We start from the raw sequence: 46,640 nt of genomic DNA, 5'->3' as shown, positions 1-46,640 counted from the left end.
GACATCCAATTCCTGCAAGTGCCCACACAGATTGCTTGATTTGATTGTTAAAGAGCTTACCGCTGACGCTTGGTCGTTGGTTTATTTCTGTTGACCGGCGAACCCGCCGTGTCTGTGGGGTCGCATTATAGGGAGAATCCACCTCGCGACAAGCACTTTTTTGTGATCCACATCCGATCGCGCAAACAATAGCCAAAGCTGATGGTTATTTGTTCAGGCAGAGATAAATCCCGACCAATTGGCAACCAGTTAGAATATAAAACTATGGTTGGCATGACTTTTAGCATGACAAACGCAACGTGCCGGATTGCTCGACGGACGGCATCCACTGCCATCTATTCAGGATTTTTACCTGCCCACAAAAAAGCCGCCCAACAGGGGCGGCGTTTCCAAGCCTACAATAAGGCTTACTTAGTTTCAGCAGCGGCCGAGGTAGCAGCGGCAGCAGAAACAGTTGGTGCCGCGGCAGATACGGCAGCGGATGCGGCTGGAGCAGTAGCAACAGCAGCAGAGGCGGCAGGAGCCGGAGCAGCCTCTTCAGCTTTCTTCTCGCCACAACCAGTCAGAGCTACAACAACCATACCCGCCAGAATCAGTGCGTTCTTCATTCGCGTTGTCCTTTCATGTGTTAACAAAACCAGCCTTAGATAACATATCTGAAGACTTAATAATTCGCGCCGCCATTTTAACAAGCCCCAGCAGTTAAGCCAGCCCCAATTGTTTCCCATTATGAAACCTTGCATTCTCATGGTGCATTAATCCACCAAGATAGTGCACAAGTTCAGCGCATACCACTACTTGCAAGCCTGAATCAGGAGGTGAAAGCGTATTCGTTCAGAACATAGCCCTCAAAAATTTTCTTGCCCCAATCGGACTTGCTTAACACGGATGCGCGAATAGCTAAGAGCTGGTTTAATACCATGACTTTCCCTCACGGAGCCATCATGACTATTCCCCTATCCCCTGATCAGCTTCTGGAGCTGGGCTATGAGTTGTTTTTAACCCATGCAGCAGAACAGTTGCCAGCCGAAGACATCGTCGACATTACATTGGAGTTTGAAACACGGGGCGCAGTAGAAAGTTGTTCACCGTCTGCGGACTGGAGCAACGAGATAGGATTTTTTTCAGCGTCCGAGTGGGTAGAGATATGGGTGGGATTACTCGATCATCAAGATGAGTTCAGCGTGATCTACGCCAAAATCATTCTGCCCGTCACCGGTGAGCTAGATCGCGGACATATTCGCTGGAAACCGGCCAGTTAAGGGTTGCCCCGTCACTGGTTACGGGGTCGCTGGTGTACAAGACAGCGGGCACACCAACAACTGGTTTGTGGCAGATTAATCTCGACCTTAGGCATCTGCATACACCAACATGTTTCTGCAGCCTTGCCTTCTACGACGGCACAGCCCGAAGGTTCACCACACTGCGGGCAGGTGGCATTCACCGGATTGGTTTTATCATCCGGTGCCCAGCCTTGAACATCACCGGGTTGCGAATGCCTGGTAGCTCGTTGTGGTAACTCGGCTAGCAGTGCCAACTGTTCCTGCTCATCCATGGTCGTCCAACGACTAATCTCATCCAGAGTCCGCAGACAACCACGACAGAGGCCAGATTCAACGCGGCATTCGCCACAACAGGGAGATTTAACCAAGGCCCTTATTCGCTCTTAACCAGACGAATGCCGTCATCCTCAATCCGGATCTGACCCTGCTTATACAGGGCGCCGATTGCTTTTTTGAATGTCCCCTTACTCATGGTAAAGAGTTGGTAGATCACTTCTGGGCTGCTCTTGTCACCGACCGGCAAAAAACCATCCTGCTTCTGTAAACGAGCCATGATCTTCTCAGCCGCCGATTGCGTGCCCGCCTGGCCGGGCTGGTTCAATGTCAAATCGATCTTGCCATCTTCACGGACTTGCTTGATATAACCGCGGATCTCTCGACCAGTCGTGACCTTGCCAAATAGCTCATTGCGGTACAGGACTCCCCAATATCGGCTATCCACCACCGCCTTGATCCCGAGCGGCGTATGTTCGCAGGGTAGTATAGAGACAGCGTCACCCGGCTTGTATTCTGGCCAGCCTTCGTCCAGGAAGCGATCCAGCTTACTGGTCGCAGCGACCCGACCTTCCCGGTCCAGATACAGATAGACAACATAGTGTTTATCCACCTGCATGGCTTGGGCTTGCTCTCGAGCCGGCACAAAGAGATCCTTCTTTAGCCCCCAGTCCAGGAAAGCACCTACGCGGCTAGCGCTCACCACTTTCAACCCGACAAATTCCCCCACTTGGGCGTAAGGCTTGAATCCAGTGACAACCAGCTCTTCATCCCCATCCAAATAGACAAAGACTTTGACGGCGCTACCCGGCTTGGCATCGCGGGGCAGTTGTCGCATCGGCAGCAATACTTCACCAAAGTCTTCAGCATCCAGCCAACCCCCTTTATCATCACGGCGCAGGAGAGTCAGGGCGTTCATGGAACCTAGTCTAATCATGGGAATATGCTCTGTGTGGGGCTCGAAAAGCAGGGTGAAACAAGGCTAGCAAGAAGGCAACAAAAAAGGCGCTCGATGAGCGCCCTTTTGCCAAGCCAGAGGCTTAGACGCGAACGAAGTCCAGGTGGACAATCTTCGGCTTGACCGGATGACGCTGAACAGCGGCAACTTTCACAGCAACTTCTTTGCCATCGATAACCAGAGTAATGGTTTCGCTGTAGAAAGAGTCAAATGCTTGAGCAACGGTGATCTTGTTGAAGTCAACAGTCACAGAAACGGCGTCTTGACCGGCACCGTATACAACAGCCGGGATCTTCTCGTCACGACGCAGGCGGCGGCTCGCACCTTTCCCCAGGTCGGAACGTAATTGAGCTTCAAATGAATAAGCCATGGTTAATCTCACTATTTCAATAGATGAATGGTTGGCAACCAGATGCGACCGTCCAGCTGCCTCGGGTAAAACGGCTGCGGATATTAGCATTGGCGTGTCGCAGAAACAAGGCATTCATCAATTGCGCTTCAGGCGCTCACCGTAAGCGAGCAGGCGTTTATAGGTGGCTCGACGTTCGATTTCGGGCATCTGATCAAAAAAAGCAAACTCCTGAGCTCCGGGGCAACGCAACTCATCACCAATCCGTAACTCATCAGGGTTGTTGTCCAGAAGCTCCCGGTTGGCGGCGAATAATGCCAACACAAACAGATAGGGATCACCACTACCAGCTAGCTGCTGACCAACATGCCACAGTGTTTCACCCGGCCGCATCACACGATGACACACCAATACTCCAAGGGGCTGGTCGGTGGATATGGCATCAGGGGGAATACTCTCATCCAGATAAATCTGTGCAGGTGCCGTTGCCCGGACATGAAACAAGGCTCGCCATCCCTTTTCACCGCGTTCAACACGTTGTGCGACATATGTCGAACCATCCCGAGACAGTTGCAAGGCTTGTGGTTGTGGCCTGTAGTTCACCTGACCAACCGGCAAGGTGACCCAACTCTCCTCGGCCTGCGGACGGACATCCTGCGCGCTGATCCAGACTGAAAAAACCAATGCCATCATCGCCATATCCCTCCCCGTCGTAGGCTGGCTTCTGTATCCAGCATGGCAGAACCTCCGACTATGAGCCTATTTTTTCCTGGATAAATTGCTTGAATGCCACGACCTTTGCCGGGGCTCGTTGGCCGCCCAAGGTGATCATGAATAAGTCACTTCGCTCGCCTTGCCAATCCGCCAATACCGGCATTAGCTCACCGCGCTGCCGAGCAGCCTGAGCAATCAAACTGGGCATAAAACCGATACCTGCCCCCGCCAGCGTCAAACGCAGTACGGTAGCAAAGCTATTCGAACTAAAGCGCGGAGTTAACATCAGCGTGACCGGTGCTTGTTCAGGATCATCGCAAAACAGGCTCAACTTGTGGTGTATGGAAGTTCGCAGAATCAACGCCTGTTCCAGCAGTGCCTCTGGAGCTCTCGGCACACCCGCTTTGGCCAGATATGCCGGTGTGGCAAAAAAACCAAAGCGTAAATCGGTAAGCCGCCGGGCGCTGTAGCCCATATCCGGCAAACCGCCTGCGCCGGTAGCTCGCATCGCGACATCAATCTGGTGGGCCACCAAGTCGAGGCGTTCATCGGCACTCAATAATTCAATGGTTAATCGGGGATGGAGTGATTGAAATTCGACCAGCAGAGGCGACAACCACTCTTGCGCCAAATCGATAGGAGCCGTGATCCTGAGCAGGCCACGGGGTTCATTTTTCGATTCCCGAGCCAGCTCTGCCCCCTCCTCCAGCAGGAGTAAACCCGCCCGAACCTTGGAAAAAAACTGCATGCCTTCTGTCGTCGGCACCACGGAGCGGGGATGACGCGCCAGTAGCTGGATCCCCAATTGCAATTCCAGGCGTGAAACACGCCGACTGATGCTCCCCTTGGTCTCGCCCTGCATACGTGCCGCCGCCGAGATCGAGCCCAATTCAACCACTCGGCAAAAGGCACGTAAGTCATCCACCGGCCCGGAAATGGTTTCCGATTTATCAACACTAAGTGCCATTTTTATGTACTTCCGCGCATTTTTGTAAACCTTATTATGGCACTCAATCATTCAATACCCAATGGAGACATAATATGCGGATGCCGGTGTTGTTCGTCGCTCATGGCAATCCATTGATGCTGGATTTAGCGCATCGGATGCAACAATTGACCCGCTGGGGTCAGGAGTTGCCGCGCCCAAACGGGATCCTGGTGATTTCAGCCCACTGGCAAAGTCGGCCCCTGGCCATAGGAGCAAGTCAACCGACACCGTTGATTTACGATTTTTACGGTTTTCCGAGCCAGTATTATCAACTCAGCTATCCAACGCCACCGGCGACCGAGCTTGCCGCCCAGGTACGCCAGTTATTGCAAACGGAGGTGGTTGCCTATCAGGAACAACCAGAACGTGGATTTGACCATGGCGTCTGGGTGCCACTGCTCGGAATGTACCCGGAGGCCAATATTCCAGTACTGCAGCTCTCTTTGCCTGGCGACAATCCCAAGACGCTACTAGAGCTGGGCCAAACCCTGGCCCCACTGCGCGATGAAGGGATCCTGATCCTGACCAGTGGTTATCTGACGCACAACCTGCGCCAGTGGACAGACGACGGCATCATAGCTCCCTGGGCTGCGGCATTTGATGACTGGATTGCCGCTCACCTGCAAGCGCGGGATCTGCAATCCCTGCTCGACTACCAGCGATTGGCTCCCGGTGTACAACAATCGGTACCGACGCCAGAACATCTGGTACCGCTGTTCGTAGCCATGGGCGCCAGTACCGACACAGATCCGGTGAGTTTTCCTATCACGGGATTTGAATTCGGATCTTTTTCTCACCGTTCAGTGCAATTTGGCTAGTCAACCGACTGGCATCCACTATCTGATCTCATTATTAAGGAACTATCGATGATTGATATTCGAACTGCCCCTTACGCTGCGCTCTTGCTTCGCCTCACTCTGGGCATCATGTTTATCGCCCATGGTTTGATGAAAGTTCTGGTCTTCACACCCGCCGGAACCGTGGGCTTCTTCGCCTCGCTGGGTATTCCGGCCGCGTTCGCCTGGCTGACCATGGCCGCAGAACTGGGCGGTGGTCTCTTGTTGTTACTGGGTGTGCAAACGCGCTGGATTGCCGTGCTACAACTACCGGTCCTGCTGGGTGCCTGGGTGGTCCATTCCGGCAACGGCTGGGGATTTAGCAACCCCAATGGCGGTTGGGAATACCCAGCATTTCTTGCCCTGGCACAGATCGTCTTGATCTTGCTGGGTGATGGCAAGTTTGCGCTGTCCCCAAGCTGGGATCTGCGTCGAATTGGGCGCGCTCGATAATCACATCACGACAGCGGGCTGATGGCTGAAGAGGCGATCAGTCCGCAATTCAATCCAAAGCCCCTCGAACAACACTCTGACGAGTAACCTTGACCCTCGCCCCTTATCTAGCCCATGCTGGCGGCACCTGAATCTGTTGAGGGTCTGTTATTGCGTTTAAGCTCTTATCACTTGGGGTTGCTACTGGCCACCCTGGCCGCCTGTGGTTTTGCCGCCAAAGCTATCTTTGCCAAGCTGGCTTACCGCTATGGCGTGGATGGCGTCACCATGGTCACTCTGCGCCTATTGCTGGTGCTGCCCCTCTTGCTCATGTTCCGTATCTTCCAGGCAGAGGATGTCCGCCCGCTATCTCGTCAAGATAAGGGCTGGCTGATCATGTTGGGATTGCTCGGCTATTATCTCTCCAGCCTGCTGGATTTTCTGGGACTGGAAACCGTCAGCGCCAGTGTCGAACGCATGATCCTCTGTCTGTATCCGACCTTGACGGTGTTATTCAGTGCCTTGCTGACACGTAGTCCTATCTCCCGGACAACCTGTAAAGCATTGCTGCTCTGCTACAGTGGCATGGCACTGGTGTTGATCCCTGATCTGCAAACCGCTGAAGCGCAATGGCAAGGCGTGTTGCTGATTGCCGCCAGCACCCTGACCTATGCTCTCTATCTGACGTGGAGTCCGTCGGTCATTCACCGCGTCGGCAGCATGCGCTTTACTGAGCTAGCTCTCGGCGTCTCTGCGATTGCTATGTTTCTGCATTTTGCGGTAACTCATTCACCACACGTACTACTGACTCAGCCCCTGCCGGTGTGGGGTTACGGATTGGCCATGGCCCTGTTCTCAACCGTCTTGCCGCTGTACGCACTTTCCGCGGCTATGGTACGGATTGGTGCTGGCAATACAGCCATCATCGGCAGCCTGGGACCTGTGCTCACCATTATTATGAGCATGCAGTTGCTAGATGAGTGGTTATCTCCGTTGCAATGGTGCGGTGTTATTCTGGTGCTGACCGGGATCTGGCAAGTGGGTAAGCGTCGACATTAAGGCACAGCATCTCATTCCGTCACAAAAACAAAAACCCCCGATAATCGGGGGTTTTTAACATCAACAAGTCAACATCCGTCTCAGCCCATAAATCGGCTCAGCAGATAGAACATACCACCAGAGAGCATAATGGTCGCAGGCAGCGTCAAAACCCAGGCCAGCAGAATGTTCTTGACCGTACCCGACTGCAAACCTGAACGGTTGGCCACCATGGTACCCGCCACCGCCGAAGAGAGGACATGAGTGGTAGACACTGGCATTCCCGTCACACTGGCGATACCAATCGCGGCAGCTGCCGTGATCTGGGCCGCCATCCCTTGTGAATAGGTCATGCCTTTTTGACCAATCTTCTCACCAACGGTTAACACGATCCGCTTCCAGCCAATCATGGTGCCAACACCCAAAGCCATGGCAACCGCGACGATGACCCACGTCGGAGCATACTCAGTAGTCGCAGTCAGATCTTTGCGCAACTTGTTCAGGTCATCTTTTTCCTTGCTGGAAATCGAATCCATCTTGCTGACTTTTTTGGCCGTATCATCAATACACAGCAACAGGCGACGAACCTGACGACGCCCCTCGGTATCCAACTGGTTGTAGTTGGTGATATTTTCCAGACGAGCACCCAAGGTCTGAATAGCCGCGATCGTCTGCTGGGTATCACATTTGAAGATTGCGGGCAGCGTGTGGTTGGCGTCCTTACCCAGCAACATCAGTTCAGAAAGTTCCGCCTGATTGCTTTCATAGAAGGTCTGCATATGCAGCGCGGCATCCCGGGTCCGGGCCACCTGATAGGCGGTACTTTCCAGATTCACCACAAAATGACCAGGAACGACCCCGATCAGCACCAGCATAATCATGCCGATACCTTTCTGGCCATCATTGGACCCATGGACAAAGCTGACTCCCATCGCCGAAGCGATCAGGGTGAAACGAGTCCAGAACGGTGGGTGTTTTTTGCCATCCACCAATTGTCGCTCTTCCGGAGTCTTGTGGATCTTGCTGTCGCGCCACACACGCTTGGCCAGCAGTAACAATAAACCGGCGACCAGCAGACCAACGGTGGGAGAGATGATCAGCGATAACATGATATCAATGGCTTTTTGCACATTGATACCACTGCTCAACGGTGTATCCGTAATAAAGGCATTGGCAGCACCAACCCCCAGGATGGCACCGATCAGAGTATGTGAACTCGAAGCGGGTAACCCCAGATACCAAGTTCCCAGATTCCACAGAATGGCTGAAGCCAACAGTGAAAACACCATGATCAGACCATGAGCCGAGGCAACGTTTAGCAGTAAATCGACGGGCAGCAAATGCACAATCGCATAAGCAACACCCAAGCCACCGAGCATGACTCCGGCAAAGTTGAAAATGCCGGAGGCCACAACAGCCATATGGGGCGGCATTGCTTTGGTGTAAATTACAGTAGCAACCGCATTGGCTGTATCGTGGAAGCCATTGATAAACTCATAGGCCAACACGAACACCAAAGCCAGAAACAAGCTAATCCCGAGTTCAGGACTCAGGCCAGTAAACATATCTAACATAATAATATGACGGTTAGAGTCGGGAATTGACCGCGGCGAATTATGACAGAAAGATGGTGGTGCGGAAGACGATATATGGTCATTTAACGCAAAAAAAGGCGAAAAAAAAGCTTGCGCTGCCGTCAAATGAAGCTGAACTGAACATAAACAGCCACTCGATTCAATGATGCGCGATGCACAAGAAGTGGTCGATGATTTCTGCCTCCCGGCTCGGTCCGGCAATAGGATCGGAAATCGACCATGCGCTATCGTTACTATCTGATCATCCCGTGCGGGCGACAATGCCCGATTATGATGCTATTCCCGGCACCATAAAACCGCCGATGACTCAGCTCAGCCAAGACCCCGAACACCTTCTTCCTTGATGAAACCGATCGTCAACACTGTCACAAGAGTTTTCGAGTGCTGACACAAATCTGCCATCAGTAGCCCCTAGGATGGCAGCGCCTGGAACAACTGGAGAGGTGGCGAGACATGATCAAGATATTTCGGTGGTTTCATCCCAAACAGATTGCACGCTATGTGAAGACGTTTCACCAAGGCGTATTTTTTATCGACGAACAAGGACCATTCCGCTTTGAAGGCGGAGTGGTTTGTTACGAGCCCCACCATGGCCATGGTTCCTTGCAATCGGTCGCCGAAATCAACCGTCAACTTCGCGATCTTCGCCAGTTTCGGCCTTAAGCCCAAAACAGGCACTTCGTCCACGTCTTGTTGAGAAACCCTGTGTTTTAATACGGCCCCGCTCAGTTGCGAGGGCCGTCTTCTATTTTTTGGATCACGCCATTTTGCACCGTCACAATCTGCAGGAACATGCCTTTTCCCATATCAAAGGTCCAGCGCTCACCTGCTGTGACTTGTGTTAATTGCCCATCCTCACTCAATGCCGTTTGGGTCAGAGGTTCCACCAATAATGGTTTACCACATTTGATCAACGCCTCGGCGCTGCTATCACCCGTAGTCAGAACTGAGCTTTTGCAACGCAATACCGCTGCTTGAGCCGTTGGCGCTAAGATGAGCCAGCTCGACACAACCATCACCACAGAAAGCCAAGTTCGTTGTTGCAACATCATATTCATCCTCTCGCTCAACGACTTTATCTCGCCCTACAGACTGCCATAAGCTTCATATAGAAACCATCGCACTCGATGTGCAGCTGAAATAATATGCTCGCCCCCTCATCCACCGCCCTAGTACGCCGATATAAAGGCAAGCCGTTAACACCAACAGATGATGTAAGCACCACTTGGCAACATCCTTCTAGCAGTCAGAGGTGTATCATGAACATAGAACAACTCAGAAATAATTTGCGCATGATCTGTAAACAGATCGGGGCCAGTTTTACTCTGGACGAGGCTGAAGGCGAAATCAGAGCTTGCATCGTGTGCGGTACCACCTGGTGGCATCTTGTACAATCAGAATCAGCTGATAGCTGGCTTTGGGAGCAACAACTCTATGAATTACAACATCATCTGCTAAATTAACCGCAGAATGCTACGCTTCGTTCGACGAGTCCTGGCCCAGGATCCCAAGCAGGAGATTGTTAAGTCACCCCGCTGGCTGAACATTGCTGCCACAAGGAATTTGAATAGTGAAAATGCCTCATGAAAAAACGGGAAGCCACATTCCTCGAGACCATCATCCTGGAATGACGAGTGGTTCGGCACAGGTTGAATATTTACCCGTCATGCATATTGGCAAACACAGGCTCTCGAGCGCCTTGATTATTGCGCTTGCCATTGTGTTTGCCGTGATGGTCGCGGGTCTACCAACCTTCAGTCACTGGCTCCAGCAGAGCAATACTCTCACCGTTAATGATGGTGCAGTACGCCTCGGCACCGTCTACAGCGAACAAGTCTCAAGCCAACTGATTATCAGCCGGGTCATCGATAACGGCGAATTGCTACGCATCAGCGCGGATCCTGCGCATCTTTACGCGGCGGCTGTCGAACAGGTATTACACAATATCCGACAAATCAATGATCAGGCCAAGGCGGCACAAGGGGAACAATTCACACCGGTATTATTCGAGTCGGCCATGTGGAGTGACGACATTCGTATCCAGCTCCGCACCCAGATTGAATACCAATCGGAACATCAGCATCCTTATCGCTTTACATTGAATAGCAGCGACCGGATCGTTAAAAAAGATCAGGCTCGTATCAAGCCCATCCTCGATAGCATTCAACAATATGGGGATCAACAGCTAGCCGAATATCGAGCGAATTACAGTTTTATTCCCTTGCGTACCCCATAGCATTTCGTGGTGAGGGTCCAATAATAAAAAGAGGCGCTTTCAGGGCGCCTCTATTCATAACATCAATACCGCATTAGCGTCGGCAATTCGACACGACCACAATCCCTTGTGCCGTCACTGTATAACCAGCTTGTCGATCCGCGTCATGGTCATAACCAATCACGCTGTCATCCGGGATATGTACCCCTTCGTCGATGATGGCCCGACGGATCTTGGCATTCCGGCCGATATTGGCGCCTTCGAGCAAAATCGAATCCTCTACCAAGCTAAAGCTGTTCACGCGGCAGCGTTGACCCATGATAGAACGGCGAACCGTTCCGCCGCTGATCACGCAACCACCACAAATATAAGAATCCAGACTCTGGCCGCGCCGGGAATCATCATCGAACACCGTCTTGGCTGGCGGTAAATTGCTGGGTTTAGTCAGGATAGGCCATTTGTAGTTATACAAATTAAGCTGGGGAGACACGGCAATCAGATCCATATTCGCTTCATAGTAGGAGTCCAACGTGCCAACGTCTTTCCAATAACCTTTCTCTTCCGGCGTCATATCTGGAATAATATTGTCATTGAAGTTATACGCAAATACCCGATCACCGGCATCCAGCATCATTGGAATAACGTGTTTTCCAAAATCCAGATCCGCATATCGCTTTTTCCCTTCTTTGATCACATGGATCAGTTTTTCTCGGGAGAATATGTAATTGCCCATGGAGGCAAAACAGGTATCCCGACCTGGAATTGTCTTGGGTTCAGATGGTTTTTCTACGAACTCTAGCACCTTACCCTCTTCATCGACCCCGAAGACACCAAAGCGCCGCGCCTCAGCCTGAGCGACCTCCAATGCGGCTATGGTAATGTCGGCACCACGCTGGATGTGAAAATCAATCATCTGGCGGATATCCATCTTGTAGATATGATCGCCACCGAAGACAGCGACATAATCGGCATCTGAATCTTCAATGAAACGCAGATAGTGGCCGATAGCATCAGCGGTCCCCTTGAACCACTCTTCGCCATCGCTATTGGTTTCCGGCGAAATCGCCTCGAAGTGCTCATCCCAACCGGTCCATTTATCCCACGAGTCGCGGATATGCTTGTTCAATAAGTAGGATTTGTACTGGGTCAGAATGTAGACATTCTTGATGTTGGAGTTGAAAAAATTACTCAGCACAAAATCAATAATCTTGTACTTACCACCAAATGCAACACCGGGCTTGGGCCGGGACAAGGTCAACGGGCTGAGCCGTTCCCCTTTTCCTCCCGCCAGAACCATAGCAATGGTCTTGCGGGATGCAGGATTGATATAAGACATTTGGAGCTCCCCACGAAAGTAAACTGTTCATTTGATTTATCATCTATTCGGGCCGATTGAAAGCGTTATCAGGCCACTTTCGAGTCTACCAAGGTGAAGAGACAATTCTGCTTGCTGGATCGAATTTTTTATCTGCCGTGATGGCCGTTACATTATTTTACAGCGAGTCAGAGTAATCACTCCTAGCTGCCGTCTTTTGGCCGATAAAACAGCGGCGACACAGAGGTCGCCGCATAGCATTTTTGCTACCCGATATGGGATATTTCGAGTTAGCGCACCACCTCTTCTTCTAAAGGCAGCACCTGATCTTCTTCAAGCTCGGCCTCCATCTGAGCATAAGCATGTTGCATCGTCGCTGATGGCTGCTTATCCAGCAGACTCACCGTCACAATCGTCAGCGAAGCGCCAATGAACCCTGGAACCATTTCATACAGGCCCCACCAGCCTCCGTTACGCCAGAGGATCACGGTAACAGCCCCCACTAGCATACCGAATAAGGCCCCATTGCGGGTCATGCGCGGCCACAACAACGAGAACAGAACCACAGGACCAAACGCAGCACCGAATCCAGCCCAGGCATAGCCAACCAGCCCCAAAACCTGGCTCTGCGGGTTGCGGGCAATCAGGAGGGCAATGACAGCAACCAGTAACACCATCAAGCGGCCACACCAGACCAATTCGCGTTGTGAGGCCGTCGGGCGCAAGAACGCCTTATAGAAATCCTCGGTGAGTGCCGATGCAGATACCAGTAACTGGCATGACAGTGTACTCATGATGGCCGCCAGAATGGCTGAGAGCAGGATCCCGGCAATCCAAGGATTGAACAGCACCTGTGCCAGGGTAATGAAGATGCGCTCCTGATTCTCGACAACCGGCGTCGCCTGCTCCGGATGAGCGGCAAAATAGGCAATGCCGAAGAATCCCACTGCGACCGCGCCACCTAGACACAAGATCATCCAGGTCATACCGATGCGGCGTGCATTGGGGATGGCCTTCACTGAACTGGCCGCCATAAAGCGGGCCAGAATGTGCGGTTGTCCCATATAGCCCAGGCCCCAGGCCATCAACGACAGGATGCCAATCCCGGTAGTACCGCTGAACATATTGCTGTAATTGATATTGATGCTATCGATCACCGCCAAGGTTTCATCAAAGCTGCCTAACTTCATCATCACGATCACTGGCGTCAGCAACAGGGCAAAGATCATCAGGGTCGCTTGCACGGTATCTGTCCAGCTCACCGCCAGAAAACCGCCGACGAACACATAAATGATGGTTGCAGCCGCTCCAGCCCACAGCGCGATATCATAACTCAGACCAAAGGTTTGCTCGAACAAACGGGCTCCGGCCACCATACCGGAAGCACAATAGATGGTGAAAAACAGTAAAATAATGACCGCCGACAGCAAGCGTAGCAAGCGACTGCGATCCTCAAAACGATGGGTAAAATAATCCGGGAGTGTCAGCGCATTATGGCTGATCTCGGTATACACCCGGATGCGCCCGGCAATAAACAGCCAGTTGAACCAGGCTCCCAGAATCAAACCGATGGCAATCCAGCTTTCCGAAATACCGGCGGCAAAAATAGCCCCCGGCAAGCCCAGCAATAACCAGCCGCTCATATCCGAAGCCCCGGCACTCATGGCAGTGACAAAACTGCCCAACGAGCGACCACCGAGGATATAGTCAGATAAATTTCGCGTATAACGCCACGCGGCAAAGCCGATGCCGATCATGGCCAGAATATAAATAATGAAAGTGATAGTGGTGGGATTACTAAAGTTCATTGGCTTCCTGCCTTGGTGTATTCAAAAAAATGATTTTGCGGACTCGTATCAGTACAGGCAAGTCACTGTCGAAAAATGCAAGTTAAATCTGGATGTTACCTGCGGCCGATCAATTTTTGGCGCGCTAATCTCGGCTCTTATCTGATCGTTCGGGACTGACTAGCCTCCATGATAAATCACATTCACTTGCCGGCGGTGCGAATGCTACTCTGGGCACAAGGCACTCGCCTGCCATCTGCACGCCACCGTGCATTGTCACTCATCCGCGACTGGAGACACCATGAGTTCTCGTGTATTGCCGTTACTTGTTTGTTTATTCGCAGGGTGTATAGCCGCCTGCACCAACCTGGATACGTTACAACCGCCGATAGCGACTGTCACTGCGGTGCGTCCAGTAGCCAGTAAGGGCCTAGTCCCGAACTTCGCTATCGACCTGCATTTGAGTAATCCCAATGATCAGGAGCTAGCCCTACGCGGCGCCAGTTACCAACTATCGCTGGAAGGGCAACCTCTAGTGAGCGGGGTCGCCAGCAAGCTCCCGGCTCTGCCAGCCTACGGAGAAGCCGATGTCACGCTGACAGCAACGCCTGATGTGCTCGGCGCCTTGGGGCTGGCCCAAAAGCTGATGCAGCAAGGGGATATCAGTACACTGCGTTATCGTCTTGAGGCGCGCTTGGACCTAGCGGCCTTACTGCCCGATCTGGTCATCGAAAAAGAGGGTACTCTCAAAGCACGCTAACCCGCCACAAGCCCCAGACGACACTAACTTGCATAATAGATAGTGCACCGAATATTCCCGCTATAGGATAACTCGAAGCCACAAACAAAAACCCCGGATGGCTCCGGGGTTTTCTTTTAACGACTGACGTTGCAGCCGAAATTACAGACTGGCAAGCACTCGTGCATGCAACTCCTGCACTGAGCTAACACTTTCAGTCTCATCCACCGGCATCGCCATGCAGCAGGCAAACGCGGCATTCAGCGTGGTGGTGTAGGAGACCTTGTGCTGCAAGGCACCACGGCGCAGTTGCTTGGAGTCCTGGATCGCCTGACGCCCTTCGGCGGTGTTGACGATATAGGTGTACTCGCCGCTCTTGATGCGGTCCAGGATGTGCGGACGACCTTCGTGTACCTTGTTCACCAGACGCGGATTGATGCTCGCCTCGCCCAGAATAACCGCCGTACCGTGGGTTGCATCCAGCTCGAAGCCGGCTTCAATCAGCTTGGAGGCCAGATCCACCACCCGTTGCTTGTCACCGTTGCGCACCGACAGCAACACACGACCCGAACGCGGGATGGCACTGTTAGCACCCAGTTGGGACTTGGCATACGCTTCAGCAAAGGTATCACCGACCCCCATCACTTCACCGGTAGAGCGCATTTCTGGCCCCAGCAGCGGGTCAACGCCCGGGAACTTGTTGAACGGCAGCACCACTTCCTTGACGGAGTAGAACGGCGGGATGATCTCCTTGGTGAAACCTTGGGCAGCCAGAGACTGACCGGCCATCACACGAGCGGCAATCTTCGCCAGCGGGGCACCGGTCGCCTTGGAAACAAACGGCACGGTACGGGCTGCACGTGGATTCACCTCGATGAGGTAGATCTCGTCATCCTTGATGGCAAACTGCACGTTCATCAGACCGATAACGCCCAGCTCCATCGCCAGCTTGCGCACCTGCTCGCGGATGCGATCCTGCATGTCAGCCGACAGGGTATACGGCGGCAATGAACAACCTGAGTCACCGGAGTGGATACCACACTGTTCGATGTGCTCCATGATGCCGCCAATGACGACCTGCTCACCGTCGCAGATGGCATCGACGTCCACCTCCACTGCATCATCCAGGAAGCGATCCAGCAGAACCGGAGATTCGTTGGAGACGCTCACCGCTTCGTTGAAGTAACGACGCAGATCCTGCTCGTCATAGACGATTTCCATGGCGCGACCGCCTAACACATAGGAGGGGCGCACCACCAGCGGATAGGTGATCTTGGCTGCTAGTTGCACGGCTTGCTCGATGGCCGTCACGGTGGCATTTTCTGGCTGCTTGAGGCCCAGACGTTCGACGGCCTGTTGGAAGCGCTCACGGTCTTCGGCACGGTCAATCGCATCCGGGCTGGTGCCGATGATGGGCACACCCGCCGCTTCCAGCGCACGCGAGAGCTTCAGCGGCGTCTGGCCACCGTACTGCACGATCACGCCCTTCGGCTGTTCGACACGGACAATCTCCAGTACATCTTCCAGAGTCACCGGTTCGAAGTAGAGACGATCCGAGGTGTCGTAATCGGTGGAGACGGTTTCCGGGTTGCAGTTGACCATGATGGTCTCGTAACCATCTTCACGCAGCGCCAGCGCCGCATGCACACAGCAATAGTCAAACTCGATACCCTGACCGATCCGGTTCGGACCACCACCAAGCACCATGATCTTGTCACGATTGGTCGGCGCGGCTTCGCACTCTTCATCGTAGGTGGAGTACATGTAGGCGGTGTTAGTCGCAAACTCGGCAGCACAGGTGTCCACACGCTTGTAGACCGGCAGAATGTTGTGCTTATGACGGAACTTGCGCACTTCGCCTTCCGCTACGCCCAGCAACTTGCCCAGACGCGCATCGGCAAAACCCTTGCGCTTGAGGGAACGCAGGAATTCAGGTGTCAGCGACAGCATGCCGCCTTCCATCACCTTCTCTTCGAGTTTGACGATCTCTTCGATCTGCACCAGGAACCAGGGGTCAATCTTGGTCAGCTTGAAGACACCTTCCACGGAAAGTCCGGCCCGGAATGCATCGGCTATGTACCAAATCCGATCCGCACCGGCGTTTTGCAGCTCGTGGCTGATGCGGGAGAAACTCTCCGGATCCTTGGCGTCCACCATGGGGTCGAATCCGGTTTTACCGGTTTCCAGACCACGCAACGCTTTGTGCAAGGACTCCTGGAAGTTACGACCGATGGCCATCACTTCACCGACTGACTTCATCTGAGTGGTCAGACGGTCATTGGCGCCGGCAAATTTCTCGAAGTTGAAACGTGGCACCTTGGTGACCACATAATCGATGGAGGGCTCGAACGATGCCGGTGTCTTGCCACCGGTAATATCATTCATCAGCTCGTCCAGGGTGTAACCAATCGCCAGTTTGGCTGCGACCTTGGCGATCGGGAAACCGGTGGCCTTGGAGGCCAGCGCTGAGGAGCGCGAAACCCGCGGATTCATTTCGATGATGACCATACGGCCATCCTTCGGATTGATACCGAACTGAACGTTGGAACCACCGGTTTCCACGCCGATTTCACGCAGTACCGCCATGGAGGCGTTACGCATCAGCTGGTATTCCTTGTCGGTCAGGGTCTGGGCCGGAGCCACTGTGATGGAGTCACCGGTGTGGATACCCATAGGATCGAAGTTTTCAATGGAGCAGACGATGATGCAGTTATCGTTACGATCCCGCACCACTTCCATCTCGTACTCTTTCCAGCCAATCAGGGATTCGTCGATCAGCAGCTCTTTGGTCGGCGACAAGTCCAGACCACGTTCGCAAATTTCGACAAACTCTTCCGGGTTGTAGGCGATACCACCGCCAGAACCACCCATGGTGAAGGATGGACGGATGATACAGGGGAACCCAACCTTCTTCTGAACTTCCCAGGCTTCGTCCATGTTATGGGCGATACCGGCACGGGGACACTCCAGACCGATGCTGCGCATGGCGACATCGAAACGGCGACGGTCTTCGGCCTTATCGATGGCATCGGCAGTAGCACCGATCATCTGCACACCGAATTCAGCCAGCACACCATGTCGTTCCAGATCCAGAGCACAGTTCAGAGCCGTTTGACCGCCCATGGTCGGCAGCACCGCATCCGGGCGCTCTTTTTCAATGATTTTGCGTACCACTTCCCAGGTGATCGGCTCGATATAGGTCGCATCGGCCATTTCCGGATCGGTCATGATGGTCGCTGGATTAGAGTTCACCAGGATGACGCGGTATCCCTCTTCACGCAGGGCTTTACAGGCTTGGGCGCCGGAGTAGTCAAATTCGCAAGCCTGACCGATAACGATTGGGCCTGCGCCCAGGATCAGGATGCTTTTAAGGTCTGTACGTTTTGGCATGACTCTACCCTACTCCTTATGCGCGGTACTTCTTGATAAGCTCGATAAAATGGTCAAACAGCGGTGCGGCATCATGGGGGCCCGGGCTGGCTTCCGGGTGGCCCTGGAAGCTGAACGCTGGCTTGTCGGTGCGATGAATGCCTTGCAGCGACCCGTCAAACAGTGACTTGTGGGTGGCACGCAGATTATCTGGCAAGGTGGCCTCGTCTACGGCAAAACCATGGTTTTGACTGGTGATCATGACCACGTTGCGGTCCAGATCCTTGACCGGGTGGTTGCCACCGTGGTGACCGAATTTCATCTTGATGGTCTTGGCACCTGAGGCCAAACCCAGCAGCTGGTGCCCCAGGCAGATACCGAACACCGGGATCTCAGTCTTCAGGAACTCTTGAATGGCGGCAATCGCGTAGTCGCACGGGGCTGGATCCCCAGGACCATTGGAGAGGAAAATACCATCCGGATTCATCGCCAGCACTTCAGCTGCGGTTGTTTTCGCCGGAACCACCGTCAGACGGCAACCGCGATCCGCCAACATGCGCAGTATGTTGCGCTTGGCGCCAAAGTCGTAAGCCACGACATGGAACGGGTAGCTGCTTGGCTTGGTGTGACCCAGACCCAGCTTCCAACTGCCTTCTGTCCATTCATACGCTTCAGAAACTGTCACTTCCTTGGCCAAATCCATGCCGTTCAATCCGGGGAATGCCTTGGCATGCGCTAAGGCCTGGCTTTCGTCCAGATCTTTACCCGTCATGATACAACCGGCCAGAGCGCCCTTCTCACGCAGAATACGGGTCAGCTTGCGGGTATCGATATCCGCGATGCCAACGACATTCTGGCGCTTGAGGTATTCAGAGAGGGTTTCTTGAGAGCGGAAGTTAGAAGCAACGAGGGGGAGATCACGAATGATGAGGCCTTGAGCATGAACGCTCGGGGATTCTTCGTCTTCGCTGTTGGTGCCGGTGTTGCCGATGTGGGGATAGGTGAGGGTTACAATCTGGCGGGAATAAGAAGGATCAGTGAGAATTTCCTGATATCCCGTCATCGAGGTATTAAAAACCACCTCGCCAACAGAACAACCTTCTGCGCCAATTGAAACGCCCTTGAATACCGTGCCATCTTCCAACACGAGTAAGGCAGAATGAGTCAAGACGACCTCCAATTTCGTGATTCTTGAGTGATTTTGCCGTCGAGAAGCCATGAACACCTGATTTTTAACCATCAAGCATGCCATACCGGGCAAATTGGGCGCATTTTACCTGAATAAGGGCGCAATACAACCCCCTCAAACCGCAACAAGAAAATAAATGCTATATAAGTGCATAATTCTTCATTATGAGCATATTCAACGCAGCCACTCAAAACCATAAATAATCGAAAAACGTTTGCCAAAAGCAATACTGAAACAGAAATCTTGTTTTTGCATAGATAAAACCCATTCATATGATTTAAAAGGTTTTATTTTTTTGAATCCTAACATTACGCAGCAGATTATCGACAAGGAATGGAGAGAAGAGGTGAAAAATAACCAGACGAATGAGGAAGCGGTAAAAATGCAACACCGGCTCCCTAGACTCTTGCACAAGATGATGATTTGCCTGTTGCTTATCCAGATTGATCCATAAACCGCCTGGTAAAAGAGCCCCGCAATCACCAGGCGGTTTTCGAAATTACTTGAGCGCCAGAACGTCTTGCATGTCATATAACCCGGCGGGTTGCTGTGCCAGCCAGACAGCCGCTCTGACTGCGCCATTGGCAAAGGTAAGTCGGCTGGATGCCTTATGGGTGATTTCGACCCGCTCACCAATATCGGCAAACATGACCGTATGTTCACCGATCAGGTCCCCTGCGCGAATGGTCGCAAATCCGATGCTAGAGCGATCCCGCTCACCAGTGATCCCTTCACGACCATACACAGCACAGGTTTTCAAGTCGCGTCCCAGGGTCTTGGCAACCACCTCACCCATGCTCAATGCCGTGCCAGAAGGAGCATCCACCTTGTGTCGATGATGTCCCTCGATGATCTCGATATCCGTGTAGTCGCCCATCACCCTGGCGGCTTGCTCCAGCAACTTGAAGACCAGATTGACCCCGACACTGTAGTTGGAGGCGAAGACAATTCCCATCTGCTGCGATGCCTGATGGATGGCGTCTTTACCGGCATCATCAAAGCCAGTGGTCCCGATGACGATGCGCTTGCCATGCCGATGGGCCAACTCCAGATGCGCCAGGGTAGGCTCAGGGCGTGTGAAATCAATGATGATGTCGAAGTCGTTCATGACTTTTGCTAAATCATCAACAATCTTGACACCCATGGTGCCTAATCCATTGAGTTCACCAACATCCAGGCCGATAACGGCTGAGCCAGGCCGCTCAGTGGCAACCGTCAAGGCTGCAGCAGGATTATTCCGAATCGCCTCGAGCAAAATTTTGCCCATACGACCATTGCAACCGACAAGAGCTATACGGATCTGACTTTCCATATCCATCCTTAATCTACTTCTACATGCTAAAAGCGCTATTTACCTGAGTGTAACCAGAGCCTGCGGTCTTTGAAAAGCGCCCAAAAAAAAGACCGGACTCATCCGGCCTTTCCACACATCACATTCAGACGATATCCAGCAACTCGACCTCAAACACCAGCGTTGAGAACGGCGGAATGGAACCAGCACCGCGCTCGCCATAGGCCAGATGATGAGGGATCGTCAGCTTCCACTTGGAGCCGACCGTCATCAGCTGCAGCGCCTCAACCCAACCGGCAATGACTCCAGTCACCGGGAATTCGGCAGGTTGACCACGAGTGACCGAACTATCGAACACTCGGCCATCCGGGAAAGTACCGTGATAATGGACACGGACCTTGTCACTCTTGGCTGGCTTGGCACCCTCACCCGCAGTCAACACCTCAAATTGCAGGCCAGACTCGGTAACGGTGACGCCATCGCGGGCCGCATTGCTGGCCAGATACGCCTCACCATCCGCACGGGCTGCGGCTGACAATTCACGCTCGGCTGCTTCCAGCTTGGCGGTGATCTCTTCAAATGCCTGACCAATCTCTTCATGGCTGACAGCGAAATCATGGCCCAGAACCGCATCTTCAATGCCTTGTTTGACCGCAGCCAGATCCAGGCCTTCGAAAGATTGCTGTGCCAGTTGGTCACCAATCTGACGACCGATGCCATAGCTGGCTTTCTGTTCTGTGGTTTGCAATAAGCTCATGAATACTCCAGTTATATGACCAAAAATAAAAAATGAACGGTTGGCATGATAGCAGATTTCATCGGTATGCCTATCCAGCAGCCTGAAAAGGCGACTAAAGAGCTTTGACCATGTGCCGCTGCAGGTAACGGCCAGAGCCTAAGGGTTGCGACTGGCTTTGCCCGTCGTAATGAAAACCATGACTGAGATAGAAGCGCTCTGCCGGTATGTTGTTGGCCAAAACCCACAGGCTCAGACGTCGGATCCCTTCACTGCACATATCACCCATCGCCTGGCGGAGTAATTGCGAGCCAATTCCTTGGCGCCAGAAAAAAGGATGCAAGTAAAGAGAACGCAGCAGTGCACGATGGGATGCTTCGGGGATCCAGTAGAGAAACCCAACCAGAGCATCATCCTGTTCTGCTAACAAGGTATGACAAGGATGAGCAGCAATGCGTTCCTGCCAGATGGTGATGCGTTCAGCCTCGCTGCGTAGCGGAAAATCCCGCGGCAACAGTTGTCGATAGGCCTGAACCCAACTTTCATGCTGCACTTGGGCAATTTCCCCGGCATCTGCCATCACGGCAGGACGGATCCTCAACTCTGGCATTGCGGCTTGCGACCCAATTCACGGGCTTTATTGTAAAACGGTGCCACGACGGCCAATTGGTTCTGTAACTCCTTGATACGACTTTCACCGGAAGGGTGAGTCGATAAAAACTCGGGGGGAGCCTTACCTTTCGTCACCGCAGCCATGTTTTGCCACAAGGCGATGGCTTGCTCGGGCTTAAAGCCAGCAGAAGCCATCAACTGCAGTCCCAGCACATCGGCTTCCGACTCCTGAACTCGACCATAGGGCAATAAAATACCGACCTGGGCACCCAGACCCAGCGCCGCCATCGCGGGCCCGCGTGCGGTGGAGTCTCCCAATGCCGTATCAGCAGCCGCCATGCCGACGTTAGCCAACTGAGATTGGGATAAACGCTCATTGGAGTGGCGGGCCAAGACATGGGAGATTTCGTGACCAATGACGGCAGCAAGTTGATCCTGATTTTTCGCCGCCTTGAACAATCCGGTATACACCCCGATCCGCCCACCAGGTAAAGCGAAGGCGTTGACATCGTCGGATTCAAACAGCACAACCTGCCAATCAGCAATGCTGGTCTTATAAGTCGCCGGGATCTCATGGACCACCGCATCGGCGACACACTGCACGTACCGCGTTAGCTTCTTGTCGGTTGAAATCTTCTCTTCCTTCTTGAGTTGCTCGAAGGAAGACAATCCCATTTGCGCGACTTCACCATCACCAAACAGAATCAACTGCTTACGCCCCGTCGGGGATGTAGCACATGCCGCGACCAATAATGCCGCCACGCCACCGAACAACCACTTTTTCATCCTGGGATTCCTTGTCATTGAACTGGCGAAAATCTTAATCCAATCACAGCTGAAGACAAGATATGTAAAGAGATTGGACAATCGAAATAAAAAGCGCGCCGACTTGGGCGCGCTTTTAGAAACAAGTGAATGGAAACACTCCATTCAATACCACCGATTACTTGGTGTATTGCTCCGGACTGATTTGTCCAATCTCGGCAGCCGTTTTATCAGCCAGCAACCAGAGGGTAAACTGATGTAGCTGGGCATGGTGCGCAAGAGCGACCAGGAAAGCGCCCCCGACCTCACGATAGCCCAACTCATAGTTTTTCAATGTGGTAGGCGGGACGCCTAGTAATTCGGCGAACTTGGGTCGGCTCAGGCCAACAGTTTCGCGGATTTGGCGGATTTTTTGTCCTACGGAGACTTCACTGATATTCATACGATTCCTCACACAGCTTGCTTTGCGACGGGTTAGAGCCGCAATAGTTCAGAGTTGATTTATTGTTGTGTACGTCAGTTTTATCCGGCTCCGCCGTTTATATCGTGCTTTATCATTATCATGCTGGAACAGCTCTTGGCAGACCTATCAATAGCCGCCAAGAGCTGCGCATGTTAAACCTAACAGTTGACAGGGTAAACTAAAAAAACGTTTCCACTTGAATTCAAGTGTAGCCCATTCGACAGGATGTCAAATCATGAAGCACCACTTAGTCGCAGTTCTGCCTGAATCTCTGTTGTCAGCTCCACTCGACTCGGAAATTCTTTCCTTACTCAAGCTATTGTCCGTCAAGGCAATATTGTGTAGCTCACCCGGTAGCAGCTGTCCGGCAGCGACATCACTTCGCCTGAAAAATATTCAGCCATTCGAGCTGCTGATAGCCGGTATCGATGCCGCCGATGTACCCGCGTATCAAGTGCACACCAACCAAAGTTCGGGACTCTGCCGCTGGCTGCATCCGGCATCAAAGCGTGACTCCGATCACGGACAATTAGTACTACCAGAGGACTTGAACGATCTGTTGTTTTGGCTGGATTCACCGCAACCGCTCTGGATATCGGCGCCACTGGCCATACTTCCTGTGGTGCGGGCCATCATGAATGTTCACCCACTTGATCCTTATTTGGCCGCCCATTATATGCGCCAGTTGCAACCAATCTTGAGTCAGTTATCAACAGAGTCATTGACGCAGATTATGAACATCAAGCAACACCGGGAATCTGTTCTTGACGAACATTTACCTATAGAAATAAGTAACTACTTAAAACTAGAAAAAAAACTACACAGACAATATCTCGGACATTGACCGAGGCATGCCCACCGACAACCGTTTTCTTCACTGATAGATGCTAAAAATGCCACATAATCGTCTGCCATAGCGCGAATTCCAGCCCCACTCAGGTAGATAGCCATCACTCAAATGGCTATCTACAAGTGCTTGGCATCAGGGTGGGACTCGCCCATAATATGACGCGCATCACGTTCCCGGCTCGATTCCGGGTTCTTTCCATCTATGGAGATAACAAAAAAATGAAATTGACAGTGGCATCTACTCTGATTGCAAGCATCATCGCCGGTCTGGCCATGAGTTCCGTGGCCCAAGCAAATGACGCAGAGGGAGCCTTTGTGGGCGCAGGCGCCGGTTGGAGCCGAGCTCAAGATCTGACAGATCTGTCTAACTCCGGTGTCGAGCGCGACGCTTTCTCTTCTCGTCTGTTGGCTGGTTATACCCTGAACGAAAACCTGGGTTTTGAAGCCGGTTACGATTGGCTGGGTCACGCCAAGGTTGATGGTCAAACCTGGCGCACCGATGGCTGGACTCTTTCCGTGCTGCCTCGTCTGCCGTTGACCCAACAGGTCTCTTTGCTGGGCGAGTTCGGTGTTATGCGTGACTTCACCACCAATGATGCCGCCAACACCAAGTCCCACGGCTACTCCCCTGTTTACGGTCTGGGTGCAGCATACCGCGTCAATGACGCCATGGATCTGCAAGCTCGCTATCGTCTGATCGACGATGCTGGCCGTAATGTGACCGGCAATTCCGACATCCATAACTTCGGCCTCGAAGTCGTCTACTACCCGACTCGGACCAGCGCTCCGGCACCAGTCGCTGTCGCGGCTCCGGTTGCAGAGCCAACCCCAGCACCAGCACCGCAAGAAGTTGTGGAAACCAAGCGTTTCACGCTGACCTCCGATGTGTTGTTCGATTTCGGTAAAGCCACGCTGAAGCCAGAAGGCAAGGCTGCGCTGACCAAGTTGTTTAACGAAATTACCCATCTGGAAATGAAAGACAACCAGACAGTGGTTTATGGTTATACCGACCGCATCGGCTCCGATGCCGCCAACCAAGCTCTGTCTCAACGTCGTGCCCAAACCGTTGCTTCTTACCTGACCAGCCAAGGTATTGCTGCTAGCAAAATCTCTGCTGCTGGCCGCGGTGAAGCGAATCCGGTAACCGGTACTTCCTGCAATACCGTCAAGAACCGCAAGAACCTGATCCTGTGCCTGGCACCGGACCGTCGTGTGGAAATCGAAGTCAAGGGTATCAAGGAAATCGTCGTTACCAAGTAATGGGTTTCAACGTCGGTTCTGAAGGCCGTCCATCTGATGATGGGCGGCTTTTTTATGAGCCACGACCGGGCGCCCCTTCAGCTCATGTGCCATCTGAGCTATTCTCGCGACACCTAGATAGGAGGTTTTCCAATGGCAGATAAGCAACCCATTCCCCGTCAAGACTTGTTGATCATGGCCAATCAGATGATCCGTGAGCACGAGGATTATATGGAAGGCATGCAGGCCGATAGTGTCGAGCAGAAAAATGGCATTCTGATCTTCAAAGGCGAGTTTTTCTTTGATGTTCAAGGCTTGCCGAGCCCGAAAACCATGGCCGTTTTCAATATGTTTAAATACTTGGCCCAAACGCTGTCTGGACAGTACCAGTTAGTCGACTAGCGAGCGCTTGAAACCGGGTTAGAACCAGACCCGGTTTCTTATGTATCCAACATCTCTATTCGACTTCCCCATTGCCACCGTCGGAGCAAGAAGCTGATGTTATCGCTATCAAGCCGAGGCGGATTGTGTCTTGCCTCGACGGACTCGGAATGCCAGAATCCGCCCATGTCCAAATGTTGTAGATCTGTGAAATGAATGTGGTCGTCTACGGGATCCGTCAATGCGATACCCTGAAAAAAGCCTTGAAATGGCTCGAAGCTCAACACATCAGCTATCGCTTTCATGATTATCGAAAAGATGGTCTGCCACCCGCTCTGCTGGATGAGTTCATCGCCGCTCTCGGTTGGGAAGCGCTGCTCAATCGCCGGGGCACCACCTATCGCGCCTTAAGCGACGCTTGTAAATCATCACTGGATGCCGAGTCAGCCCGCACCGTCATGCTGGAACAACCCGCCATCATCAAACGCCCGCTTCTGGTGTTGGAGCATCACTATCATCTCGGTTTCGACGAAGCTGGGTACCACACCCTGTTTGGTCGCTAAATTTAATCTCGCAAGGATGCATTATGTCTGACTCTCCCGTACTCACACTCGCCCGGGATCTTATCTCTCGTCCTTCGGTCACCCCGGAAGATGCCGGTTGCCAACAGATGATGGCGGATTACCTGAAACGGCTCGGATTCACCATTGAACCCATGGTGTTTCATGACACGACAAATCTTTGGGCTCGCCGCGGTAATGAAGGCCCACTGTTCTGTTTTGCCGGGCATACCGATGTCGTCCCCCCAGGCCCGCTGGATAAATGGGATTCCCCTCCATTCGAACCCACCATTCGTGATGGCTTCTTATATGGCCGGGGAGCCGCCGATATGAAAGGCTCTCTGGCGGCCATGTTGGTTGCCGTTGAGAGGTTCGTGACCAGCAATCCAGAGCACCAGGGTTCCATTGCCTTTCTCATCACCAGTGACGAAGAGGGACCCTTTATCAATGGCACGCCTAAAGTGGTGGAGACCCTTGAAGCCCGCAATGAAAAGATTACCTGGTGCCTGGTCGGCGAGCCTTCGTCCACCCGCGTGCTGGGTGATGTGGTGAAAAATGGTCGTCGCGGCTCCATCACCGGCGATCTATTGGTCAAGGGGATTCAAGGCCATGTAGCTTACCCTCATCTGGGCCGCAACCCCATTCATGACGCAGCCCCCGCCTTGGCAGAGCTCGCAGCAACCGTCTGGGATCAGGGTAATGCCTTCTTTCCACCAACCAGCTTTCAAATTCCAAATATTTCGGCGGGTACCGGGGCCTCGAATGTGATCCCGGGCGAGCTCAAGGTGCAGTTCAACTTCCGCTTCAGCACCGAACTGACGGCAGAACAGATCAAGGAACGAGTCCAGGCCATCCTCGATCGTCATGGCCTGGAATATGACCTAACCTGGACACTGAGTGGTCACCCCTTCCTGACTTCAGCCGGTGACCTAGTCGAGGCAACCGTCGCGGCAATCGAAGAAGTTCAGGGCTTCAGCCCCGAGCTCTCGACCTCAGGCGGCACCTCGGATGGCCGTTTTATCGCCCCGACAGGCGCGCAAGTTATCGAGTTGGGTCCGCTCAATGCCACCATTCATAAGCTGAACGAATGCGTGAAGGTCGCAGATCTCGACACGTTGGCCGATGTCTATACTGCAATTCTACGCCGGTTGCTGGCCTGATGAGCCAAGCGCTGTGCCACGCCCACTGCCTTGGGCTGGATGAGAGCCATCTCATCCAACTGCCCGAATCGCCCCATCGTTTGTGGCCTGCCACGGCGGTCGCCTTTATGGCGATGCAACAGGCAGCCAGGGCCGATGGTGTCGAGCTGGCGCTGGCGTCGAGTTATCGCAGCTTTGCTCGCCAATTGCTGATCTGGAATGAGAAATTTACGGGCCTTCGCCCGGTGCTGGATGGGGATAGTCAACCACTGGATGTAATGAGCCTGAGCGATGAGGAGCGAATCCACGCTATCTTGCGCTGGAGTGCCTTGCCCGGCACCAGTCGTCATCATTGGGGGACGGATATGGATATCTATTCACCTCACCTGTTACCGCCAGGGAAAGCGCTGCAACTGGAACCTTGGGAATATTCACCCAGCGGCTACTTTGCCGAACTGACTCGCTGGCTAGATAGCCATATGCAAGAACATGGCTTCTGCCGCCCATTTTCATCAGACCAGGGGGGCGTTGCGGTCGAACCCTGGCATCTGAGTCATAGCAGCGAGAGTTTGCGCATGAGCCAGTTTCTGACTCAGGAGGCATTGGCCGCCTGTCTGCAGCAATCGGCCATTGCGGGGAAAGCATGTATACTGGCGCAACTACCTACCCTTTGGCAACGATATATTGTTCCGACGCTCCCTATGCAGGTCTGACTTATGAATCTCTGGTTGTGGATTGGCTTGCCGATGTTGCTGTTACTCGGCATTTTTTTGAATGCAATAAAAGATATGAAGCAACTGGAAAAACAGCTGCCGAAATACCGTGACAAGATCCGCGAGGTCAAGGACGACGAGGATGAGGACTGGCCACAAGCGCCGGTCAACAGGCCAGCCTCACCAAGCGATGACAAACAACGCCCAGCACCCTGAAACCGGCCGAGAAATAGCTCATATCCACCTCACTCCCAAATAACGGGATGGGGCGTTTTACCGGCAACTGCCTGTCAATTCTGCTATCATCAGGCCCATGCCTGTTCGGTTCATCCTTGTGCCGACAGCCCTCCTCCTACCGATACGAGTTTTTTGCGTGAATACTGATTTCTCCAGCTTGGCACTTCCCGTCGAGCAACTGAACAATCTGGCCGATCTGGGCTACACCACCATGACCCCCATCCAGGCCAAAGCCTTGCCATTGATCCTGCAAGGTCAGGATGTGTTGGCCAAAGCCAAGACCGGCAGTGGTAAAACCGCGGCCTTTGGCATCGGACTGCTCTCCCGCCTTGAAGTGTCACGGTATCAGACTCAGGCACTGGTCCTCTGTCCAACTCGTGAGTTAGCAGATCAAGTCGGAAAAGAGCTGCGTCGCCTTGCCCGCGCCACCCCGAATATCAAGATCCTGACACTGTGCGGTGGCGTCCCCATGGGACCACAACTGGATTCGCTCACCCACCCGCCGCACATTGTGGTCGGTACCCCGGGCCGCATTCAGGATCACCTGCATCGCCGCAGCCTAACGCTGGATCACCTGCAAGCATTGGTACTGGATGAAGCCGACCGCATGCTGGACATGGGCTTTGCCGATGTGATGGTCGATGTCATTCGTCAGGCTCCCAAGCGCCGTCAGACCTTGCTGTTCTCGGCAACCTACCCGGATGAGATCGCACGGATCAGCGCACAGGTGCAAAAAGATCCGGTCGAGGTCAGCGTCGAAGCGACCCACGACAGCCGTCATATCGATCAAAGCTTCTTCGAAGTAGAGCGCGGCGCCCGAGCCAGTGCCCTGCTCAAGATCCTGGCACACTTCCAACCGGATTCCTGTGTGGTGTTCTGTAACACCAAACGGGAGTGCCAATCGGTGCACGATACACTGCGTGCTCGTGATATTTCGGTCTTGGCGTTGCATGGTGATCTGGAGCAACGGGAGCGGGATCAGGTACTGGTGCGCTTCTCCAACCGCAGTTGCCGTGTGCTGGTGGCAACCGATGTTGCCGCGCGTGGCCTGGATATCAAAGATCTGGCCGCCGTCATCAACTATGAAATGGCCCAGGATCCGGAAATCCATATCCACCGTATCGGCCGTACTGGTCGTGCAGGACAAAGTGGTCTGGCCTTGAGCCTGTGCACACCGCAAGAGATGCAACGTGCGCTCGCGCTGGAGGATTATTTGGGCGGCCGGCTGAGCTGGTTCAATTTGAGTGCACTTAAGACCACGACACAGGTGCCCTTGCAACCTGAAATGGTGACCCTGTGCATCGATGGCGGCAAGAAGGCCAAGATCCGTCCCGGCGACATTCTTGGCGCTCTGACCGGTGATGCCGGGTTGGCTGGCAGTGAAGTCGGGAAAATCGATCTGTTTGATACCCACGCTTATGTAGCGATCCGACAGGCCAGTGCCAATAAAGCGCTCAAGTGCCTGCAGCAAGGCAAGCTCAAGGGTAAAAATTGCAAAGCCCGCTTGGTGATCTAACGACTTCCTCTCATCGCGGCGACGGGACATAAAAAGCGGCGCTATAAAAGCGCCGCTTTTTCATCGTCTTGATCTGTATGCAAACGTTTGTTTGCACAACAAATTTAGTCCAGATTGACGCCCAGACGGTGAGCCACTTCTTCATAGGCTTCAATGACGCCGCCCAGTCCCTGACGGAAGCGGTCTTTATCCAGCTTCTGACGGGTAACCTTGTCCCACAGACGGCAACCATCCGGTGAGAACTCGTCGCCCAGAACGATCTGGCCTTCGAACACACCAAATTCCAGCTTATAGTCAACCAGGATCAGGCCTGCCTCATCAAACATCTTCTTCAGCACATCGTTGACCTTGAAGGTCAACTCTTTCATGCGTGCAACCTGTTCATCGGTAGCCCAGCCAAAGGAGCGAATGTGGTACTCGTTGACCATGGGGTCGTGCAGGGGATCGTTCTTCAAGAAAAATTCGAAGGTTGGCGGATTCAACTCCAGACCTTCTTCAACACCCAGACGACGGCAGATAGAGCCTGCGGCAACGTTACGCACCACACACTCAATAGGAACCATGTCCAATTTTTTGACCAGGACTTCATTGTCAGAGAGCAGACGATCCATCTGGGTCGGGATACCCGCTTCTTCGAGCTTGGTCATGATGAAATGGTTGAACTTATTGTTCACCATGCCTTTGCGATCCAGTTGCTCAATCCGCTGGCCATCAAAAGCAGATGTATCGTTGCGGAACAGCAGGACGAGACGGCTGGGATCGTCAGTGGTATAGACGGATTTGGCCTTGCCACGATACAGTTCGGCTTTCTTTTCCATGTGTTACTTACTCCAGTAAGTGAGGTTGCAGATAGCACAAAGGGGCACTACTGCCCCTTCGTTATTACTTCTTCATCACAGCGGCTTGCTCACGGCCAAAGGCCTTGGACATACCGATAAACATCTTGCTGACCACCGAGGTTGGTACCGGCTTCTTGTCCTCATCAAACAAGGTGATGGAGGTCTTGCCCTTGAATTCACCGAGTTGCAGATGATAAGTCCCGGAATCGAGACCAAACGGCTCTATGTCATGTTCTTTCCAGAAATCGGCATCCGGCTCGTCATAATCCACAATGATCAGACCTTTAGACTCCGGCTTACTGGTGATTTCGAAATTCAGCTTAGGCAGCAAGGATATCAGACGTGGCCATGTCGCCTCGAAGGGCGCATCCACCAGCCAGGCCGTCAAACCATTGTCATCCACACCGAGGCTCATCGCCGCGCGGCTATTACTCTTGCTCACCTCGCCCAGTCGCAATTGGTGATCGTAATCCTGCGCCAACTGATTCAGCATCAATCCTGCGTAGCGACGGTGTTCGAAGCTGGTTACAGGTGTTTCATCCCGATCACCATCCTCGAAGGCTTCATGGGAGAGCAGTTGTGCGGTCAACCCGGTGCGATGCCGTTCCACATCACTCTTGATGGTAAACCGGTAGCGCTGATGTACCTGGATCTGATCATCATCCTCAGCCTGCTCGGTCCACGGCAACAGCAGCTCGGTTGCATAAAACCAATCGGTATCCAGAGTTCGGGCCTGAATATTCAGATCCGCCACCGCGATACCACGGCGGCTCATAAATCCCAGTAACTGGTTCCAGATATCGTTGTCGATCCGTTGATTGACACTACGCGCCGTAAACCACAGGGTCATGTTGCTACCGTCCGCCTCAGCCCTACTTCCCGGAACCAGAGTCAACACCTGAATGGGGGCCCGCACATCCACATCACCGGCCAGAGCCCCGGACTGAGCGGCGGGCGCAAGTGCCGGTACCTTTAATTCGTTACTGTAGGCTGGTGTTTGTAATCCCGTCGGGATGACAAAAGGACGCGTCACCAGCTTGGCATCCTGATAATCAAAATCCTTGTTTGCCTGCTTGCGCTCCAACGTGGAGCTACACCCCACCAGCAGACTAACCCCTACCAATCCGCACAGCAGGCTGGCCGATTTTCCATTGTTGTTGTTTTGTTTATGCACGCTTGATCAACTCCGCTCGGGCCAGCGCCTGCTCCATCTCCTGCTGAGCAGAAGCACTCAGTAGCGTCAATGGCAAACGTAAACCGGATTTGGCAATCAAGCCCAGTCGGGCACAGGCCCACTTGACCGGGATTGGATTGGATTCAATAAACAGTGTCCGGTGCACAGGCATCAAGCGTTCGTTCAACCCTAATGCCGTTTCCTTATCACCTTGTAATGCAGCGTCACACATCTGGCGCATGGCTGCTGCAGCGATATTGGCTGTTACTGAAATAACACCATTGCCGCCGCGCAGCATAAAATCACAACCCGATGCATCATCACCGCTGTAGAGCGCAAAATCGTCGCCACACAACTCACGTAACGGTTGCAGGCGAGTCAGATCGCCTGTGGCCTCTTTCAGACCACAAATTCCGTAGTTATGCGCCAAACGGCCAACGGTCTCAGGTTTCAGATCACAACCGGTGCGTCCCGGTACATTATAAAGAATTTGCGCCAGACCACTAGCCTCGCCGATAGCGGCATAGTGGCGATAAAGCCCATCTTGCGTCGGTTTGTTGTAATAAGGAGTGACCGAGAGGCCCAATTCGATGCCCATCGATTTGAGCTGACGAGCCAATTCAATGGCATGCCGAGTGTTGTTGGAGCCGCAGCCCGCCAGCACTGGTATCCGCCCAGCGGCAAACTCTTGAGTTTTAGCCACGACATCCAGGTGTTCATCCAGATCCAGCGTCGCCGACTCCCCGGTCGTGCCCATTGCGACGATTCCAGTCGTACCAGCCGCAATGTGATACTCCACCAGTTGGCCTAACGAGACGACATCGATTTTCCCATGCTCATCCATGGGAGTAACAAGGGCAACGAGACTACCACTTAACATCTATCGAGACTCCGGATTTTCAAGGCCGTTATGGTAAGGCCGAGCCCAGGCAAATACAAGGGAATGGAGTAGACCTGCGAGGCGACTGTGTTACCATCAAAACAGGATCCAGAGCAGGAAAAGCACAATGATTCATCATCTTGTGGTAACGGCCATCGGCACCGATCGCATCGGTATCGTCAATAAAGTGACCCGGCATATCAGTGAATGTGGTTGTAATATCGTCGATAGCCGCCTGGCCATTCTCGGTAATGAGTTCACCTTTGTCATGCTGCTCTCCGGAGACTGGAATGCCATCACCCAAATTGAGAATTCCCTGCCCCGCAAAAGTCATGAACTGGAACTCATCACCCTGATGAAGCGAACCTCACCCCACGCCATGGGCTATTATCCCATGCTGGCTGAAGCCGAAGTATTGATCCATGACGAGCCGGGAATCGTCAGTCAATGCACCCAGTTCTTTAGCGATCAGGGCTGGGATATCCATGCTTTGCAATCGGAGACAATCCAGCAAGCGCCTGCCAACCTGTTGCGCGCCAGTTTTCAGCTCAGACTGCCAGTAGCCAGCGCGGGTACGGAAGAAGAACGAAGTTACGCGGAGTTTTGCCAACGATTGGGAGCCGAACGCTTCCACTTTTCCATCACCAGAAAACCCTGAGGATTCTTCATGGCCAGATTAACTGCCGGGCAACAGGCCCCCGACTTCTCCCTGCCGGATCAGGATGGCAACCTGTTGTCATTAAGCAGCCTGCGCGGCAAGAAAGTTTTAGTCTACTTCTACCCCAAAGCCAGTACCCCTGGATGTACCACCCAGGCTTGTGGCTTGCGCGACATTCATGGGGAGTTGAGCACACTGAATACCGTGGTACTGGGCATCAGCCCGGATCCGGCCAGCCGGCTGAAAAATTTTATAGTAAAGCAGCAGCTGAATTTCACCCTGCTGGGTGATGAAGATCATGCTGTTGCCGATGCCTTCGGCGTTTGGGGACCGAAAAAATTTATGGGCAAGGAATACGATGGCATTCATCGCATCAGTTTTCTCGTCGATGAGCAGGGTGTGATTGCGCAGGTCTTTGATAATTTCAAAACCAGCAATCATCATGACGTAGTGCTGGATTATCTGAAAAGCCATTCATGAACTCAATTAACAACCAGGGGAGCCGAGGCTCCCCTGGTTGTTCCTGATTTTCGCCAGGCTAAACCACAAAGAATTTGGCATTCACCCAGGCAATGGTGAAATAGGCCGAGAGCAGTGCGGAAAGTGCCAGGATCAGCGGCCGCATGATAGGTTTATTGCGAACAAACAACACCATCACCAACATGGTCGGATAAAGGCCAAACAAATAGCGCGGAAAGGCATTGGTACTGGTCACGATGGGAACCATGGTGCAAATCAGCATAAACACAGCTTCCGCGTAGCGGCGCTGATACAGCAGATAACCATTCATCGCCCAACCCAGAGCTATCACCACCGATAAGTAGTACTTCCGTCCCCCGGTTTCGAAACCATCCAGCCAATAGTGGAACGGATTATCAAACATCCGTCCCCAGGCTAGCTGGATATTTTTGAAGGCGAAGCCATCCCCCACATGCAGATGCAGATAGAGCATGTAGCTGAACAGGGCAAACGGAATAACCCACAGCGTTAGCAACACGCGCCAGGTTCGATCACCAAACCGCATCAGTTCGCGCCAACCATAGGCTTGCAGCGCAAGGATGAGCACCGGGAACACCACCATGACCCCGAGATTTCGTGTCGCGGCCATCAACATGCCCGCGACACCGACCCAAAGCCAGCGATGGCGATAGGCAAACAAGAACACAGCTAACGTAAACAGTAAAAAGCTGGACTCGGTATAGGGAGCGATGAAATAGATGGAGAATGGCGAAAAGGCCAACAACCAGACCCCGAAACGCGAGGTCTCCAGATCCTGCCCCAGTTGCCGCAAACAGAGAAAAAACAACGGCAGGGTAAAGAAAAATGCCAGGTTGGTCAGCAAGTAAAACGCATTGAGGGTACCAATACCCAGCAGCTCACCCACCCAATAGCCCGCCATCGGGAATCCGGGCAGAAAGGCCCAGTTGGCCGCATGGCCGGTGGTCAAACCATGGGGATAGGTGTCATAGCCAACATCCGCGATACTCTGGAACCAGCCGCAGTCAAATTGACAGAACATGCTGGGAATATCGGTCTCCAATGCCGTTGCGATATTCACCGCATCGCCGTAGTCGGTCTCGACGTTGTAGTGCATGGCCCCAAAGTAGCCGATGGCGTACAGCACGACGCGACTGACCACGAAGGCAATCACAATCAACAGCCAATCCCGCCGCCCAATGGCCAAGCGATCCGGGATGACCTGAACATTTTCCACATGCATTTGGTGGCTCAGCTCCTAATCAGCAAACACCCAGACGCGCGAGAGCAAGTAGGTCAGTATGGTTACCGCCAACGTTGCAATCACGACCGGCAACAGACCCGACAGCCCGGCAAACAGCAAACCGCTGAGCAACAGATTTCTGACGGCCAACGAAAACAGGGCCACCAGCAAAAATTTGCCGATGGCACCATGTTTTTGGAAGGTGATGTAACGATGACCGAAGAAGGAAAACCAGAAGGCAACAAAAAATGCCGTGGTGGTCACCAGATGTTCGGAAATCGTTGGCCAAACACGAAACAAGGCCACCGAGGTGCCCAAATCGACGAGGGTGGCCCCCCCGCCGACCAAGCCAAAGCGAAACAGTCGCCAAAACTCTTCACGGGAGATCATTCCGCTGTCGGCTCCGTCGCCGGAGCAGTGCGGGAGTATTGGCCATAAACGCCTTCCACCACAAACACTGGACGCTGTTTAACTTCCAGGAACATGCGTCCCAAATACTCACCAAGCACACCGATGGAAATCAGCTGCATACCACCGAGGAACAGGATCACACTCATCAAGGATGCATAGCCCGGCATGTCGATCCCGAAGAAAATCACCTTGGTGATAATCACCAGAATATAGAGGAAGCTCAGCATGGCGACACCGGCACCGACATAGCTCCATACCCGCAGCGGCCAGCTGGAGAAGCTGAAGAAGCCATCCAGCGCAAAGTTCCACAACTTCCAATAGTTGAACTTGGTTTCACCCGCAGCACGAGCCGGGCGCTCATACGGAACTCCGATCGAGTTGAACCCCGCCCAGGCGAACAATCCCTTCATGAAGCGGTTACGCTCCGGCAGTTGCTTGATCACCTCGACCACGCGGCGATCCATCAGTCGGAAGTCACCTGCGTTTTCCGGGATCTTGGTGGTGGTAGAGACAGCGTTGAACAGGCGGTAGAAACCACCCGCAGTCAGGCGCTTCATCGGGGTGTCGGCATTGCGATCAGAACGCACACCGTAGACGGTGTCATAGCCTTCTTCTTGCCACAGACGAACAAACTCGAGGATCAACGAAGGAGGATCTTGCAGATCAACATCCATCGGGATCACGGCATCGCCACGAGCATGGCTAAGGCCTGCGGTCATGGCCGCTTCCTTGCCGAAGTTGCGCGCCAGATTGATCAGCGTCACGCGCGGGTCTTTTTCAATCACCGATTCAATCACCTGACGAGTCTTGTCACGGCTACCGTCATTGACAAATACGATCTCCAGTTGGTCCCGCAGCGTCGGCAGTTCCTGATCGATCGTGTCAATAAACGTCTGGATGCTCTCTTCCTCGTTATAGGCAGGCACCACCAATGACAACGTAAAGTTTTTCTTCTTGACCATGATGTTCTTATTCCTCATGAGAAAGCTGTAATGACTGGAACCGCACCGGGTGGGATCCGGTCATGGCAATATAATTGGCCTGGAGTGGATCGGCGATGAACAGACCGGCCGGCAGATGCACCACCAGATGGTGAGGTCCCGTCTGTTGCAGAACCAACTCACTACGCCATTGTTCACCCACACTGAAACTCAGCCGGGTATTAGGCTTGAGATTTCGGACATCGGCTTCCAGACGCAGCTTGCCGGGTTCCCGATGCAGTGTGAAATAGAGTCCACCCTCACCCGAGAACTCAGAGCCGGTGCCATCGTCTTTGGGCAATGACCAACCTTGACGACTCAGGATCCAGGCCCGGTCGTTGACCATATCAAATCGAGTCCCAGGAATGTAGGCCAGCGTCTGGTTGCGATTCCAGAAACGGGTCTTCATCTCCAGATAATAGAGACGATAGGCATAACTCACGGAAGGATGGGTCGCCAGATACAAAACGGCGAGGTAGTAAGCAGACAATCCCAAGATTGCCAAAATAATGAGCGCTTTAAGTGTTCGCGACATAACAATCGAAAGCTCGATTTCAGGTGGGCCAATCGTAAAGCAGTTGTCGCAGAAACAACAGAGAATGGGCTCGAGTTCACATAAAAAAAAACTCTATTCGCGCTAGAAAGAGGTTCGTGAAATCAGGAATGACCCAGATCATGGTGGATTGCCACGAAAACCGTAATGCTGCATTTCAAATTCAACTAATTGACGTGCCTGTTGGCCCTCAAAGGATAATCGCCGATGAATATGAACCATGCCCAGCGCCTGATCCTGAGTAATCAGTATGAGATTCTGAAAAAACTCAATCCGGAAAAAGCCGATTATTATCAACGCTGCCAAACCATCATTGAGCATGGTTACTGCCTGCAATTGCTGGAATTGGAAAAAGAGTTTGGTCATCTGGACGAGGCCACCTGCCGGGAGGTCATCGACACGCTAGAGATGTACCACGCGCTGCAGGTCTCCTATGCCAATTTACCAGCCACCGAAGTCGAGGAACTGGCAGCCAGTCGGCTCGATTACATCGGCTATTCCAGAAGTCATGAGAAGGAGCTGGCGGATTACGTCTGCTTTTTGCTGGATGTCGAGGGACGCTTTCCAGAACTGGGTAAATGCTGCTCTTCACTCACCTCGGAAATCGGTATGCGCGACAAGTACCAGCGCATGCTGGCGGCTTGGCGGGATTGCCCACGGCATTACAAACTCTCCATTCAGGAGATCCGCAAGGTTCTGAATGCCTGATGGAGTGTATCAATTCCATAAAAAAGGCGCCGCAGAGGCGCCTTTATTGCATAGCCAATCCAACGGGATCATGCCTGGCGCGCACCGCGCGACGTGAACCAACAGGCCAGTTTGATACCGAACAACATGGCGGCGACAAACAACAAGATTTGCCATTGGCCGGTAACGAGTGCCGTGATCGCCGGGCCCGGGCAGATCCCGACCAAACCCCAACCGACACCGAATAGCGCACTGCCTATCAGCAGTCGGCGATCGAGCTTTTTCGTCCCGGAGAGATGGAAATCGGATCCATCCACCGCCCTGGCTCTCGGCTTAACCAGCCAAAAATAGCCAGGCATGAAGACCAAAAGCGCGCCACCCATCACCAGTGCCAGACTGGGATCCCAGTTGCCACTCACATCGAGAAAATTCTGCACCTTGCTCGGCAACACCATACCCGAGAGCGTCAACCCCAAGCCGAACACCATACCGCACAACCCTGAAATCCAGCGCATAACAGCATATCCTCCGGTTAAGCCCATACATGGCGTATAACATACACAGTCAGCATTCCCGCCAACATGAAACTCAGGGTTGCCACTATGGAGCGCCAAGACAGGCGGCCGATGCCACAAATCCCATGACCGCTCGTACAACCATTGCCCAACTTGGCGCCAAACCCGACTAAAAATCCGCCGCTCAGCAGTAGAGGAACCGATACAACCGACAGATCCGGAGTCGGCAGCGCCAACCCCCAAAAGCCGCAGGCGCCCCCCACCAGCAGTCCCAGCACAAACTGCAGCCGCCACATGCGGTCGCCCTTTGCCCCATCCATCAGACCCGCCAATATGCCACTGATTCCCGCAATACGCCCTTGCAGCCAGAGTAGCAGCAAGGCCGCCAGGCCAATCAGAATACCGCCCAACAGGGCAGTTACCGGAGTAAAGTTAGCCATTCAACATCCTTCATATTGAGAACTAGCCGCCCCATGGCGCCATTCATTAGCAATTACTTAATTAGCGACTATTCTAAACAGAGGCCTTAGTTTAGTGAAGCCTAATTTATCAATCCTCTCAGGAGCCTTACAGATCATGACCCTCGATAATGGCGTACGCATCATGGCTGGCAGCATGATCCTGCTGTCGGTCGTCCTCACCCATTGGGTACATCCAGCATTTATCTGGCTGACGGTATTTGTAGGTTTGAATCTTATCCAAAGCGCCCTGACTGGGTTTTGTCCCGCCACCTGGTTGTTGCGCAGACTCGGCTGCCATTAACTCAGGACCCAGATCGAAGAGGCGCCATATTCTGGCGCCCCAATTTTCGCCTCGCGACACTTTCTACTCCGCACCTCAATTCCGCCCGTCGCCAGTTGCACCAACTGAGTGCTGAACCCATCGACCTGCACAGCTTTGGCTCTATTTCCGCTGGTTTTCCTCGCAAAACCGGCTTGAATGCTGGCATGCCACTTGCGACAGAGAATGAACAAGGAAGGCGTATTCGAGGTGTCAGATGCTCAGGATCCACAACCCAAGTCCCGATCTCTATGACGAGATGCTGCTCGCCGACGGCAGCAGCCGGGAACACTATTCGCCATTCTGGCAGTGGCTGAAACAAACCGATGAGAAACATATCCAGCACAAACGCGAAGAGGCCGATCTGCTCTTCCACCGCGTCGGGATCACCTTCAACGTGTATGGCGAACAGGATGGTGCCGAACGTTTGATTCCTTTTGATAATGTGCCGCGCATCATTCCCGCTAGTGAATGGCACATGCTGGATAGCGGCATTCGGCAGCGGGTTACGGCGCTCAATGCATTTTTGCATGATATCTACCATGAGCAACATATTCTCAAGGCCAAGGTGATACCGGCCGAACAGGTGCTGGCGAACGATCAGTACCAACCCTGCATGCAAGGGGTCAGTCTGCATCGCCGGATCTATGCCCACATTACCGGCGTGGACCTGATCCGGAATAACAGTGGTGATTACTATGTGTTGGAAGACAACCTGCGCACCCCTTCCGGCGTGTCCTACATGCTGGAAAATCGCAAGATGATGATGCGCCTCTACCCGGAGCTCTTCTCCCTGCAACGGATAGCTCCAGTAGAGCGTTACCCTTCTTTATTACTGCAAACCTTGCGCGAGAGTACCCCGGTCGATAACCCCTGCGTAGTGGTACTCACTCCTGGCCGCTTCAACAGCGCCTATTTCGAACACAGCTTTTTGGCGCAACAGATGGGTGTCGAACTGGTGGAAAATGCCGACCTCTTCGTCAAGAACGGCCGGGTGTTCATGCGCACCACCGCAGGTCCACGGCAGATCGATGTCATCTATCGTCGTATCGATGATGCTTATCTGGATCCCCTGGCCTTCCGTCCAGACTCTATGCTCGGAGTGCCTGGATTGCTGTCGGTGTATCGGGATGGTGGTGTGGTGCTGGCCAACGCGGTCGGTACCGGTGTTGCCGATGACAAATCCATTTACCCCTATGTACCGGACATGATCCGCTTCTACCTTAACGAAGAGCCAATCCTCAACAATGTGCCCACCTGGCAGTGCCGACGCCCCAGCGAGATGTCCCATGTGTTGGCTAACTTACCGGAGCTGGTGGTCAAGGAGGTTCATGGCGCCGGCGGTTATGGCATGCTGATTGGTCCCTGCGCCACCCAGCAGCAACTGGCTGATTTTGCCGAGCGCATCAAGGCCCGGCCGGATAATTACATCGCCCAACCCACCCTCTCTCTCTCAACTTGCCCCACCTTCGTCGAGTCCGGTGTGGCACCGCGTCACATCGACTTGCGTCCTTTCGTATTGACCGGTCGTGAAATTCGACTCGTTCCCGGCGGATTAACCCGGGTGGCTCTGACCGAGGGGTCTCTGGTCGTCAACTCTTCGCAAGGCGGTGGTACCAAAGATACCTGGGTTCTGGAGGATTCTTTATGCTGAGTCGTACTGCCAGTGAACTGTACTGGATGTCCCGCTATCTGGAGCGCGCGGAGAATACCGCGCGCATGCTGGATGTCACGAATTCAATGTCTCTGATGCCGCAAATCGATGCTGACAATAGTGAATTGATTGCCCCCTTGACCATTACCGGAACCCATGAGCCCTATCTGGCGCGCTATGAGCAGATCAACATGCCCAATCTGCTGGAGTTCTTTCTGTTGGATGAAGCGAACCCCAGCAGCATCTACAACTGTATTCGCGGCGCACGGGACAACGCCCATGCGGTGCGGGGTCGTATCAGCGGCGAAGTGTGGGAGAGCCTGAATACCACCTGGCTGGAGATGAAAGCCCTGCGCAAACGCGGCATCGCCGGACTGGATGCCGTCGCATTTTTTGATTGGGTGAAAGAACGCTCCCATCAGGTACGCGGCGCCACCTTCGGCACCATATTGCGTAGCGACACCCTGCGCTTCATCCGCCTGGGAACCTTTATCGAACGCGCCGACAATACCGCGCGGATCCTGGATGTGAAATATCAGGTGATGAAGGAGGATGAAGATCCGGTCCGCGAATTTTATCGCTGGAACGCGCTGTTACGCTCGGTCGGTGCCTATGAAGCCTATCAGGAGTTGTACAAGCAGAGCCCGACCCGGGATCAGGTTGCTGAATTGCTCATCCTCCGTAGTGAAGTTCCCCGCTCCCTGCGCGCCAGCGTCGAGGAAGTGGAACAACTGCTCGCTAAAATCGAAGGGGATACCGGGCGCGAGCCCCGCTTATTGACCGCGGTCCAGCACGCCAAATTACGTTTTGGCACCATTGGCGATCTCTTTGCCGAAGGACTGCACGATTACCTGAACCAGTTTCTGCATGACATCAATGCGATTGCCGAAAGCATTCACCGGGCCTACCTGGAGGCATCCTAATGAAATTGACCATTGAGCATCACACCCATTACACCTATCAAGGCGAAGTGCGCCGCAGCACCCAGTACCTGCGTCTGACACCCCAGCATTCCAACCGACAACGGATTCTGTCCTGGGAGCTGGATCTGCCGGAATCGGCCACCTGCACCACCGACAGTTATGGCAATGTGCTACATGTGCTGACGCTAGACCAGCCCCATGAAGCCATTCATATCCATGCCCGTGGCGTCGTCGAAATCCTGGACGCAGTGGAAGAGCCCGATGCAACCCATTCACCTTTAATCTTCTTGCGCCACAGCCCCCTGACTCAACCCGATGCCGCTATCCGTCAGCTGGCCGAACGCTATCACAAGCCCGATGATCTGCAATCCGGCCTGGAAGCCCTGATGCATGCCTTGCTGGAGCGTATGCCCTACAGTCCGGGGAGCACCCGCGTCGACTCGGCGGCCACCGATGCTTTCGCCGCTGGCGAAGGTGTCTGTCAGGACCACACCCATGTCTTTTTGGCCTGCTGCCGTTCGTTAGGTTTGCCAGCCCGTTATGTCAGCGGCTATCTTTACACGCCGGACTCCAGCCATGTCGCCACCCATGCATGGGCCGAGGTCTGGTATCTGGAGCAGTGGCATACCTTTGACGTCACCAATCAGTGTACGACCCCGACCCAACATCTGAAGCTGGCCGTCGGTATCGATTATCTGGATGCGTGTCCGGTGCGGGGTGTCCGTTACGGCGGGGGAAACGAGGCCATGATGGCTCACGCCGCCGTCAATCTGATGAGTCAGCAATCCGAACGACAACAGTAAGATACAATAATACGCAGCACGTATGTGTATGCCTGATTGAGAGAGAGCCATGACCTATTGCGTCGCAATGCGCCTAGCCGATGGCTTGGTGTTTGCCTCTGACTCCCGCACCAATGCGGGAGTCGACCATATAGCCACCTTCCGGAAATTGAATGTGTTTCACCAGCCGGGGGAGCGCTTGCTGGTGTTACAAAGCGCGGGCAATCTAGCCACAACCCAGAGCGTGCTCAGCCTGCTGCGACAACGCTGTCAGGAAGAGAAGTTGAATCTGATGAACGTCGGCTCGCTGTACGATGCGGCGACACTGGTGGGAAATACGGTTCGGGAAGTTATCTCCAGAGATGGAGGACAACAGCAGAGCAGCGTCAATTTCGGTTGCAACCTGCTGTTGGGTGGGCAGATCCGCGGCAGTGATCCCCGACTGTTCCATATTTATCCGGAAGGCAACTTTATCGAAGCCACGGAAGATACCCCCTATTTTCAAATCGGTGAAAGTAAGTACGGCAAGCCGATTATCGACCGGGTGCTGAATTATCAGACCTCGCTAGAACAAGCCATGCAGTGTGCCCTGATCTCCCTCGATTCCACCCTGCGCAGCAATCTCTCCGTAGGCTTGCCACTGGATGTACTCATCTATCCGCAGGGTAGTTTTTGCGCCGAACAACAATATCGAATCACCGATCAGCATCCTCATTTTCAGGCTTTACGACAGGCTTGGTCTGAGGGCTTGTTACATTTATTTCGAGAGTTGCCACCGCTCGCTCTGGGAACAAAACAGACGTGATGAAAACCGACTAGGGGGCATTCCGGCCGAGATTGCGCAGCACGTCATAGATAAAACGTTATTTTCTGCTTTAATCGGCAGAGGCTCAGACTCGAAAATCAGGATCCCCCGGAATGAAATTGCTATGCCTGCCCCTATTTTTTCTGGCATCGCTGACCAGCCCTCTCACCATAGCCAATCCGCTCTGCCCGAACCCGTTGCGGGTCGGCTGGGATGACTGGCCCCCCTATCATTTTCAGAGTAGCGATGGGACTATGCATGGCTTTGCAGTCGAGGTATTGCAGGCGGTGATGCGTGATATTGGGTGTGAAGTCATTTTTCGTCCCCGCCCCTGGCGTCGGCAACTACAAGAAATCCAGATCGGGGAAGCCGATATTGCCATGGAGGCTTACTACAACGAAGAGCGAGCAGAATTTTCTTATTTTTCAGACGCCTACAGTCCGAGCCAAGTCATGCTCTGGATCCGGCCCAAACAATCACTTCCCGGAACCAATATCGGCACACTGCTGGACAAGGGCTTTGTACTGGGTATTACCAAGGACTTCTTCTACGGCCCTGAATTTGAACCCTACCGCCACCATCATAATGTCCAAACCGTGTTATCGGAAAATATGAATTACGCTAAATTGCAGAAGGGCCGGATCAACGGTTTTCTCGGTGATTGGCTGGCAACCACATGGGGTTTAAAGCAACAACATCTGGATCTCAAAGTACAACCAGCCCCTATCACCATCTATTCGGCTCCGACGTTTTTCATGTTCAGTAAGCAGAGTATTAAACCGGCGTTTGTCGCCACATTTAACCAAGCGTTACGGCAAATGAAAAAGCGGGGAGATTACCAACAGCTGCTGGATAGCTACACCCGCACCGACTAGCTATTGTGATCAGCAGATGTGAAGAAGCTAAAACATCTGCCATCCCGCAGCATAATTTCTCTTGGCGCTCGACTCGTGTCATATAAGCTCAACGACATAGCTACGCATAAAGCTCCGACTGACCTAGGATTGAGAAACGATGAAACCTGAATCTCACGATACCCTTCATTCTGATACACCCGATTCCGATAACGTCCAGGCAGCAATCGCCGTCCACCACCTGATCTCCGACCCCAACATGCCTCCAGAACAAATTATTGAACGCCTGGGAGATATCACCCTGCAAATCCAGCTGGGTGTGCAGCAACTGTGGGAAACCATACCGGTGCCGGAGCAGATTGATGAGTGGTTAACCCTGACCCAGATTGAGGAGTTGACCTTCTGGCGCCCGCATCCAAAGCACGCCGGCATGCAGCTAGCCGACGCTATCCGCTTGGCTCGATACTTTCTGCAGCACGGTGGTTTTTTCAACAATATGCAGGGGGAAGGCAACTGGCTGTTTGACGGGGATCGTCGCCCTGTGAGCCTGGGGACTGAACTGACCCGGGATCTGTTCTTTGCCTTGCGTCCAATCCTGTCTATCCACCAGGTTGATTTTGATAGCAGCCAACTTGCTGGCTTCCGGACCGATGATGAATCCTACCCTGGTCATCTTTTCCTTGCTGGCGAGTTGTCAGTCTGGGGACTTAAAGGTCAGCCGCCCCTATTCATCCAGACCACCCGTCTCAATGCCATGGAGTTGGATGATCCATTTGCGAATCTGCTGGACGCCGATGATCCGGTATAGCCTTTCCCTATCGAGCATGCACAAGGCCTCCCGAGGGAGGCCTTTGCTTGGCGCTAATAACAATATCGTGGTTAGTATTCAGCAGTTGCCATCTGGAACGTCTTGAACCCACCCGAGAGGTTCCGTGCGGTAAAACCGGCTAGCGTCAACATCCGGTAAGCAACATGTCCGCGCAAACCAACCTGACAGGTGATCAAAATTTCCTTTTCTTTGGGTAGCTCGTGCAAACGCCCCCGCAATTCATCGACCGGGATATTGATAGCACCCGGGATCTGGCCGTTGGCCTTCAACTCACCGGGGTTACGGACATCCAGTACCAATTGATCGGAGCGAAGTGCAAGGACATCCTCGCTATGACAGATCCGCTCATCGCCTTTGATGACGTTTGCCGCTACCATACCCGCCTGATTGATTACATCGCGAGCCGAACCGAAGGGCGGTGCATAGGTCAACTCCAGATCTTCGAGCTCCATGACACTCAAACCCGCACGCATGGCCACAGCCAAGACATCGATGCGCTTATCCACCCCATCCTTACCGACCGCTTGAGCTCCCAAAATGCGACCATTGTGCGGATCGAACAATAATTTGAAGCTGACTGGCTGAGCGCCAGGGTAGTAACTGGCGTGACTGGCTGGATGCACATAAATCTTCTGGTACGCCATGCCCGAGCGGATCAGGCTCTTCTCGTTCAGTCCCGTGCTGGCAACGGCCAAATCAAATACTTTACAGATTGCGGTCCCTTGGGTGCGTTTATACAGAACCTTGCGGCCAAGCATATTATCCGCCGCCAGTCGCCCCTGACGATTGGCTGGGCCAGCCAGCGGCATCAAACCCGGTTTACCGGTGACAAAATCAGTGGTCTCCACCGCGTCGCCAACCGCATAAATTGCCGCGTCCGAGGTACGCATGCCCTCATCCACCTTGATGCCACCTCGAGGCCCCAACTCAAGCCCGGCTTGCACCGCCAACAAGGTTTCCGGTTTGACCCCGATCGCCAGAATAAGCAGGCCCGTTGTCAAGGTAGACCCATTACTCAAGGAGAGCTGCAACGTATCGACCGCAGGAGCAATCTGACCATCAGCTGTCGCATCAGGCTCAGGAGTAGAGACTGGGCACGGTGCCACACTGTTCAGCCCTGTATTAAGCCGCAGGTCGACACCATGTTGCACCAGTGTCTGATGAACCAGATTCGCCATCTCCTTATCCACGGGCGCCATCACCTGATCGGCTAATTCCAGCAGGGTGACACGGATGCCACGCTGATGCAGCGCCTCGACCATCTCCAAACCGATAAATCCACCACCTACCACGGTGGCATGGCTCGGAGTGTGCTGCTCCAGAGCGGCGACAATCCGATCCATATCGGGAATATTTCGCAGCGCAAAAACTCCAGGACTATCCAATCCCGGCAGTGGTGGGCGGATCGGCGCCGCGCCGGGGCTCAATAGCAGGCGATCATAGCTTTCGATGTAGAGACGTCCGCTTACCATCTCCTTCACGGTGACTGTCTTGGCCTGCCGATCGATGGCGATGACCTCATGTTGGGTACGAACATCGATATTAAAGCGTCGCTTGAAGCTCATCGGAGTCTGCAACAACAACGCATCTCGTTGCTGAATATCGCCGCCGATGTGATAAGGCAAACCGCAGTTGGCAAAAGAAACATACTCGCCGCGCTCCAACACTATGATTTCAGCGCTCTCCGAGAGACGGCGAGCACGAGCGGCGGCGGAGGCGCCGCCGGCAACACCACCGACGATGACGATTTTGGTCATATGCTATTCCTTTCATCACGAATGCCATTACTTTAGGCATTTCTAATTTAGAGTGCAATCATAACATTGCCAGACCGCCTGGATCGGGTATGCTGAAGAGAAGTCGGCCTATTATAGTTCATTGATTTTATGCAACTTCCGGCACCCAGTGTGGCTTCACCTCACCAGACAGCAAGCGGCTCCAGCTTACTGCGACTGGATATGCTGACCCGTCAGCTCACCGCCATTGGCCCCTCCGTGGTTCCCGATGCCGTGTGC

Annotated in this window: 53 protein-coding genes (1 of these 53 only partly in view); 26 read left to right on the top strand and 27 right to left on the bottom strand. The window is 53.4% G+C overall.

What is annotated here, in order from left to right; translation table 11 throughout:
• Positions 1-407: 407 nt before the first annotated feature.
• Positions 408-608, bottom strand: a complete 201-nt coding sequence (locus ACZYUB_RS08065) for a hypothetical protein (RefSeq protein WP_463946977.1) — start codon at positions 606-608, stop codon at positions 408-410.
• A gap of 336 nt (positions 609-944) precedes the next feature.
• Between ACZYUB_RS08065 and ACZYUB_RS08060 the strand changes: the two genes are divergently transcribed.
• Positions 945-1,262, top strand: a complete 318-nt coding sequence (locus ACZYUB_RS08060; protein ID WP_463946976.1) for a DUF440 family protein — start codon at positions 945-947, stop codon at positions 1,260-1,262.
• Between the two features lie 11 nt (positions 1,263-1,273).
• Here ACZYUB_RS08060 and ACZYUB_RS08055 read toward each other — a convergent pair whose 3' ends face one another.
• The 5 genes from ACZYUB_RS08055 to ACZYUB_RS08035 form a co-directional block, all read right to left on the bottom strand.
• Positions 1,274-1,651: a DUF1289 domain-containing protein gene (locus ACZYUB_RS08055; protein ID WP_463946974.1), complete on the bottom strand. Its 378-nt coding sequence runs from the start codon at positions 1,649-1,651 to the stop codon at positions 1,274-1,276.
• Between the two features lie 5 nt (positions 1,652-1,656).
• Positions 1,657-2,493, bottom strand: coding sequence for a CvfB family protein (locus tag ACZYUB_RS08050; RefSeq protein ID WP_463946972.1), 837 nt, complete (start codon positions 2,491-2,493; stop codon positions 1,657-1,659).
• 103 nt (positions 2,494-2,596) lie between these two features.
• Entirely contained in the window at positions 2,597-2,884 is a 288-nt protein-coding gene (rplY, locus tag ACZYUB_RS08045; protein ID WP_463946971.1) for a 50S ribosomal protein L25, read from the bottom strand.
• A gap of 117 nt (positions 2,885-3,001) precedes the next feature.
• On the bottom strand, positions 3,002-3,556 hold the full coding sequence (locus ACZYUB_RS08040; RefSeq protein WP_463946969.1) for a hypothetical protein: 555 nt from the start codon (positions 3,554-3,556) through the stop codon (positions 3,002-3,004).
• A gap of 58 nt (positions 3,557-3,614) precedes the next feature.
• Positions 3,615-4,544, bottom strand: coding sequence for a LysR family transcriptional regulator (locus ACZYUB_RS08035; protein WP_463946968.1), 930 nt, complete (start codon positions 4,542-4,544; stop codon positions 3,615-3,617).
• A gap of 74 nt (positions 4,545-4,618) precedes the next feature.
• Here ACZYUB_RS08035 and ACZYUB_RS08030 point away from each other — a divergent pair, with 74 nt between their 5' ends.
• From ACZYUB_RS08030 to ACZYUB_RS08020, 3 genes are all read left to right on the top strand, one after another.
• Entirely contained in the window at positions 4,619-5,383 is a 765-nt protein-coding gene (locus tag ACZYUB_RS08030) for a DODA-type extradiol aromatic ring-opening family dioxygenase (RefSeq protein WP_463946966.1), read from the top strand.
• Positions 5,384-5,431: 48 nt separating this feature from the next.
• Positions 5,432-5,854 carry a DoxX family protein gene (locus ACZYUB_RS08025; RefSeq protein WP_463946964.1) on the top strand — a complete coding sequence of 141 codons (423 nt, stop codon included), beginning with the start codon at positions 5,432-5,434 and terminating at the stop codon, positions 5,852-5,854.
• Positions 5,855-6,004: 150 nt separating this feature from the next.
• A complete protein-coding gene (locus ACZYUB_RS08020) occupies positions 6,005-6,892 on the top strand; it encodes a DMT family transporter (protein WP_463946962.1) in 888 nt (295 codons plus the stop codon).
• Positions 6,893-6,972: 80 nt separating this feature from the next.
• Here the strand turns inward: ACZYUB_RS08020 and ACZYUB_RS08015 are convergent, their stop codons facing one another.
• Positions 6,973-8,445 carry an inorganic phosphate transporter gene (locus ACZYUB_RS08015; protein WP_463946961.1) on the bottom strand — a complete coding sequence of 491 codons (1,473 nt, stop codon included), beginning with the start codon at positions 8,443-8,445 and terminating at the stop codon, positions 6,973-6,975.
• A gap of 474 nt (positions 8,446-8,919) precedes the next feature.
• Between ACZYUB_RS08015 and ACZYUB_RS08010 the strand changes: the two genes are divergently transcribed.
• Positions 8,920-9,129, top strand: coding sequence for a DUF1107 family protein (locus ACZYUB_RS08010; protein ID WP_463946960.1), 210 nt, complete (start codon positions 8,920-8,922; stop codon positions 9,127-9,129).
• Between the two features lie 62 nt (positions 9,130-9,191).
• Here ACZYUB_RS08010 and ACZYUB_RS08005 read toward each other — a convergent pair whose 3' ends face one another.
• Positions 9,192-9,515: a DUF2845 domain-containing protein gene (locus tag ACZYUB_RS08005; RefSeq protein WP_463946958.1), complete on the bottom strand. Its 324-nt coding sequence runs from the start codon at positions 9,513-9,515 to the stop codon at positions 9,192-9,194.
• Between the two features lie 650 nt (positions 9,516-10,165).
• Here ACZYUB_RS08005 and ACZYUB_RS08000 point away from each other — a divergent pair.
• Positions 10,166-10,702, top strand: coding sequence for a hypothetical protein (locus ACZYUB_RS08000; protein WP_463946956.1), 537 nt, complete (start codon positions 10,166-10,168; stop codon positions 10,700-10,702).
• A 73-nt stretch (positions 10,703-10,775) separates the two neighbouring features.
• Here ACZYUB_RS08000 and glgC read toward each other — a convergent pair whose 3' ends face one another.
• Positions 10,776-12,017 (bottom strand): glucose-1-phosphate adenylyltransferase, encoded by a 1,242-nt coding sequence (gene glgC / locus ACZYUB_RS07995; RefSeq protein WP_463946955.1) that lies wholly within the window; start codon positions 12,015-12,017, stop codon positions 10,776-10,778.
• Between the two features lie 269 nt (positions 12,018-12,286).
• Positions 12,287-13,804 (bottom strand): sodium/proline symporter PutP, encoded by a 1,518-nt coding sequence (putP, locus tag ACZYUB_RS07990; RefSeq protein WP_463946954.1) that lies wholly within the window; start codon positions 13,802-13,804, stop codon positions 12,287-12,289.
• 280 nt (positions 13,805-14,084) lie between these two features.
• On the opposite strand from putP, the gene ACZYUB_RS07985 reads away from it, so the two are divergent.
• Positions 14,085-14,543 (top strand): LEA/WHy family protein, encoded by a 459-nt coding sequence (locus tag ACZYUB_RS07985; RefSeq protein WP_463946952.1) that lies wholly within the window; start codon positions 14,085-14,087, stop codon positions 14,541-14,543.
• Between the two features lie 141 nt (positions 14,544-14,684).
• On the opposite strand, the gene carB is transcribed toward ACZYUB_RS07985, so the two are convergent.
• The 7 genes from carB to ACZYUB_RS07950 form a co-directional block, all read right to left on the bottom strand.
• Positions 14,685-17,912, bottom strand: coding sequence for a carbamoyl-phosphate synthase large subunit (gene carB / locus ACZYUB_RS07980; protein ID WP_463946950.1), 3,228 nt, complete (start codon positions 17,910-17,912; stop codon positions 14,685-14,687).
• Positions 17,913-17,928: 16 nt separating this feature from the next.
• Positions 17,929-19,059 (bottom strand): glutamine-hydrolyzing carbamoyl-phosphate synthase small subunit, encoded by a 1,131-nt coding sequence (gene carA, locus ACZYUB_RS07975; RefSeq protein ID WP_463946948.1) that lies wholly within the window; start codon positions 19,057-19,059, stop codon positions 17,929-17,931.
• 520 nt (positions 19,060-19,579) lie between these two features.
• The gene (dapB, locus tag ACZYUB_RS07970; protein WP_463946947.1) at positions 19,580-20,392 is read right to left on the bottom strand and encodes a 4-hydroxy-tetrahydrodipicolinate reductase; all 813 of its coding nucleotides are present in this window, start codon (positions 20,390-20,392) and stop codon (positions 19,580-19,582) included.
• 124 nt (positions 20,393-20,516) lie between these two features.
• Positions 20,517-21,128, bottom strand: a complete 612-nt coding sequence (locus tag ACZYUB_RS07965; RefSeq protein ID WP_463946945.1) for an FKBP-type peptidyl-prolyl cis-trans isomerase — start codon at positions 21,126-21,128, stop codon at positions 20,517-20,519.
• A gap of 94 nt (positions 21,129-21,222) precedes the next feature.
• Positions 21,223-21,687, bottom strand: coding sequence for a GNAT family N-acetyltransferase (locus ACZYUB_RS07960; RefSeq protein ID WP_463946982.1), 465 nt, complete (start codon positions 21,685-21,687; stop codon positions 21,223-21,225).
• A gap of 17 nt (positions 21,688-21,704) precedes the next feature.
• On the bottom strand, positions 21,705-22,505 hold the full coding sequence (locus ACZYUB_RS07955; RefSeq protein ID WP_463946943.1) for a M48 family metallopeptidase: 801 nt from the start codon (positions 22,503-22,505) through the stop codon (positions 21,705-21,707).
• A gap of 157 nt (positions 22,506-22,662) precedes the next feature.
• A complete protein-coding gene (locus tag ACZYUB_RS07950) occupies positions 22,663-22,926 on the bottom strand; it encodes a helix-turn-helix domain-containing protein (RefSeq protein ID WP_460884129.1) in 264 nt (87 codons plus the stop codon).
• Between the two features lie 256 nt (positions 22,927-23,182).
• Here ACZYUB_RS07950 and ACZYUB_RS07945 point away from each other — a divergent pair, with 256 nt between their 5' ends.
• The 8 genes from ACZYUB_RS07945 (at position 23,183) to dbpA (ending at position 29,581) form a co-directional block, all read left to right on the top strand.
• Positions 23,183-23,791, top strand: a complete 609-nt coding sequence (locus tag ACZYUB_RS07945; protein WP_463946942.1) for a hypothetical protein — start codon at positions 23,183-23,185, stop codon at positions 23,789-23,791.
• 224 nt (positions 23,792-24,015) lie between these two features.
• Positions 24,016-25,056 (top strand): OmpA family protein, encoded by a 1,041-nt coding sequence (locus ACZYUB_RS07940; RefSeq protein ID WP_463946941.1) that lies wholly within the window; start codon positions 24,016-24,018, stop codon positions 25,054-25,056.
• A 132-nt stretch (positions 25,057-25,188) separates the two neighbouring features.
• The gene (locus tag ACZYUB_RS07935; RefSeq protein WP_463946939.1) at positions 25,189-25,437 is read left to right on the top strand and encodes a YciN family protein; all 249 of its coding nucleotides are present in this window, start codon (positions 25,189-25,191) and stop codon (positions 25,435-25,437) included.
• A 191-nt stretch (positions 25,438-25,628) separates the two neighbouring features.
• The gene (locus tag ACZYUB_RS07930; RefSeq protein WP_463946937.1) at positions 25,629-25,979 is read left to right on the top strand and encodes an ArsC family reductase; all 351 of its coding nucleotides are present in this window, start codon (positions 25,629-25,631) and stop codon (positions 25,977-25,979) included.
• A gap of 23 nt (positions 25,980-26,002) precedes the next feature.
• Positions 26,003-27,136 (top strand): succinyl-diaminopimelate desuccinylase, encoded by a 1,134-nt coding sequence (dapE, locus tag ACZYUB_RS07925; RefSeq protein ID WP_463946936.1) that lies wholly within the window; start codon positions 26,003-26,005, stop codon positions 27,134-27,136.
• An 11-nt stretch (positions 27,137-27,147) separates the two neighbouring features.
• A complete protein-coding gene (locus tag ACZYUB_RS07920) occupies positions 27,148-27,828 on the top strand; it encodes a M15 family metallopeptidase (RefSeq protein ID WP_463946981.1) in 681 nt (226 codons plus the stop codon).
• Positions 27,829-27,831: 3 nt separating this feature from the next.
• Entirely contained in the window at positions 27,832-28,044 is a 213-nt protein-coding gene (locus ACZYUB_RS07915; RefSeq protein ID WP_463946984.1) for a hypothetical protein, read from the top strand.
• A 157-nt stretch (positions 28,045-28,201) separates the two neighbouring features.
• The gene (gene dbpA, locus ACZYUB_RS07910; RefSeq protein ID WP_463946935.1) at positions 28,202-29,581 is read left to right on the top strand and encodes an ATP-dependent RNA helicase DbpA; all 1,380 of its coding nucleotides are present in this window, start codon (positions 28,202-28,204) and stop codon (positions 29,579-29,581) included.
• 104 nt (positions 29,582-29,685) lie between these two features.
• Here the strand turns inward: dbpA and purC are convergent, their stop codons facing one another.
• The 3 genes from purC to dapA form a co-directional block, all read right to left on the bottom strand.
• Positions 29,686-30,399 carry a phosphoribosylaminoimidazolesuccinocarboxamide synthase gene (gene purC / locus ACZYUB_RS07905; RefSeq protein ID WP_460884122.1) on the bottom strand — a complete coding sequence of 238 codons (714 nt, stop codon included), beginning with the start codon at positions 30,397-30,399 and terminating at the stop codon, positions 29,686-29,688.
• 64 nt (positions 30,400-30,463) lie between these two features.
• Entirely contained in the window at positions 30,464-31,594 is a 1,131-nt protein-coding gene (gene bamC / locus ACZYUB_RS07900; protein WP_463946933.1) for an outer membrane protein assembly factor BamC, read from the bottom strand.
• A complete protein-coding gene (gene dapA, locus ACZYUB_RS07895) occupies positions 31,587-32,474 on the bottom strand; it encodes a 4-hydroxy-tetrahydrodipicolinate synthase (protein ID WP_463946932.1) in 888 nt (295 codons plus the stop codon). The genes bamC and dapA overlap by 8 nt, the downstream gene beginning before the upstream one ends.
• Before the next feature lie 127 nt (positions 32,475-32,601).
• Here dapA and ACZYUB_RS07890 point away from each other — a divergent pair, with 127 nt between their 5' ends.
• Positions 32,602-33,132, top strand: a complete 531-nt coding sequence (locus ACZYUB_RS07890) for a glycine cleavage system transcriptional repressor (protein ID WP_463946930.1) — start codon at positions 32,602-32,604, stop codon at positions 33,130-33,132.
• A gap of 9 nt (positions 33,133-33,141) precedes the next feature.
• A complete protein-coding gene (gene bcp / locus ACZYUB_RS07885) occupies positions 33,142-33,612 on the top strand; it encodes a thioredoxin-dependent thiol peroxidase (protein ID WP_463946929.1) in 471 nt (156 codons plus the stop codon).
• 58 nt (positions 33,613-33,670) lie between these two features.
• Here bcp and ACZYUB_RS07880 read toward each other — a convergent pair whose 3' ends face one another.
• From ACZYUB_RS07880 to ACZYUB_RS07865, 4 genes are read right to left on the bottom strand one after another with little or no spacing between them, the layout of a single operon-like run.
• Positions 33,671-34,852, bottom strand: a complete 1,182-nt coding sequence (locus ACZYUB_RS07880; RefSeq protein WP_463946928.1) for a hypothetical protein — start codon at positions 34,850-34,852, stop codon at positions 33,671-33,673.
• A gap of 15 nt (positions 34,853-34,867) precedes the next feature.
• Positions 34,868-35,242 (bottom strand): GtrA family protein, encoded by a 375-nt coding sequence (locus ACZYUB_RS07875; RefSeq protein ID WP_460884986.1) that lies wholly within the window; start codon positions 35,240-35,242, stop codon positions 34,868-34,870.
• Positions 35,239-36,225 carry a glycosyltransferase family 2 protein gene (locus ACZYUB_RS07870; RefSeq protein WP_463946926.1) on the bottom strand — a complete coding sequence of 329 codons (987 nt, stop codon included), beginning with the start codon at positions 36,223-36,225 and terminating at the stop codon, positions 35,239-35,241. Before ACZYUB_RS07870 ends, ACZYUB_RS07875 begins: the two co-directional genes overlap by 4 nt.
• 7 nt (positions 36,226-36,232) lie before the next feature.
• The gene (locus ACZYUB_RS07865) at positions 36,233-36,778 is read right to left on the bottom strand and encodes a hypothetical protein (protein WP_463946925.1); all 546 of its coding nucleotides are present in this window, start codon (positions 36,776-36,778) and stop codon (positions 36,233-36,235) included.
• A gap of 225 nt (positions 36,779-37,003) precedes the next feature.
• Between ACZYUB_RS07865 and ACZYUB_RS07860 the strand changes: the two genes are divergently transcribed.
• Positions 37,004-37,504 (top strand): YfbU family protein, encoded by a 501-nt coding sequence (locus ACZYUB_RS07860; RefSeq protein ID WP_463946924.1) that lies wholly within the window; start codon positions 37,004-37,006, stop codon positions 37,502-37,504.
• A gap of 68 nt (positions 37,505-37,572) precedes the next feature.
• Here the strand turns inward: ACZYUB_RS07860 and ACZYUB_RS07855 are convergent, their stop codons facing one another.
• Together ACZYUB_RS07855 and ACZYUB_RS07850 are read right to left on the bottom strand one after the other, a co-directional pair.
• On the bottom strand, positions 37,573-37,998 hold the full coding sequence (locus ACZYUB_RS07855; RefSeq protein ID WP_463946922.1) for a DUF6691 family protein: 426 nt from the start codon (positions 37,996-37,998) through the stop codon (positions 37,573-37,575).
• Between the two features lie 17 nt (positions 37,999-38,015).
• Positions 38,016-38,438, bottom strand: a complete 423-nt coding sequence (locus ACZYUB_RS07850) for a YeeE/YedE family protein (RefSeq protein ID WP_463946920.1) — start codon at positions 38,436-38,438, stop codon at positions 38,016-38,018.
• 136 nt (positions 38,439-38,574) lie between these two features.
• Here ACZYUB_RS07850 and ACZYUB_RS07845 point away from each other — a divergent pair, with 136 nt between their 5' ends.
• The 7 genes from ACZYUB_RS07845 to ACZYUB_RS07815 all read left to right on the top strand — a co-directional run bounded on the left by ACZYUB_RS07845 (position 38,575) and on the right by ACZYUB_RS07815 (position 44,604).
• Positions 38,575-38,760: a YgaP family membrane protein gene (locus tag ACZYUB_RS07845; RefSeq protein WP_463946919.1), complete on the top strand. Its 186-nt coding sequence runs from the start codon at positions 38,575-38,577 to the stop codon at positions 38,758-38,760.
• A 235-nt stretch (positions 38,761-38,995) separates the two neighbouring features.
• The gene (locus ACZYUB_RS07840) at positions 38,996-40,432 is read left to right on the top strand and encodes a circularly permuted type 2 ATP-grasp protein (protein WP_463946917.1); all 1,437 of its coding nucleotides are present in this window, start codon (positions 38,996-38,998) and stop codon (positions 40,430-40,432) included.
• Positions 40,426-41,355 (top strand): alpha-E domain-containing protein, encoded by a 930-nt coding sequence (locus ACZYUB_RS07835; RefSeq protein ID WP_463946915.1) that lies wholly within the window; start codon positions 40,426-40,428, stop codon positions 41,353-41,355. Before ACZYUB_RS07840 ends, ACZYUB_RS07835 begins: the two co-directional genes overlap by 7 nt.
• Positions 41,355-42,158 carry a transglutaminase family protein gene (locus ACZYUB_RS07830; protein WP_463946913.1) on the top strand — a complete coding sequence of 268 codons (804 nt, stop codon included), beginning with the start codon at positions 41,355-41,357 and terminating at the stop codon, positions 42,156-42,158. Before ACZYUB_RS07835 ends, ACZYUB_RS07830 begins: the two co-directional genes overlap by 1 nt.
• Before the next feature lie 49 nt (positions 42,159-42,207).
• Positions 42,208-42,942, top strand: a complete 735-nt coding sequence (locus ACZYUB_RS07825) for a proteasome-type protease (RefSeq protein WP_463946912.1) — start codon at positions 42,208-42,210, stop codon at positions 42,940-42,942.
• A 113-nt stretch (positions 42,943-43,055) separates the two neighbouring features.
• Positions 43,056-43,817: a substrate-binding periplasmic protein gene (locus tag ACZYUB_RS07820; RefSeq protein ID WP_463946911.1), complete on the top strand. Its 762-nt coding sequence runs from the start codon at positions 43,056-43,058 to the stop codon at positions 43,815-43,817.
• A 139-nt stretch (positions 43,818-43,956) separates the two neighbouring features.
• Complete coding sequence (locus ACZYUB_RS07815) at positions 43,957-44,604, top strand: hypothetical protein (protein ID WP_463946909.1); 648 nt, start codon at positions 43,957-43,959, stop codon at positions 44,602-44,604.
• A gap of 71 nt (positions 44,605-44,675) precedes the next feature.
• On the opposite strand, the gene ACZYUB_RS07810 is transcribed toward ACZYUB_RS07815, so the two are convergent.
• Positions 44,676-46,382, bottom strand: coding sequence for an FAD-dependent oxidoreductase (locus ACZYUB_RS07810; protein WP_463946907.1), 1,707 nt, complete (start codon positions 46,380-46,382; stop codon positions 44,676-44,678).
• Between the two features lie 150 nt (positions 46,383-46,532).
• Here ACZYUB_RS07810 and ACZYUB_RS07805 point away from each other — a divergent pair, with 150 nt between their 5' ends.
• Positions 46,533-46,640, top strand: the 5' end (the start) of a protein-coding gene (locus ACZYUB_RS07805) for a putative bifunctional diguanylate cyclase/phosphodiesterase (protein WP_463946906.1). Its footprint extends 2,832 nt past the window's final position; 108 of the gene's 2,940 nt are visible here — the first part of the coding sequence; the start codon lies at positions 46,533-46,535; the stop codon falls past the right edge of the window.

This window comes from Pseudaeromonas sp. HNCC25DJ182, assembly GCF_055413365.1.
This window is presented reverse-complemented; position numbering and strand designations above follow the sequence as displayed.

Bases quoted from the DNA above. Each gene is read 5' to 3' on its own strand.
- ACZYUB_RS07820 (WP_463946911.1), top strand. From the start codon at position 43,056: ATGAAATTGCTATGCCTGCCCCTATTTTTTCTGGCATCGCTGACCAGC.
- ACZYUB_RS08005 (WP_463946958.1), bottom strand. From the start codon at position 9,515: ATGTTGCAACAACGAACTTGGCTTTCTGTGGTGATGGTTGTGTCGAGC.
- ACZYUB_RS07850 (WP_463946920.1), bottom strand. From the start codon at position 38,438: ATGGCTAACTTTACTCCGGTAACTGCCCTGTTGGGCGGTATTCTGATT.
- ACZYUB_RS07845 (WP_463946919.1), top strand. From the start codon at position 38,575: ATGACCCTCGATAATGGCGTACGCATCATGGCTGGCAGCATGATCCTG.
- glgC (WP_463946955.1), bottom strand. From the start codon at position 12,017: ATGTCTTATATCAATCCTGCATCCCGCAAGACCATTGCTATGGTTCTG.
- ACZYUB_RS08030 (WP_463946966.1), top strand. From the start codon at position 4,619: ATGCGGATGCCGGTGTTGTTCGTCGCTCATGGCAATCCATTGATGCTG.
- ACZYUB_RS07865 (WP_463946925.1), bottom strand. From the start codon at position 36,778: ATGTCGCGAACACTTAAAGCGCTCATTATTTTGGCAATCTTGGGATTG.
- ACZYUB_RS07860 (WP_463946924.1), top strand. From the start codon at position 37,004: ATGAATATGAACCATGCCCAGCGCCTGATCCTGAGTAATCAGTATGAG.
- ACZYUB_RS07930 (WP_463946937.1), top strand. From the start codon at position 25,629: ATGAATGTGGTCGTCTACGGGATCCGTCAATGCGATACCCTGAAAAAA.
- ACZYUB_RS08060 (WP_463946976.1), top strand. From the start codon at position 945: ATGACTATTCCCCTATCCCCTGATCAGCTTCTGGAGCTGGGCTATGAG.
- ACZYUB_RS08050 (WP_463946972.1), bottom strand. From the start codon at position 2,493: ATGATTAGACTAGGTTCCATGAACGCCCTGACTCTCCTGCGCCGTGAT.
- ACZYUB_RS08040 (WP_463946969.1), bottom strand. From the start codon at position 3,556: ATGATGGCATTGGTTTTTTCAGTCTGGATCAGCGCGCAGGATGTCCGT.
- ACZYUB_RS08025 (WP_463946964.1), top strand. From the start codon at position 5,432: ATGATTGATATTCGAACTGCCCCTTACGCTGCGCTCTTGCTTCGCCTC.
- purC (WP_460884122.1), bottom strand. From the start codon at position 30,399: ATGGAAAAGAAAGCCGAACTGTATCGTGGCAAGGCCAAATCCGTCTAT.
- ACZYUB_RS07940 (WP_463946941.1), top strand. From the start codon at position 24,016: ATGAAATTGACAGTGGCATCTACTCTGATTGCAAGCATCATCGCCGGT.
- ACZYUB_RS07835 (WP_463946915.1), top strand. From the start codon at position 40,426: ATGCTGAGTCGTACTGCCAGTGAACTGTACTGGATGTCCCGCTATCTG.
- ACZYUB_RS07985 (WP_463946952.1), top strand. From the start codon at position 14,085: ATGAGTTCTCGTGTATTGCCGTTACTTGTTTGTTTATTCGCAGGGTGT.
- ACZYUB_RS07855 (WP_463946922.1), bottom strand. From the start codon at position 37,998: ATGCGCTGGATTTCAGGGTTGTGCGGTATGGTGTTCGGCTTGGGGTTG.
- ACZYUB_RS08035 (WP_463946968.1), bottom strand. From the start codon at position 4,544: ATGGCACTTAGTGTTGATAAATCGGAAACCATTTCCGGGCCGGTGGAT.
- putP (WP_463946954.1), bottom strand. From the start codon at position 13,804: ATGAACTTTAGTAATCCCACCACTATCACTTTCATTATTTATATTCTG.
- ACZYUB_RS07960 (WP_463946982.1), bottom strand. From the start codon at position 21,687: ATGGCAGATGCCGGGGAAATTGCCCAAGTGCAGCATGAAAGTTGGGTT.
- carB (WP_463946950.1), bottom strand. From the start codon at position 17,912: ATGCCAAAACGTACAGACCTTAAAAGCATCCTGATCCTGGGCGCAGGC.
- ACZYUB_RS07965 (WP_463946945.1), bottom strand. From the start codon at position 21,128: ATGAGCTTATTGCAAACCACAGAACAGAAAGCCAGCTATGGCATCGGT.
- dapE (WP_463946936.1), top strand. From the start codon at position 26,003: ATGTCTGACTCTCCCGTACTCACACTCGCCCGGGATCTTATCTCTCGT.
- ACZYUB_RS07950 (WP_460884129.1), bottom strand. From the start codon at position 22,926: ATGAATATCAGTGAAGTCTCCGTAGGACAAAAAATCCGCCAAATCCGC.
- ACZYUB_RS08015 (WP_463946961.1), bottom strand. From the start codon at position 8,445: ATGTTAGATATGTTTACTGGCCTGAGTCCTGAACTCGGGATTAGCTTG.
- ACZYUB_RS07825 (WP_463946912.1), top strand. From the start codon at position 42,208: ATGACCTATTGCGTCGCAATGCGCCTAGCCGATGGCTTGGTGTTTGCC.
- ACZYUB_RS07875 (WP_460884986.1), bottom strand. From the start codon at position 35,242: ATGATCTCCCGTGAAGAGTTTTGGCGACTGTTTCGCTTTGGCTTGGTC.
- rplY (WP_463946971.1), bottom strand. From the start codon at position 2,884: ATGGCTTATTCATTTGAAGCTCAATTACGTTCCGACCTGGGGAAAGGT.
- ACZYUB_RS07945 (WP_463946942.1), top strand. From the start codon at position 23,183: ATGAAGCACCACTTAGTCGCAGTTCTGCCTGAATCTCTGTTGTCAGCT.
- ACZYUB_RS07810 (WP_463946907.1), bottom strand. From the start codon at position 46,382: ATGACCAAAATCGTCATCGTCGGTGGTGTTGCCGGCGGCGCCTCCGCC.
- ACZYUB_RS08010 (WP_463946960.1), top strand. From the start codon at position 8,920: ATGATCAAGATATTTCGGTGGTTTCATCCCAAACAGATTGCACGCTAT.
- ACZYUB_RS07870 (WP_463946926.1), bottom strand. From the start codon at position 36,225: ATGGTCAAGAAGAAAAACTTTACGTTGTCATTGGTGGTGCCTGCCTAT.
- ACZYUB_RS07815 (WP_463946909.1), top strand. From the start codon at position 43,957: ATGAAACCTGAATCTCACGATACCCTTCATTCTGATACACCCGATTCC.
- dapB (WP_463946947.1), bottom strand. From the start codon at position 20,392: ATGGAAAGTCAGATCCGTATAGCTCTTGTCGGTTGCAATGGTCGTATG.
- bcp (WP_463946929.1), top strand. From the start codon at position 33,142: ATGGCCAGATTAACTGCCGGGCAACAGGCCCCCGACTTCTCCCTGCCG.
- ACZYUB_RS07955 (WP_463946943.1), bottom strand. From the start codon at position 22,505: ATGAAAAAGTGGTTGTTCGGTGGCGTGGCGGCATTATTGGTCGCGGCA.
- ACZYUB_RS08065 (WP_463946977.1), bottom strand. From the start codon at position 608: ATGAAGAACGCACTGATTCTGGCGGGTATGGTTGTTGTAGCTCTGACT.
- ACZYUB_RS07830 (WP_463946913.1), top strand. From the start codon at position 41,355: ATGAAATTGACCATTGAGCATCACACCCATTACACCTATCAAGGCGAA.
- dapA (WP_463946932.1), bottom strand. From the start codon at position 32,474: ATGTTAAGTGGTAGTCTCGTTGCCCTTGTTACTCCCATGGATGAGCAT.
- ACZYUB_RS07880 (WP_463946928.1), bottom strand. From the start codon at position 34,852: ATGCATGTGGAAAATGTTCAGGTCATCCCGGATCGCTTGGCCATTGGG.
- ACZYUB_RS07915 (WP_463946984.1), top strand. From the start codon at position 27,832: ATGAATCTCTGGTTGTGGATTGGCTTGCCGATGTTGCTGTTACTCGGC.
- ACZYUB_RS07890 (WP_463946930.1), top strand. From the start codon at position 32,602: ATGATTCATCATCTTGTGGTAACGGCCATCGGCACCGATCGCATCGGT.
- ACZYUB_RS07840 (WP_463946917.1), top strand. From the start codon at position 38,996: ATGCTCAGGATCCACAACCCAAGTCCCGATCTCTATGACGAGATGCTG.
- ACZYUB_RS07935 (WP_463946939.1), top strand. From the start codon at position 25,189: ATGGCAGATAAGCAACCCATTCCCCGTCAAGACTTGTTGATCATGGCC.